This is a genomic window from Sulfuricurvum sp., assembly GCF_028713855.1.
In the GTDB taxonomy this organism is placed as follows: domain Bacteria; phylum Campylobacterota; class Campylobacteria; order Campylobacterales; family Sulfurimonadaceae; genus Sulfuricurvum.
This window is the reverse complement of record NZ_JAQTNN010000009.1, coordinates 57,305-112,733: the sequence shown is the minus strand read 5'-3', so window position 1 is coordinate 112,733 and position 55,429 is coordinate 57,305. Positions and strand designations below refer to the sequence as shown.

Annotated in this window: 66 protein-coding genes (2 of these 66 cut by a window edge); 28 read left to right on the top strand and 38 right to left on the bottom strand. The window is 42.7% G+C overall.

Features of this window, described 5'->3' with window-relative positions; translation table 11 throughout:
- A protein-coding gene (locus PHI47_RS09705) for a TIGR02757 family protein (RefSeq protein ID WP_299932685.1) crosses the window boundary here: on the top strand, positions 1–479 show its 3' portion. 265 nt of this gene lie to the left of the window's left edge; only the last 479 of its 744 coding nucleotides appear in the window; the start codon falls outside the window, past its left edge; it ends in the stop codon at positions 477–479.
- Here the strand turns inward: PHI47_RS09705 and PHI47_RS09700 are convergent.
- A complete protein-coding gene (locus PHI47_RS09700; RefSeq protein ID WP_299932688.1) occupies positions 476–2,425 on the bottom strand; it encodes a bifunctional diguanylate cyclase/phosphodiesterase in 1,950 nt (649 codons plus the stop codon). The genes PHI47_RS09705 and PHI47_RS09700 overlap by 4 nt on opposite strands.
- A gap of 146 nt (positions 2,426–2,571) precedes the next feature.
- On the opposite strand from PHI47_RS09700, the gene PHI47_RS09695 reads away from it, so the two are divergent.
- From PHI47_RS09695 to mog, 9 genes are all read left to right on the top strand, one after another.
- Complete coding sequence (locus PHI47_RS09695; protein ID WP_299932692.1) at positions 2,572–3,978, top strand: TrkA C-terminal domain-containing protein; 1,407 nt, start codon at positions 2,572–2,574, stop codon at positions 3,976–3,978.
- Positions 3,979–4,053: 75 nt separating this feature from the next.
- Positions 4,054–5,115, top strand: a complete 1,062-nt coding sequence (gene aroB, locus PHI47_RS09690; RefSeq protein WP_299932695.1) for a 3-dehydroquinate synthase — start codon at positions 4,054–4,056, stop codon at positions 5,113–5,115.
- Positions 5,112–6,752, top strand: coding sequence for a mechanosensitive ion channel domain-containing protein (locus PHI47_RS09685; protein WP_299932698.1), 1,641 nt, complete (start codon positions 5,112–5,114; stop codon positions 6,750–6,752). Before aroB ends, PHI47_RS09685 begins: the two co-directional genes overlap by 4 nt.
- On the top strand, positions 6,752–7,999 hold the full coding sequence (gene mtaB, locus PHI47_RS09680) for a tRNA (N(6)-L-threonylcarbamoyladenosine(37)-C(2))-methylthiotransferase MtaB (protein WP_299932701.1): 1,248 nt from the start codon (positions 6,752–6,754) through the stop codon (positions 7,997–7,999). Before PHI47_RS09685 ends, mtaB begins: the two co-directional genes overlap by 1 nt.
- Positions 7,974–9,635 (top strand): AAA family ATPase, encoded by a 1,662-nt coding sequence (locus PHI47_RS09675; RefSeq protein ID WP_299932704.1) that lies wholly within the window; start codon positions 7,974–7,976, stop codon positions 9,633–9,635. Before mtaB ends, PHI47_RS09675 begins: the two co-directional genes overlap by 26 nt.
- On the top strand, positions 9,622–10,137 hold the full coding sequence (gene bioV / locus PHI47_RS09670) for a pimelyl-ACP methyl ester esterase BioV (RefSeq protein WP_299932707.1): 516 nt from the start codon (positions 9,622–9,624) through the stop codon (positions 10,135–10,137). Before PHI47_RS09675 ends, bioV begins: the two co-directional genes overlap by 14 nt.
- Position 10,138: 1 nt before the next feature.
- The gene (locus PHI47_RS09665) at positions 10,139–11,455 is read left to right on the top strand and encodes a hypothetical protein (RefSeq protein ID WP_299932710.1); all 1,317 of its coding nucleotides are present in this window, start codon (positions 10,139–10,141) and stop codon (positions 11,453–11,455) included.
- 3 nt (positions 11,456–11,458) lie between these two features.
- Positions 11,459–12,241: a transposase gene (locus tag PHI47_RS09660; RefSeq protein WP_299932713.1), complete on the top strand. Its 783-nt coding sequence runs from the start codon at positions 11,459–11,461 to the stop codon at positions 12,239–12,241.
- Positions 12,242–12,304: 63 nt separating this feature from the next.
- Positions 12,305–12,829 carry a molybdopterin adenylyltransferase gene (gene mog, locus PHI47_RS09655; RefSeq protein WP_299932716.1) on the top strand — a complete coding sequence of 175 codons (525 nt, stop codon included), beginning with the start codon at positions 12,305–12,307 and terminating at the stop codon, positions 12,827–12,829.
- Positions 12,830–12,857: 28 nt separating this feature from the next.
- Here mog and PHI47_RS09650 read toward each other — a convergent pair whose 3' ends face one another.
- The 6 genes from PHI47_RS09650 to PHI47_RS09625 all read right to left on the bottom strand — a co-directional run bounded on the left by PHI47_RS09650 (position 12,858) and on the right by PHI47_RS09625 (position 19,431).
- Positions 12,858–13,166, bottom strand: a complete 309-nt coding sequence (locus PHI47_RS09650; RefSeq protein ID WP_299932719.1) for a DUF167 family protein — start codon at positions 13,164–13,166, stop codon at positions 12,858–12,860.
- The gene (locus PHI47_RS09645) at positions 13,163–14,335 is read right to left on the bottom strand and encodes a hypothetical protein (RefSeq protein WP_299932722.1); all 1,173 of its coding nucleotides are present in this window, start codon (positions 14,333–14,335) and stop codon (positions 13,163–13,165) included. Before PHI47_RS09645 ends, PHI47_RS09650 begins: the two co-directional genes overlap by 4 nt.
- Positions 14,336–14,472: 137 nt before the next feature.
- A complete protein-coding gene (locus PHI47_RS09640) occupies positions 14,473–15,351 on the bottom strand; it encodes a CoB--CoM heterodisulfide reductase iron-sulfur subunit B family protein (RefSeq protein ID WP_299932725.1) in 879 nt (292 codons plus the stop codon).
- Positions 15,352–15,360: 9 nt separating this feature from the next.
- Positions 15,361–16,338, bottom strand: a complete 978-nt coding sequence (sdhB, locus tag PHI47_RS09635; RefSeq protein WP_299932728.1) for a succinate dehydrogenase/fumarate reductase iron-sulfur subunit — start codon at positions 16,336–16,338, stop codon at positions 15,361–15,363.
- 11 nt (positions 16,339–16,349) lie between these two features.
- Positions 16,350–18,062, bottom strand: coding sequence for a succinate dehydrogenase flavoprotein subunit (sdhA, locus tag PHI47_RS09630; RefSeq protein WP_299932731.1), 1,713 nt, complete (start codon positions 18,060–18,062; stop codon positions 16,350–16,352).
- A gap of 199 nt (positions 18,063–18,261) precedes the next feature.
- Positions 18,262–19,431 carry a diguanylate cyclase gene (locus PHI47_RS09625; protein WP_299932734.1) on the bottom strand — a complete coding sequence of 390 codons (1,170 nt, stop codon included), beginning with the start codon at positions 19,429–19,431 and terminating at the stop codon, positions 18,262–18,264.
- A 139-nt stretch (positions 19,432–19,570) separates the two neighbouring features.
- Between PHI47_RS09625 and PHI47_RS09620 the strand changes: the two genes are divergently transcribed.
- Genes PHI47_RS09620 through PHI47_RS09610 form a run of 3 tightly spaced genes read left to right on the top strand, consistent with a single transcriptional unit; the run spans position 19,571 to position 22,321 of the window.
- Positions 19,571–20,395, top strand: a complete 825-nt coding sequence (locus PHI47_RS09620; protein ID WP_299932737.1) for a thiamine-phosphate kinase — start codon at positions 19,571–19,573, stop codon at positions 20,393–20,395.
- 7 nt (positions 20,396–20,402) lie between these two features.
- The gene (gene truD, locus PHI47_RS09615; protein ID WP_299932740.1) at positions 20,403–21,494 is read left to right on the top strand and encodes a tRNA pseudouridine(13) synthase TruD; all 1,092 of its coding nucleotides are present in this window, start codon (positions 20,403–20,405) and stop codon (positions 21,492–21,494) included.
- A 2-nt stretch (positions 21,495–21,496) separates the two neighbouring features.
- A complete protein-coding gene (locus PHI47_RS09610) occupies positions 21,497–22,321 on the top strand; it encodes a phosphatidylserine decarboxylase (RefSeq protein WP_299932743.1) in 825 nt (274 codons plus the stop codon).
- Here PHI47_RS09610 and PHI47_RS09605 read toward each other — a convergent pair.
- The 11 genes from PHI47_RS09605 to folD form a co-directional block, all read right to left on the bottom strand.
- A complete protein-coding gene (locus tag PHI47_RS09605) occupies positions 22,305–22,907 on the bottom strand; it encodes a hypothetical protein (protein ID WP_299932746.1) in 603 nt (200 codons plus the stop codon). The two genes, PHI47_RS09610 and PHI47_RS09605, sit on opposite strands and share 17 nt — an antisense overlap.
- 53 nt (positions 22,908–22,960) lie before the next feature.
- Positions 22,961–24,061: a redox-regulated ATPase YchF gene (gene ychF / locus PHI47_RS09600; protein ID WP_299932750.1), complete on the bottom strand. Its 1,101-nt coding sequence runs from the start codon at positions 24,059–24,061 to the stop codon at positions 22,961–22,963.
- 169 nt (positions 24,062–24,230) lie between these two features.
- Positions 24,231–25,667 carry a leucyl aminopeptidase gene (locus PHI47_RS09595; RefSeq protein WP_299932753.1) on the bottom strand — a complete coding sequence of 479 codons (1,437 nt, stop codon included), beginning with the start codon at positions 25,665–25,667 and terminating at the stop codon, positions 24,231–24,233.
- Positions 25,648–26,241: a DedA family protein gene (locus PHI47_RS09590; protein WP_299932756.1), complete on the bottom strand. Its 594-nt coding sequence runs from the start codon at positions 26,239–26,241 to the stop codon at positions 25,648–25,650. Before PHI47_RS09590 ends, PHI47_RS09595 begins: the two co-directional genes overlap by 20 nt.
- Before the next feature lie 8 nt (positions 26,242–26,249).
- Positions 26,250–27,449 (bottom strand): tryptophan synthase subunit beta, encoded by a 1,200-nt coding sequence (gene trpB / locus PHI47_RS09585; protein ID WP_299932759.1) that lies wholly within the window; start codon positions 27,447–27,449, stop codon positions 26,250–26,252.
- The gene (locus PHI47_RS09580) at positions 27,449–27,997 is read right to left on the bottom strand and encodes an adenine phosphoribosyltransferase (RefSeq protein ID WP_299932761.1); all 549 of its coding nucleotides are present in this window, start codon (positions 27,995–27,997) and stop codon (positions 27,449–27,451) included. Before PHI47_RS09580 ends, trpB begins: the two co-directional genes overlap by 1 nt.
- A 20-nt stretch (positions 27,998–28,017) precedes the next feature.
- Positions 28,018–28,350, bottom strand: a complete 333-nt coding sequence (locus PHI47_RS09575) for a hypothetical protein (protein WP_299932763.1) — start codon at positions 28,348–28,350, stop codon at positions 28,018–28,020.
- A 3-nt stretch (positions 28,351–28,353) separates the two neighbouring features.
- Positions 28,354–28,791 (bottom strand): ribose 5-phosphate isomerase B, encoded by a 438-nt coding sequence (gene rpiB / locus PHI47_RS09570; RefSeq protein WP_299932766.1) that lies wholly within the window; start codon positions 28,789–28,791, stop codon positions 28,354–28,356.
- A gap of 8 nt (positions 28,792–28,799) precedes the next feature.
- On the bottom strand, positions 28,800–29,477 hold the full coding sequence (locus PHI47_RS09565; RefSeq protein ID WP_299932768.1) for a site-2 protease family protein: 678 nt from the start codon (positions 29,475–29,477) through the stop codon (positions 28,800–28,802).
- On the bottom strand, positions 29,464–30,300 hold the full coding sequence (gene lepB, locus PHI47_RS09560) for a signal peptidase I (RefSeq protein WP_299932771.1): 837 nt from the start codon (positions 30,298–30,300) through the stop codon (positions 29,464–29,466). The genes PHI47_RS09565 and lepB overlap by 14 nt, the downstream gene beginning before the upstream one ends.
- An 8-nt stretch (positions 30,301–30,308) precedes the next feature.
- On the bottom strand, positions 30,309–31,169 hold the full coding sequence (gene folD, locus PHI47_RS09555; RefSeq protein ID WP_299932774.1) for a bifunctional methylenetetrahydrofolate dehydrogenase/methenyltetrahydrofolate cyclohydrolase FolD: 861 nt from the start codon (positions 31,167–31,169) through the stop codon (positions 30,309–30,311).
- 68 nt (positions 31,170–31,237) lie between these two features.
- Here folD and PHI47_RS09550 point away from each other — a divergent pair, with 68 nt between their 5' ends.
- On the top strand, positions 31,238–31,600 hold the full coding sequence (locus PHI47_RS09550; RefSeq protein ID WP_299932777.1) for a cytochrome c: 363 nt from the start codon (positions 31,238–31,240) through the stop codon (positions 31,598–31,600).
- Positions 31,569–32,501, top strand: coding sequence for a CoA ester lyase (locus tag PHI47_RS09545; RefSeq protein ID WP_299932780.1), 933 nt, complete (start codon positions 31,569–31,571; stop codon positions 32,499–32,501). The genes PHI47_RS09550 and PHI47_RS09545 overlap by 32 nt, the downstream gene beginning before the upstream one ends.
- A 1-nt stretch (position 32,502) precedes the next feature.
- Here the strand turns inward: PHI47_RS09545 and PHI47_RS09540 are convergent, their stop codons facing one another.
- The 8 genes from PHI47_RS09540 to PHI47_RS09505 all read right to left on the bottom strand — a co-directional run bounded on the left by PHI47_RS09540 (position 32,503) and on the right by PHI47_RS09505 (position 37,344).
- The gene (locus tag PHI47_RS09540) at positions 32,503–33,192 is read right to left on the bottom strand and encodes a hypothetical protein (protein WP_299932783.1); all 690 of its coding nucleotides are present in this window, start codon (positions 33,190–33,192) and stop codon (positions 32,503–32,505) included.
- 8 nt (positions 33,193–33,200) lie between these two features.
- Positions 33,201–34,055: a hypothetical protein gene (locus tag PHI47_RS09535; RefSeq protein WP_299932786.1), complete on the bottom strand. Its 855-nt coding sequence runs from the start codon at positions 34,053–34,055 to the stop codon at positions 33,201–33,203.
- 155 nt (positions 34,056–34,210) lie between these two features.
- Positions 34,211–35,335 (bottom strand): hypothetical protein, encoded by a 1,125-nt coding sequence (locus PHI47_RS09530; protein ID WP_299932789.1) that lies wholly within the window; start codon positions 35,333–35,335, stop codon positions 34,211–34,213.
- A 67-nt stretch (positions 35,336–35,402) separates the two neighbouring features.
- Positions 35,403–35,630: a hypothetical protein gene (locus PHI47_RS09525; RefSeq protein ID WP_299932792.1), complete on the bottom strand. Its 228-nt coding sequence runs from the start codon at positions 35,628–35,630 to the stop codon at positions 35,403–35,405.
- Positions 35,627–36,115: a hypothetical protein gene (locus PHI47_RS09520; protein WP_299932795.1), complete on the bottom strand. Its 489-nt coding sequence runs from the start codon at positions 36,113–36,115 to the stop codon at positions 35,627–35,629. Before PHI47_RS09520 ends, PHI47_RS09525 begins: the two co-directional genes overlap by 4 nt.
- Positions 36,116–36,132: 17 nt before the next feature.
- The gene (locus tag PHI47_RS09515; RefSeq protein ID WP_299932798.1) at positions 36,133–36,732 is read right to left on the bottom strand and encodes a hypothetical protein; all 600 of its coding nucleotides are present in this window, start codon (positions 36,730–36,732) and stop codon (positions 36,133–36,135) included.
- On the bottom strand, positions 36,729–36,956 hold the full coding sequence (locus PHI47_RS09510; RefSeq protein WP_299932801.1) for a hypothetical protein: 228 nt from the start codon (positions 36,954–36,956) through the stop codon (positions 36,729–36,731). Before PHI47_RS09510 ends, PHI47_RS09515 begins: the two co-directional genes overlap by 4 nt.
- Positions 36,949–37,344 carry a NifB/NifX family molybdenum-iron cluster-binding protein gene (locus tag PHI47_RS09505; protein ID WP_299932804.1) on the bottom strand — a complete coding sequence of 132 codons (396 nt, stop codon included), beginning with the start codon at positions 37,342–37,344 and terminating at the stop codon, positions 36,949–36,951. Before PHI47_RS09505 ends, PHI47_RS09510 begins: the two co-directional genes overlap by 8 nt.
- Positions 37,345–37,441: 97 nt before the next feature.
- Between PHI47_RS09505 and PHI47_RS09500 the strand changes: the two genes are divergently transcribed.
- The 6 genes from PHI47_RS09500 to PHI47_RS09475 are packed head-to-tail and all read left to right on the top strand — an operon-like array spanning position 37,442 to position 40,310.
- A complete protein-coding gene (locus PHI47_RS09500; RefSeq protein WP_299932807.1) occupies positions 37,442–38,332 on the top strand; it encodes a NifU family protein in 891 nt (296 codons plus the stop codon).
- A 10-nt stretch (positions 38,333–38,342) separates the two neighbouring features.
- A complete protein-coding gene (locus PHI47_RS09495) occupies positions 38,343–38,789 on the top strand; it encodes a TOBE domain-containing protein (protein WP_299932810.1) in 447 nt (148 codons plus the stop codon).
- 10 nt (positions 38,790–38,799) lie between these two features.
- The gene (locus PHI47_RS09490; protein WP_299932813.1) at positions 38,800–39,174 is read left to right on the top strand and encodes a 4Fe-4S dicluster domain-containing protein; all 375 of its coding nucleotides are present in this window, start codon (positions 38,800–38,802) and stop codon (positions 39,172–39,174) included.
- 10 nt (positions 39,175–39,184) lie between these two features.
- Positions 39,185–39,568, top strand: a complete 384-nt coding sequence (locus tag PHI47_RS09485; protein WP_299932815.1) for a NifB/NifX family molybdenum-iron cluster-binding protein — start codon at positions 39,185–39,187, stop codon at positions 39,566–39,568.
- On the top strand, positions 39,568–39,963 hold the full coding sequence (locus PHI47_RS09480; RefSeq protein WP_299932819.1) for a 4Fe-4S dicluster domain-containing protein: 396 nt from the start codon (positions 39,568–39,570) through the stop codon (positions 39,961–39,963). The genes PHI47_RS09485 and PHI47_RS09480 overlap by 1 nt, the downstream gene beginning before the upstream one ends.
- A 2-nt stretch (positions 39,964–39,965) precedes the next feature.
- Positions 39,966–40,310 (top strand): hypothetical protein, encoded by a 345-nt coding sequence (locus tag PHI47_RS09475; RefSeq protein ID WP_299932823.1) that lies wholly within the window; start codon positions 39,966–39,968, stop codon positions 40,308–40,310.
- 17 nt (positions 40,311–40,327) lie between these two features.
- Here the strand turns inward: PHI47_RS09475 and PHI47_RS09470 are convergent, their stop codons facing one another.
- Genes PHI47_RS09470 through PHI47_RS09440 form a run of 7 tightly spaced genes read right to left on the bottom strand, consistent with a single transcriptional unit; the run spans position 40,328 to position 46,640 of the window.
- On the bottom strand, positions 40,328–41,173 hold the full coding sequence (locus PHI47_RS09470; RefSeq protein WP_299932826.1) for a peptidylprolyl isomerase: 846 nt from the start codon (positions 41,171–41,173) through the stop codon (positions 40,328–40,330).
- Positions 41,174–41,190: 17 nt separating this feature from the next.
- Positions 41,191–41,487 carry a hypothetical protein gene (locus tag PHI47_RS09465; protein ID WP_299932830.1) on the bottom strand — a complete coding sequence of 99 codons (297 nt, stop codon included), beginning with the start codon at positions 41,485–41,487 and terminating at the stop codon, positions 41,191–41,193.
- Between the two features lie 54 nt (positions 41,488–41,541).
- Positions 41,542–42,447, bottom strand: coding sequence for a biotin/lipoyl-binding protein (locus tag PHI47_RS09460; protein ID WP_299932833.1), 906 nt, complete (start codon positions 42,445–42,447; stop codon positions 41,542–41,544).
- A 9-nt stretch (positions 42,448–42,456) separates the two neighbouring features.
- Positions 42,457–42,657, bottom strand: coding sequence for a DUF1656 domain-containing protein (locus PHI47_RS09455; RefSeq protein ID WP_299932835.1), 201 nt, complete (start codon positions 42,655–42,657; stop codon positions 42,457–42,459).
- The gene (locus PHI47_RS09450) at positions 42,648–44,789 is read right to left on the bottom strand and encodes an FUSC family protein (protein WP_299932838.1); all 2,142 of its coding nucleotides are present in this window, start codon (positions 44,787–44,789) and stop codon (positions 42,648–42,650) included. Before PHI47_RS09450 ends, PHI47_RS09455 begins: the two co-directional genes overlap by 10 nt.
- Positions 44,776–46,206 (bottom strand): efflux transporter outer membrane subunit, encoded by a 1,431-nt coding sequence (locus PHI47_RS09445; RefSeq protein WP_299932841.1) that lies wholly within the window; start codon positions 46,204–46,206, stop codon positions 44,776–44,778. Before PHI47_RS09445 ends, PHI47_RS09450 begins: the two co-directional genes overlap by 14 nt.
- Positions 46,206–46,640, bottom strand: a complete 435-nt coding sequence (locus PHI47_RS09440; protein WP_299932844.1) for a MarR family transcriptional regulator — start codon at positions 46,638–46,640, stop codon at positions 46,206–46,208. The genes PHI47_RS09445 and PHI47_RS09440 overlap by 1 nt, the downstream gene beginning before the upstream one ends.
- 162 nt (positions 46,641–46,802) lie before the next feature.
- Here PHI47_RS09440 and PHI47_RS09435 point away from each other — a divergent pair, with 162 nt between their 5' ends.
- Positions 46,803–47,111, top strand: a complete 309-nt coding sequence (locus PHI47_RS09435) for a hypothetical protein (protein ID WP_299932847.1) — start codon at positions 46,803–46,805, stop codon at positions 47,109–47,111.
- A gap of 6 nt (positions 47,112–47,117) precedes the next feature.
- On the opposite strand, the gene PHI47_RS09430 is transcribed toward PHI47_RS09435, so the two are convergent.
- On the bottom strand, positions 47,118–47,999 hold the full coding sequence (locus PHI47_RS09430) for a DMT family transporter (protein ID WP_299932850.1): 882 nt from the start codon (positions 47,997–47,999) through the stop codon (positions 47,118–47,120).
- Positions 48,000–48,078: 79 nt separating this feature from the next.
- Here PHI47_RS09430 and PHI47_RS09425 point away from each other — a divergent pair, with 79 nt between their 5' ends.
- Positions 48,079–50,274, top strand: coding sequence for a SulP family inorganic anion transporter (locus PHI47_RS09425; RefSeq protein ID WP_299932853.1), 2,196 nt, complete (start codon positions 48,079–48,081; stop codon positions 50,272–50,274).
- A gap of 78 nt (positions 50,275–50,352) precedes the next feature.
- On the opposite strand, the gene PHI47_RS09420 is transcribed toward PHI47_RS09425, so the two are convergent.
- Positions 50,353–50,895 (bottom strand): YbhB/YbcL family Raf kinase inhibitor-like protein, encoded by a 543-nt coding sequence (locus tag PHI47_RS09420; RefSeq protein ID WP_299932856.1) that lies wholly within the window; start codon positions 50,893–50,895, stop codon positions 50,353–50,355.
- Between the two features lie 123 nt (positions 50,896–51,018).
- On the opposite strand from PHI47_RS09420, the gene PHI47_RS09415 reads away from it, so the two are divergent.
- The gene (locus PHI47_RS09415; RefSeq protein WP_299932860.1) at positions 51,019–51,576 is read left to right on the top strand and encodes a hypothetical protein; all 558 of its coding nucleotides are present in this window, start codon (positions 51,019–51,021) and stop codon (positions 51,574–51,576) included.
- On the opposite strand, the gene PHI47_RS09410 is transcribed toward PHI47_RS09415, so the two are convergent.
- A complete protein-coding gene (locus PHI47_RS09410) occupies positions 51,577–52,095 on the bottom strand; it encodes a GNAT family N-acetyltransferase (RefSeq protein ID WP_299932863.1) in 519 nt (172 codons plus the stop codon).
- Positions 52,096–52,117: 22 nt separating this feature from the next.
- Positions 52,118–52,648 (bottom strand): hypothetical protein, encoded by a 531-nt coding sequence (locus PHI47_RS09405; protein ID WP_299932866.1) that lies wholly within the window; start codon positions 52,646–52,648, stop codon positions 52,118–52,120.
- 94 nt (positions 52,649–52,742) lie between these two features.
- Here PHI47_RS09405 and PHI47_RS09400 point away from each other — a divergent pair, with 94 nt between their 5' ends.
- From PHI47_RS09400 to PHI47_RS09390, 3 genes are read left to right on the top strand one after another with little or no spacing between them, the layout of a single operon-like run.
- Entirely contained in the window at positions 52,743–53,318 is a 576-nt protein-coding gene (locus PHI47_RS09400) for a TetR/AcrR family transcriptional regulator (RefSeq protein ID WP_299932869.1), read from the top strand.
- Positions 53,311–54,204 (top strand): DMT family transporter, encoded by an 894-nt coding sequence (locus tag PHI47_RS09395; RefSeq protein ID WP_299932872.1) that lies wholly within the window; start codon positions 53,311–53,313, stop codon positions 54,202–54,204. Before PHI47_RS09400 ends, PHI47_RS09395 begins: the two co-directional genes overlap by 8 nt.
- On the top strand, positions 54,201–54,614 hold the full coding sequence (locus PHI47_RS09390) for a hypothetical protein (RefSeq protein WP_299932878.1): 414 nt from the start codon (positions 54,201–54,203) through the stop codon (positions 54,612–54,614). Before PHI47_RS09395 ends, PHI47_RS09390 begins: the two co-directional genes overlap by 4 nt.
- A 112-nt stretch (positions 54,615–54,726) precedes the next feature.
- On the opposite strand, the gene PHI47_RS09385 is transcribed toward PHI47_RS09390, so the two are convergent.
- Positions 54,727–55,173 (bottom strand): hypothetical protein, encoded by a 447-nt coding sequence (locus PHI47_RS09385; protein WP_299932881.1) that lies wholly within the window; start codon positions 55,171–55,173, stop codon positions 54,727–54,729.
- Positions 55,174–55,310: 137 nt separating this feature from the next.
- Between PHI47_RS09385 and PHI47_RS09380 the strand changes: the two genes are divergently transcribed.
- Positions 55,311–55,429: the start of an arylamine N-acetyltransferase gene (locus PHI47_RS09380; RefSeq protein ID WP_299932883.1), read on the top strand. Its footprint extends 640 nt past the window's final position; 119 of the gene's 759 nt are visible here — the first part of the coding sequence; it begins with the start codon at positions 55,311–55,313; the stop codon falls past the right edge of the window.

Genomic DNA, 55,429 nt, shown 5'->3' with positions numbered 1-55,429 from the left:
AAGATATTATTCAATGGTTTTGTACGTTACAAAAACTCAAAGCGGTTGGGGGGGCTGAAAAGGTCTTTATGCGAGGATACGGTGAAAATTCTCTATTAGAAGGGATAAATACCTTGATAGTAGCTCTTTATGAACTAAATCCGTACCGTTCCAGGGGATATGAATTTTTGATTGGCAAACCGATCGTAAGCATTGCCAAAGCTTCAGCGATGAAACGTTGGATGATGTATTTACGCTGGATGGTACGCCATGACAGTTTAGATATGGGATTATGGAGCGGCGTGAAAAAAAGTGATTTGATTATGCCTTTGGATACCCATACGTTTAATGTGTCTCATCGATTGGGGCTTTTAAATCGTAAACAGTGCGATATGAGAGCCGCACTCGAACTCACAGAGACGCTCAAGCGATTCGATCCCTCTGATCCCCTCAAATACGATTTTGCTCTTTATCGTATCGGGCAGGAAAAATTAGGTTAAAGGCTTAAAGCAGCAGGCTTACCGGTATAGTATCCTTGAGAATAGGTAATACCGATGGTTTTGACATGTTGAAATAACTCTTCGGAACTGACAAATTCAGCAATCGTTTTAATCCCGAGTTTAGAAGCAAAATCAGCGATTGATTCAAGGACTATTGCGTGTTTTGGATTGTTATTGATATTTTGTATCAGTGAACCGTCAATTTTAATGTAATCAATATCAAGGCGGAGAATATTTTCAAGACTGGAATAGCCTGTACCGTAATCATCAATAGCAATTTTGGCTCCCAATCTTTTCATACGATGGATAAAATGGATCACCGCATCAAAATTATCAATCCCCTCAGATTCTAATATTTCAAAGACAATACGATGTGCGGTATCAGTCTTTACTATCATCTCTTCGATAAAACGGACGGTATTGTGGTCCTCTATATCACGGATTGAGAGATTAACCGAGAATTCTTCATTTCTATCTTTAAACGTATTACAGGCATGCTCTATGACCGTGCGAGTAATTTGGGGATAAAGACGGGTTTTTTGTGCGGTTTTAAGAAAATCAAGTGGAGGAATAATATTGGCAGCTTCATCAATCATCCGGACCAGGGTCTCATACTTTTCGATTCGTCCGGTTTGGGTCGAGACAATAGGCTGGTAAAAACAGGTAATTCGTCCCGAATTGAGTGCTTTGTGAATGGTTGCCGTGAGCGCGATATTAGCTTGATATTGCTCTTCAACATGATTTTCACTGCTGTAGAATGCGATATGGTTACTCTTCTCTTTGGCTTGATGCAATGCGATATCGGCATGAGCGAGAGAAATTTCCGGTTCGGCATCAATTCCTATAGTGATACTAAGGGAGACGGTCTCTTCACCGACACTAAATGGGTGATCAATTAGACGGTTGAGCAGACGATGAGATAGTTCTATAAGTGCTTCTTGGGTCAATTCTTCGTCGATAAGGATGGCAAATTCATCCCCGCTCAGGCGGTACGGATTAAGATCAACTGTTTTAAGCCAATGCCCCATTTGCCGAAGGAGATCATCCCCGATCGAAAAGCCGAAAAAGTCGTTGATTTCTCGAAAATTATGGAGGTTGATAATAATTAAGGCATTGTAGGTATAGCGATCCATATCGTATTGGAGACGATGACGGTTCGGGAGTTCAGTGAGAGGATCTTCGAAACTTTGAGAGATCAGTTGTTTGGTCTTTTCTTCTACTTTGGTCTCGAGTATTTCATTTACTTCACGGAGTTCATCGGTGGCGGAACGGACTTTAGCTCGTAAAAATGTTGCAGTACCTTCCAATGTGTTGCGATAGATGAGCAAAAACGGTAATGCTCCTAAAAAAATAATGAGTGAAGTCGCGATTGCTTTAAAGGCCGCCGCGTTAGATAGTTTTTGAATAGAGCCTACTTCGATATCAGCACCGATGATGTAGCGATAGCCTGAAGGGGTGGTGTAAGGGATAAATAGACTGCGAAACTTCCCCCATTGATCCGATTTTTCTTTCATATCCCAGACAATCTGATTGGTTTTAAGGGCTTTGATCATATCGGAATTGGCCGGATAGATATCAAAAAATCGGGTTAAATTTTGACCGCTGACGAGTTCGTGATTTCGGGCACTGCTGGAGGTAAATCGAAGTTTTCCGGTATTATCTAAAACCAATGAATAAATATACTCAACCCCCTGGGCATGGGCTAAAGCGGTGAGAGCTTTGATGGTATCCGCATCTTCAACGGCAGAGGGAGATGTTGTTAGTACTCTATCGTGGTAATGATCCCCGATGACAACATTCGCTGATATAACAGCTTTTTCAAGAGTAGAATTTATATTTTGGTTAATCAGTTTTTGCTCATGATCAAAATGATAATAACCTAATGCGATCAAGGTTGCAATAAAAAAGAAAAATGCGAAAAAAAACTTTTTAGCATCAAGTTGCATTTAAACTCCTACTTCATAACAAAGAAGTGTATCATATTTAAATCAAAAAAAATAATAGGGCACATATTAAATTTTTTTTTTACGCAGTATGTAAATGTGGTACAATCTCATCCTAAAATTAAGCAATATAAGAAGTTTGCACGGTAATGAAAAAAATATTAATCATCAGTGACGGAGCTATCGGTCACCATTATATTGAACGCGTTATCGGTACTTATACCAGTGAAAATCTTTATTACATTGTCCAAACACAAGAGAATGATTTTCAAGGATTTAATCCTGCACGATTCAAGTTTTTTCAATTTGATACGACCAGTTTCTATAAAATTTCTAATCTTTTAAAAATGGATTTCTGGCAAGTTGTTTTGGTGATGGAAAACATAAACGATTTGGAACATACGATTAAAAATATCCGAACGTATAAACCCTCTATTCGAATTATTGCATTGGATCTGTGGAATGCAACCAGTCCCGATGATGATATTGAGTGGGTTAATATGCAAGAACTCATTGCCGCAAACTTGATCGATTATCTCCCAAATATCCCCGTTTTGGCCAAAAATATCGGTTTAGGCTCCGGGGAAATTATGGAAGTCCTGGTTCCCTTCGGGAGTTCGTTTGTCTATCGTCATATCGGTTCGATTGAACAAAAAAATTGGAAAATCGCCGCTATTTATCGTAATAGACAGTTAATCATTCCCAGTGACAATAAAATGATTCAGCCGAACGATACGTTGGTATTAGTTGGAGATCCTACGGTGCTACGATCGATTTATCGAGCGATTAAGCGTGAGCTTGGGCAGTTTCCGGCTCCTTTTGGATCTAAACTTTATCTTTATATTGATATGAGTATTGAAAAAGCATCTTCGATTATGGCGTTGGTTCGACGCAGTGTCTACATCCAAAAAAAGCTCCGTCAGCCTCTTATTATTAAGGTAATCAATCCGGGCGATATTGATGTTTTACGGATGATTAAAGCCTCCGTTCAGGGTAATGTAACGATTGAAATATGTTATGACGGAAAGCCGGATGAGGGGATGATTCTTAGCGATATTAAAAAATACCATATTGGTCTGTTTTTGGTTTCTCATAGAGCTTTCGGATCACTTTCCATCCGTAAAAAACTCTTTGCCGGAAATGTGCCGGTACTGAAACTCGCTGAACGTTCTTTCTCATCGTTGAGTGAAAGTGTCGTTATTTTGAGTGATGAAGGACATATTGAAAACATTTCAACAACCATTTTTGACGTTTCTTCGCAGTTTGGATTTAATTTGGAATTGATAGATTATACGAATGAAGAAGGCGCCCATAAGAGTGAAGTAATAGAGCATTTTAATAACCTTTCGGCAATTTTTTCAAAATCAATTCACGTATCGAAACAAGAGACAAATCCTATTCGGGAATTGCGTGATCGAGAAAATTTTCTCCATGTTTTGCCGTTCACCTCCAAAATGTTTATGAACCCTGTCAGTGCCTTTTTTTCGACTGATCCCGAGGTCCTTTATCGAAAATTAGGCCGCTACCATCAGCTTTTTATTCCTACACAAATTTAAAGCTTACAGAGGCTTTTAAGTCACATTTTTGTATCATTTAGCCATTACGTATAACTTTATTCAGCAGGTTTTTTCATGATGCTCTCTATCAATCTCAAACGTGTAATTGACGATTCATATTCTATATATATTGGCTCTTTGCCAACTATATCCCATGAGGGGAAGGTCGCTATCCTCACCAATCCTAAAGTTGCAGGTCTGCATCTGCAAACACTCCTTTCACGGTTACAGGCAAAAGAGATTTATATTATTACGATTCCCGATGGTGAACAGTACAAAACGCTTGAGACAATTGAGTTTATTTTAGACCGTATGTTCGATCACCGACTCAACCGTAAATCGCTTCTGATTGCATTCGGCGGCGGTGTTATCGGAGATATGGGCGGTTTTGCATCGAGTTTGTACAATCGCGGAATCGATTTTATCCAAGTCCCTACGACACTTCTTTCTCAAGTGGATGCGAGTGTCGGAGGGAAAACCGGAGTAAATAATCGATTTGGTAAAAACCTGATCGGTGCGTTCCATCAACCGCGTGCCGTCTATATTGATCCGAGTTTCTTAACTACTCTTCCTGCACGTGAATTCGGAGCGGGTGTTGCGGAGATCGTCAAAATGGCGGTAACCTTCAATGCATCGTTTTTCGAGTGGCTGGAGAAGAACGATTTGCGTGAAGGGGATAATCTTCAATATGCTATTACCAAAGCAGTCGAGACCAAAGCTGGTGTTGTTGAAGAGGATGAAAAAGAACAAGGCCTTCGTGCCGCACTCAATTACGGGCATACCTTTGGTCATGTGATTGAAAACGAAACAAAATACGAAACGTATTTACACGGTGAGAGCGTTGCAATCGGTATGGTAATGGCCAATGATCTAGCCTGTGAAGCAGGACTGATGAGTCAAAATGAAGCGACACGAGTAAAAGAGCTTCTTATGAAATACGGCTTGCCGCTTTCGTATGACATTGCAGATGTCGAAAAATTTTATCAAGCCTTTTTCTTGGACAAAAAAAGTGCGGACACTGTTATCACGTTCATCCTCCCGTGTGGAATCGGCGATGTTGAGATTACGGATGCTGTTAAACCTGAAATAGTAAAAAAAGTTCTTTCAACTTATCATCGTGTGAACCAGAACGCATGAAATTAGCATTATCCTTCCTGCTCATATTTTTTACCTTTACGACAGCGTTACATGCTGTGACAAAACAAGAACAATTGAAACAAAAAGAGGAAAAAGCACTCCAGGCTGAGCTCGACGCTTCGGCAAAAAAGGCTGAGTTACAAAATACGCAGGACGAACTTAAAAAAATCCAGAAAGAACTTGCACGTGACAGCAGTATCTGGATAAAAAGCTACAACTCGTATATGGCGTATCAAGAGACACGTAAAAGTCTTCGCGACGTTAAATTTCGCATTGAACAGCTTCAAGACCGTGCCCCGAGTGTCGAGCGCAAATTAGAGACGGAAGCGCTTCAGGCTAAACAAAAGATTTTAACCGATCAGGTGGAACTTCTCAAAGCACAGGGAACATCACCTTTCGTCTCCTTGCTTAAACCTGATGAAGCAGGTACACTCCCCTCGATTACAAACCCTTTTCAAATTGTTACCGGCCTTTCGTATATCAAACGGCTGAACAGTCAGTACCATGATTATGTCTTACGCGAAGAGGAACTGCAAGAGCTTATTTCCCTTTTAGAACGCCAAGTTGCTTTGTACAAAGATATGATCCGTCTGAACACAGCCGGGGATTACGAAGTGGAGTTGGAAGCAACGCTGCTTCAGGTAGAGAAATTCAAACTTGCTCTTGATACGTTGATTTCCACCGCCGATGTGTACGAAAAACGGATTGAATCAACCGAAGCAAAAATCAACAAAGAGATCAAAGACCAAATCTACAAACTGCTCAATATCGGATTGATCATCCTTATCTTGTTTGTACTATCGTTTTTACTCAAACGGGTTATCAAACGCTATATCGTTGATAATGAACGGTTTTATACGGCGAATAAGATACTGACCTTTGTCAATGTTACTCTCATCGTCTTAATTTTGATGTTCAGTTACATTGAAAACGTTGGTTATTTGGCTACAGTACTCGGATTTGCTTCTGCAGGTCTTGCTATCGCGATGCGCGACTGGTTTATGTCCATTTTAGGATGGCTGGTTATTGTCGTCGGCGGAACGATACATGTCGGTGATCGTGTCCGTTTCGAGAAAGACGGAATGATTTATTTGGGGGATGTATTAGACGTCTCATTGCAGCGTATTACTCTCATGGAAGATGTTACGTTCACGACGCTTGAAACGAATCGCCGTGCAGGTAGGATTATTTTTGTTCCGAACAACTACATTTTTACCTCGATGATTGCCAACTATACCCACGGTTCGCTCAAGACGGTGTGGGACGGGATCGACATCATCATTACCTTTGATTCCAACCACAAAAAAGCGGCACATCTTGTCAAAGAGATCTGCCGAAAATACTCCAAAGGCTACACCGATATTACCCGTAAGCAGATCAATAAACTTCGCGATCGCTACAGTCTTAAGAACAGCAATGTTGAACCTCGGGTATTCACCTTTATCGAGCCAAACGGAATGAAAGTGAGTGCATGGTATCTAACCAATGCCTATGCGACATTAACGCTTCGAAGTACTATTTCGGGGGAAATTATTGATGCCTTTAATGCCGAGTCGGATATTACCATCGCTTATCCGACACAAATGATTTATACCTCGCAAGCTTCCCCTAAATCTCCTATGCCGATTGAAGAATAATGAAACAAAAAGTCTATTTTAAAACCTTTGGTTGTCGAACCAATCTGTTTGATTCGCAAGTAATGATGAGTGCTTTGAGTGATTATGAAGTGACAGAAGATGAAACTCAGGCCGATATCGTTGTCGTTAACTCCTGTACCGTGACCAATGGAGCCGATGTCAGTGTACGCGGCTACATTAACCAAATCGAGAAGCAGGGTAAAAAACTCTTTTTGACCGGGTGCGGCGCTCATACCAAAGGGGAGAGTCTTTTTAATACCGGAAAAGTGCAGGGGGTTTTCGGACCATCCGAAAAGATGAAAATCAATACACTCCTTTCACAAGAGAGCCGGTTTTATGAGATAGGGGATTTGAACTACATCGATGATGCGATTGTTGATGAATTTGTCGGAAAATCACGGGCGTTTATCAAAATCCAAGAGGGGTGTAACTTCCGATGCAGTTACTGCATTATTCCCTTTGTGCGTGGTGATGCCCGAAGCATGGATGAAGCTAAAATACTTGAGCAAGTATCACGACTTGCCTCCAACGGATTCGGTGAGTTCGTCCTGACCGGAACCAATGTCGGCAGTTACGGACAGGGTGAGGGACGTAATATTGCAGAACTCATGAAAAAAATGTCATTGATCCGAGGGGTTCGACGAATACGGGTCGGATCATTGGAACCGATACAAATCAATGAGTCGTTTCGGGAGATTCTGGATGAGCCGTGGTTGGAACGTCATTTACACATTGCAATTCAACACAGCTCGGATGCAATGCTTCGCATTATGAACCGTCGTAACCGATTTGCCAACGATGTAGAATTATTCGGTATACTCAATGCTAAAGGCTTTGCCCTCGGAACTGATTTTATTGTCGGTCATCCCGGAGAGAGTGATACGATTTGGGAAGAAGCGATGAAAAATGTTAGAGAACTTCATCTTACCCATATTCACCCATTCACCTATTCCAAGCGTGATGGAACCCCGAGTGCAACCATGAAACCTGAAGTAAACGGAACGGTTTCGGCCAAAAGAATGAGCGAGCTAACGGGCATTATCGAAACGAATAATCGTGCTTTTCGTGATAAGATGAGTTCTGTACCTTTGGAAGTATTGGTTGAGTCGAGTGAAGCGGGCAGAAATGTCGGATATGATCAATTTTACAACAAAGTCATAATTAAAAGCAGTGAAGATCTCAGCGGTGACTGGATCACACTGGATACATATGAGGTAGACGATGAATGTAACATGGCCAAATTTTAATCGTAATCAACTTATTCTCGCGGCATCCGGCGGGATTGTTATCGTCCTGCTTCTTTTTGCATTATTGCGTGATAGCGCAGATGTAGTCACCCTTGATCAAGCTAGCAAACTAATTGAAAATAACCAAATCGAAAAAGCGTTTAGTGAGGGAGAATATACCTATTTTGCAACAAAAGATAATGGGGTCGTAAAAATTGCTTCATCGCAGTTGCCCCGTGAGCTGACATCTCATCTCATCATTGAACCCAAAGGGGGGAGCGGATGGGGTTGGTTTTTCGCCTTTTTCGTTCTAATCGGTGGAGCAGGGTATTGGGCTTGGAAAAGCAAACTCGGATTTGAGGATGATGTACCGACAGAGACGACCGTTGTAAAAGCGGTATCTGAGCCTGAAGCGACATCTTCCAATGTCACTCCGGTTAAATCAACCGTACGATTCAGCGATATCGGAGGTATAGGCGATGTTAAAGAGGAACTCGAAGAAATTATCGACTTTTTACGCAATCCGAAACGCTATTACAGTTTCGGTGCACGTATGCCGCGTGGAGTTTTACTTGTAGGACCTCCTGGCGTGGGTAAAACGATGATCGCCAAAGCGGTTGCTGCCGAAGCGGATGTGCCGTTTTTCTATCAAAGCGGTGCCTCATTTGTACAGATTTATGTTGGTATGGGAGCTAAACGGGTGAGTGAGCTTTTTAACGCCGCCAAGAAAAATGCTCCATCCATCATTTTTATCGATGAAATCGATGCTGTCGGTAAAAAGCGGGGCGGTGATCGTAACGACGAACGCGAAGGGACACTCAATCAACTCCTTACCGAGATGGACGGGTTTGAAGATACGAGCGGGATTGTCGTAATCGCAGCAACCAATAACATCGATGTTATGGATGCCGCGTTGCTCCGCGCCGGACGGTTTGATCGCCGTATTTTTGTAGAACTTCCCACCGCATCAGAGCGTGAAGCGATTTTGAACAAATATCTCCGTACGATCCCTCATGAACTCTCTATTAGTGATGTTGCGAAAATGACCGTCGGATTTAACGGGGCTTCACTTGCGGCATTGGTGAATGAAGCGGCATTGTTGTGTATGCGACAAAACGAGATTCAGGTGAAGCAGGAACACTTTTTAGCGGTGAAAGACAAAGTGATGTTCGGGAAAAAGAAAATCGCAATGCTGAGTGATGAACAACGACGCTATCAAGTCCGTTATCAGGCCGGAAAAGTTTTTGCCGCGACATGGTTTGATCTTCCATACGAGAAAATTACGCTCACTAATGATGCGATCACCCCTCCTACCGCTGAGCCGCAGTTGCGTCATGAGATCGAGGCACATGTACGAGTACATCTTGCAGGGATTGCAGCATCGCATTTACGCTTTGGGGAACATGCGAGTAATGCTTCTCACGACCTTGGTGTGGCAAAAGAATTGATACATGCGATGGTATATGACTACGGGATGGGAAGTACTATCCAACCTACTCATGAGGATGAAGCAAATCTTACTGAGCGTCTTTATAATGAGATGAGTGCTTTGTTAGAGCGGCATGAAAAAGTAGTTTCAAAATTTGAAACAATTTTAGATGAGTATGAGCATATATCCAAAGCTCTTGCGAAAGCAACGATGAATGAGATTTTATAGCGGATTTGCCCTCACAAATGATCAGAGTTTTTTCGAAAACTATCTGAAACACAGTGAGTATACGGTAGCCGGATTCAGCTATGGAGCAATTAAGGCCGCGCAGTATGCAGCAGAAGCTTACGAGCGGATCGATACGCTACAACTTTTTTCTCCCGCTTTTTTCCAAACCAAAAAAGAGTCGTTCAAACGGCTTCAGATGGGGGGATACCTCAAAGATCCCGAACACTATCTGGAAAATTTTGTAACCAGATGTTTTGCACCGTATCCTATAGCGCCGATGAACTTGGGTGATAATGATGCCGAATCGTTGAGAGAGCTGCTCTATTTTGAGTGGACTCACGATCTGATGGATAGGATATGTGCCAAAGGGACAGCAATAGAAGTTTATTTGGGAGTTAATGATGAGGTGATCGATGTTTCAGGGGCACGGGACTTTTTCCTTCCGTATGCCACGGTTACCTCGATTAAAAGAGCCAACCATTTTTTACAGGAGGGGCTGTGAAATGGATGAAAATCTGAAAAATGAAGTCATTGAAATAATTCAAAAACAATCTAATTGTTCAAAATTGAATTTTGATATAAATATATTTGATCAAGTACCGCTAAATGCTCATCAGTTTCCAACTATAGATTCTACTTTCAAAAAAATTGATATTATTTGTTCAAATACTAATTTTGATTCTTTTATTTCTATCAATGATGAAATTAAAAATATATATTCTGAAATAGAGAAAATAAACAGTACATATTTCGTAAGCTTTATCTTTGACAAATGTCATATAAAGTTTTGGAATGAAAATGTTAACTTAGATTGGCATATACTCTTTAATGAGTGTAAGCTAAACGTTTATATAGAAAATTCAAAGATCTATCATATTCATTTGTTAGCTAGAAATTTTCAAAATTGTGAATTTGAACAAATTAGTTTGTTAAATGATATTACAATTATCCATATTGATTTAAATTTAACTTCCATAAAGATGTTACAGTTGGTAAAAACAGAAATTTTGGATAACGAAATTAATAAAATTGAGCTAAATAATTGTGAAATTAATGAAATGACGATTATAGACTCTACCTTTAAAAGAGACTTTACAATTTATAAGACTAAAATAAATATCATAGCAATCAAAAATGTTGATTTTGAAGTATTGTCAGAATTTAATGAGGTTACTTTTCAAGAAGAGTTTGATTTAAGTGAAATAACCTATAAAGGCTTTGCATTATTTGACAAGTGTATTTTTAATACAAAAGCTAAATTTGAATACATTATATTTGAAAAGTTTGTCTCATTTAGAGGCTCAATATTTAATAAAGGATTGAATTTAGATTATACGAGCGGCGATAAAGAGATTAATTTTTTTGGAATAAATGGGCTTGAAAGTAAAGAATCCAGAAAAAATACATCACGGGAAACATATCGTATTATCAAATATAATTTCGAAAAGATTGGTAATAAAATAGAAGCAAATTATTATCATACATTAGAACTAGCAAGATATAGAAATGATATTTGGAAACACTCGTTACTTGACGGTATTGTGTCATTTTTTCATTGGCTCAGTTCTAATTATTCAACTAATTGGTTTTTATCATTATTTTGGATCTTCATAATTAGTATTTGTACGAATTTATCTCTTGGAAATGATTTAATAATTCTCAATAAAATTCAATTTGAGTGCATTTTTAAATACATTAATATTTTATCAAGTATCAATGATTTTAATAATTCATACATAATTATGGTATTAAATAAGGTGTCTTTAGGATATTTATATTATCAATTTTTGACAGCAGTTAGAAAAGATACGAGAAAATAGGCAATGATGAAAAACGGAAGTGAGGCTTTAGCCTCGCAAAAAGAGATGCAAGAGGAAGCTTATGCGGGACTAAAGTTCCACCTCCGAAGTGACAACAATATAGGCGGGACTGAAGTCTCACATACAATTGGAACTGACACTTCAATGTCGGAAAGTCATGTAGTAGGCGGGGTTAAAACCCCACTTCCGAGAAAATTTACTCATTTGCCACATATTGATTTGAAAGGGTATTATCAGTTTGTGACATTTAGAACATTTGAGAGTGTTGATGAATTTGTGCGGAAGTGGGACTTTAGTCCCGCTATGAGCAATAAAGAAAAACAACAAAAGATCGATGAATATTTGGATATATCTATCAAAGGAGCTTACCTTAAAGATGATGTTTTGAAATATTTATTTGACTTTCTAATCAGTAATGATAAAAGGCTGTATGAGCTTGTTGCATTTTGTATTATGAATAATCATGTGCATATTCTTTTTAAACCATTGGAAAATTTGAGTAAGGTTATGCAGAAGATTAAAGGTACAAGTGCTAAAAAAATTAATGAGATTTTAGGTAAAAATGGTAGATTCTGGGCTGATGATTATTACGATAAGGCAATCAGAGATGAAAAACATTTTTCAGTGGTGTATGAATATATTAAAAATAATCCGTTGAAAATAGATGAGATAAACAATAGCGAGGCTAAAGCCTCACTTCCGAATGGGACTAACACTTTAGTATCGGAAAATAGTATAGGCGAGATTAAATATTCATTTCCAAGATTTTATGGAGTTTTTGAATGACTATTACTGCCTAAACCAAAATTTCCACACTAACTTAGATGAAATAAAAACAGGAGAAAAACAATGATCAAAATAGGTGTTATTACCGCTTCAGACCGTGCCAGTGCAGGAATTTATGAAGATATCTCTGGTGTTGCCATTCAAGACACTATGAAAGACTATCTAAAATCGGAACATGAGATTGTGTATCGCTGTATCCCCGATGATCAATACACGATAGAAGAGACGATGATGGAGTTGTGCGATGTTGAGGGGTGCTGTCTTGTGGTCACTACCGGTGGGACAGGTCCTGCAAAGCGTGATGTTACCCCTGAAGCAACCGAAAATGTGTGTGAGAAGATGATGCCGGGATTCGGTGAATTAATGCGTCAGGTTAGCCTTAAATACGTCCCTACCGCGATTCTATCTCGTCAAACTGCCGGTATTCGTGGTAAAAGTCTTATTATTAATCTTCCCGGTAAACCTAAATCGATCCGTGAGTGTCTGGATGCGGTGTTTCCGGCTGTACCGTATTGCATTGATCTGATTGAGGGACCGTATTTAGAGTGTAATGAAGAGATTATCAAGGCATTTCGACCAAAACAGTAACTTGGTATTAATGTGTAAATAAACAGAGTTAAGATAAAAACTCTATCGATGACGGAAGTTGTTTAGGGGCTTTAATCCGAAGCTGTTTGTTGATATTCATCCGTCCGTATACCACTTCAAAATCCGAGGGGGATACGCCGAACTCTTTTGCTAAAAAGCGGACCATATGATCGGTTGCTTTTCCCGCTACGGGTGCTGCGGTCACGCTTACTTTGAGCTGATTCCCTTTAACTTTTCCTATAGCATCTCGTTTGGCACTTGGAGTTCCCAAAATATTGAGCACTAAAATATCTCCTTCCCATTGATAAAAAATATTGGCAAGTGTTTTGGCTTTCACAAACAGACCTTCTGTAAGTTTTTTTGAAATAAAGAGGCAATCCATTCTTTGACAGCACCCCTTATCCTCCGTCTAAAACGTTTTAGATAGGGCATTTCTGGTTTGTTTAGAACATAAATCAAAGCTTTTTTTAGTTCATTATCAGTTTGATTTTTTTCGAGCTCATCCAGATTTTCTTGTATAAAAGCACGTGTACCCACATCATGCGCAACTATTTTTACAATTTGTTTAATATCTAACGCTTCAGTAAATGTAGTACATCGACTTAGTGCATTATTTATTTTAAGATTGATCATTGTCCGGATACATTTTTCGCATCGCCCGCAGTTAAAGCTGCTTTCAGGATTGCTCCAGCATACCCGTAGGCTGTTCATAGCAATGTCATATTTTGCAATAAGTGCAACTTTCTTCACTCGTGTCGCTTCACAACCATCGTGGATAAATTCAAGACTATCCGAACTCCATAACGGGTCTAAAATAGGATGTGATCCCCAAGGAAATAAATTTTTATAGGTGAAGCTTGAGGGTATATAAATTCGGTGTAACGTTGGAGATAGAAGATGCCCTATTGCTGCAAGGGCAGGTCCATGTCCGAGCTTTCCCCAATCTACATAGAAATTAAGGAGTTCACGGATATTCGTTTCAATTTCAATAACATTTTTACCAAATTCATTAGCGACTTTACGGATCATCTCTGATGTTTTATTTCTTAGTACGGTATCCTCGAGCTGAATATCCAAGCCATGTACAAAGATCAAGTCGGTTATCTCCTCTTGATGCTTTAAAAAAGTATAAAAAGAATCGACGCCTCCGGTGAAAAAGGCACCAACTCTCTTTTGTGTGAAAGAAACAGTTGTTTGATATGTTGAACCTACGACTTCAATGTTCTTAAAAGAAGGCTCCCAAACGCAGTAAATATCTTGAATCGTGGATAATCCTGAGATAAATTTGGTAGTGATTTTGCCATTGGTAGATATTTTCCCTCCACCCATTTTCATGCTGGGTAAAAGTGCGCAAGCTATAAAAGCTTCTGTATTACCGGAAAGAAGATTGCTCTCATCATTTTTAAAATAAATGTTAAATGTCTTATCTTTTATTTGAAAGTCCACTGTGACTAAAGAGGTTGGTTGTATGGTGTTGCAAGAAATACTACATACTGAGTCGATCATATATCTGCCTTTGATCCGCTTATCAGGTGATAAAATTTTAGCTAAGATACAGTGAAAAACGTATTAAAACGAGTACAGAGGAAGCGGAAATATAAAGAAAAGAAGGAAAGTGGTCCTTTCCCCAAGGGGAAAGAATATTAAACGAAATTGACTTTGGTAACGTGGTGGTTAAGTCCTAGCTCTACAGGAGTGCATCCGAGTGCAAGACCGACCATTTGAGGCATGTGCAATACAGGAAGGTGTACTTCACGACCGAGTGCTTTAGAAGCACCGTGATTTTGAACGTCGAGTTTGAGATGACACAACGGACACGGTGTAACCATCCAGTCCGCATTGGCATCCATAGCCCCTGCAATTGCATTACCGGTTAAGATCGCTGCGGTACGCGGTGACTGAAGTTCGGCATGGAAGCCGCAGCATTTGTTTTTCTCTTCGTAATTAACATTGACACCGCCGCACGCAATGATAAGATCATCGAGTGAAGTCGGATTGTAAGGGTTTTCTCCGCCGTTACTGAGATTTTGAAGCTCTGAAGGGCGAATGTTGTGGCATCCGTAGAACGGAGCGATATTGAATTGGCTGAGTGGTACTTTCACGTTAGCCGCCAATTTTTCCAAACCGTAATCTTGGATAAGGGCATATAGGAAGTGGGTCACTTCGGATGTCCCTTTATACTCCAAGCCAACTTCTGCGAGTTTAGCGTTTACTTTCACTTTTAACTCCGGATTGGTATCGAGACGGTGTTTGGTCATTGCTGTGTTGAGCTGGCAGGTATTACAGATGGTAACCATTGTAAGACCCAGTTTTTCCGCATAGCAGATGTTACGTGCATTGAGTACGAGGGATAAAAAATCATCGTAATCTTGGAGGTGAGATGCACCGCAGCAGCTTGCTTCGTCTAATAATACCAACTCGATTCCGAGCTTGTCGGCAATTGCCATTGTCGATTTTAGAAGCTCCGGCGTACTTTCACGCGCCGTACATCCGGTGTAGAGGGCGTATTTTAGTTTTTCCATAATCAGCTCCTAAAATTTCACAGTGGATGAAGATTTAATCAATTTTTTGATTTCATCCAGATTTTTTGATTTCGGCATATTCCACGGCATAACGATTTTGCCGTTTTTAAACATGGCGATCGCTTCAGGGATATGTTTCATTACGCCGAAATTGCCTTCAGAGTAACGTACCAGTTCACCCTCATCGAGCAAACCGTGTTTTTCGATCGAGTGGGCAAAACCGACGGCATGGCGGGTAGCGACATTGTTTTTAGCAATGTTGGCTTCAAATACCATATTATGAAGTTTGGTAATTTTTTCGATCGGGTTGACTTCTTTCGGACATACTTGCGCACACTCCATACATTTGACACAATCCCAAACCCCTTGAGTTTCTTCATTGACAATGTGCAAGCGCTCTAACGAAGCCTCATCACGAACATCGGCGCTGAAACGGTATGCCGCTGCAAAAGCAGCCGGTCCGATAAACTCTTCATTGATCGCCAATGCCGGACATGAGTAGTGACATGCACCGCATTGGATGCAGTAGTCGGCTTCGAGAAGTTTTTCAGCATCATGTGGACTGACGAGATGCTCCGACGCAGGGTGTTCTTCGATATCGCTGACGAGATATGGTTTAATCGATGCGTGTTTATCCCAGAAGTCTTTTTTATCAATAATGAGGTCTTTAACAACCCTTTTCGTACTAAGCGGTTCAATAACCAGTTCACTGCCGAAAACGTTAATCAAATCAAAAAGACGTGATTTACAGGCCAAAATACCTTTACCGTTTACTTTGATCGAGCACACACCGCAGATACCGTGACGGCAGCTGCGACGATAGGAAAGGCTTCCGTCGTGATCCCATTTGATGCGGTTTAGGATGTCTAGAACCACCTCTTCGTGGGTTACATCCAAAACGTAGGTGTTATAGTAAGGAAGGTAATCGGTCTCTTCGTTGAAACGGAAAACTTTAAATGTTACTTGTTGCGATTTTATCGTATCCATGTGAGTCTCCCTTAATATGATCGTGCTTTGAGTTCATGGCGACCGAGGGTTACATCCATGTAATCAAGCGTGACATTACCGGTTTCATCCATGTATGCCATCGTGTGTTTCAAGAACTGCTCATCATCACGTGTCGGGAAATCCTCACGGAAATGAGCTCCACGGCTCTCTTTACGATCCAATGCACTTGCAACGATAAATAGTGAGTAATCAAGCATATGACCGAATTCGATCGCTTCTTGAAGCTCGGTATTGAAGATTTTTGATTTATCGGCAATACGGATATGTTGGTAGCGGTTACGTAAATCTTTTAGAATTTCCATTTGAGCAATCAATGTTTCAGCGCTGCGGAAAACACCCGCATTGTCAGTCATTGACTGCTGAAGCTCGTTACGAAGTACAGAGACTGATTCTTGGCCATTGTTGGTCAGAACCCAATTCATTTCATTGATCATACGTTCGGCGTCCGCTTCAGTAGCAGGATGCAATGCAATGCCATCCACTTCATCTACCATTGTTTTACCGACAAATCGTCCGAATAACAATGCTTCAAGTACTGAGTTTGCACCGAGGCGGTTTGCACCGTGAACGGATGAACATGAACACTCGCCGGCTGCGTAGAACCCTTCGACGAATTCAGAGTTGTTTTTACGAACGTGACCGTGTTTATCCATCGGAATACCGCCCATCGAGTAGTGAGCGGTTGCCGAGATCAAAATCGGCTCTTTAATCATGTCAAGACCGAGGAAGGTGATCGCAAGATCGCGAAGTTCCGGCAGACGTTCCATGATTTTCTCTTTGCCCAAATGGACAAGATCGATGAATACGGCGTCTTTACGTGGACCGACACCGCGTCCTTCACGAATCTCTTGGATGATTGCACGGGCAACAACGTCGCGAGATGCGAGTTCCATTGCGTTGGGTGCGTATTTTTCCATAAAACGCTCACCCAGTGAGTTAAGGAGTTTACCACCCTCACCGCGAGCCGCTTCAGAGATCAAAACACCGTTTCCGGAAAGTCCTGACGGATGAAATTGTACGAATTCCATATCTTCGAGAGGAAGACCGTGACGCGCTACGAGTGAAAGACCGTCACCGGTGTTTGCGTGAGCATTGGAATTGATTTTAAAGGCACGAGCATATCCGCCGGTTGCGAACATAACCGCTTTCGCATTGAAAATCGCTTTTTCGCTGTTACGGATGTTATAGGCACTGACACCGTACACTTTTCCGTCGTTATATAACAAATCGGCAACATACCACTCATCCCAAAACTCAACGCCCTCACGGAATGCTTGTTCATAGATGGTTTGAAGGAGGGTAAGCCCTGTACGGTCTTTTGCAAAACAAGCACGTGGTGAAGATTGTCCGCCGAATGGGCGTTGGGCAATGGTTCCGTCTTCGTTACGGCTGAATGCCGCACCCATACGCTCAACCCAACGGATCGTTTCCGGTGCTTTTTCACACATAAACTGTACTACGTCTTGGTCGGCAAGGTAGTCTGAACCTTTTACGGTATCGAACTCATGAAGCTCAACGCTGTCTGCGTCACTGAACGCAGCATTAATTCCACCTTGAGCAGCACCTGAGTGACTGCGCAATGGGTGTAGTTTTGTGACGACGGCAACTCTCTTACCGGCTTTTTGCAACTCGCGAGCTGCGGCACATCCGGCTAAACCAGCTCCGACAATAACCGCATCATAAGTATAAATGGGAATACTCATACGCCTTCCTTGTTCATAAAATCTGTGGATGATTATAGCGTGCCGCTCCTTGTCCAAGATTAAAAAGGATTATAGAACAGGATAGGGGATGAAAGTGTGGTTTGTTGTCCAAAATAGTAACAATATGGAGATTTATTCCACACATAATGAGTGGAAAAGTTACACTTTAAGGTAGGACATAGCGAATAGAATTAGAACATCATCGTATTTGAGCGACGCGATTACCACCATTTTCTTTGGCTTTTTCAATCAATTTAGCAGCATCTTCCACTGTTTCATCGATAGATTTTGAAGGAGGTTTGAGTAAAAAACCGGCACTTAGCGTGATTTTAATCGGTCCCAGTTCCGCATTAAAACTGGATTCTTGGACAGATTGAACGATTGTTTCACACTCTTGCAAAGCAAGTTGTTTGCTGTTTCGGGAGAGGAGGAAAGCGATTCGGTCATCTTCCATGTGCGCAATAACGTCAAGTGGTTGTTCATAAAGAGAAATCATATCTCCGAGCTTTTTAAATAGGTTTTCTATATCCTCTTTAGCAAAGGTACTGATAATTAATTCGTACTGGTCAATTTCAAAAAGGGCTAGAAAAACCATATTCCCTCCCTTTCCTGCTTTTTTTGCGTTAAAAAGGGCGGTAAGTCCTTTTGCATTGTTAAGCCCGCTCAATGGATGAATCAGTGTTGGGTTAAGTGAATTTTGGAAAGATCGTCGTAATAGCCGTTTAAGGATAAAGTCAACTTCTTGCGTTGCAGCCTCTTTTTTTGAACCGTCTGTATCGATTGAGCATGCTTGATCAATATCTCGATAAATCTGATTGAGACGATAGCGGTAAAGAAAGAATATGACTAAAGTGGAAAAAAATAATATGATAGCGGTCATTTTTGCAGTGGCTATAGATTCATTAATAACATGAATCTGGTAATCCATCATGCGGTCGATATCAGCTAAAAATGCTCCTCGTGCATTCATCATGCGAGTGTTTTCAGAGGCTCGTGAAGTGCTAAGAGATTCACCCCATATTAAGGCAGTGTCACGAAATGCTGCTGAGGATATTTCTAGTGAACGAAGTAGAGAAGCTTGTTCTTCGTTTGATCTAACGAACACATCCAGAAGGGCTTCCTGTCCGGAGAGTTTCACTGAGAGGTTGATCTCTGATACCGCACCGTTGATCAAAATAGCGGCCATTTTTTGATCACTTAAATCCGTGTTGATAATTTTATCGATTAATAGATGCTGATTTTTTAACGCGCCCAAGCGTTCGCTGTATTGTGAAATATGGAAGAGTTGTACACCCAGTACCGCAACACCAATACCTAGGATCATCAAGACAACTTTGAGATTAAAAAAAACTTTTCGAATTGAAATCATGATAATCTCCCCTCCCTTTTATATAAATCAATTAAATACATTTTACCATATCGGTGTCAATATAATAGTGTTTAACGGTTTCATAATCTGATTTCGTTTATAATAAGAACATTTTATTTAAACAGGTGGATCCGCCGGCGTGAATGTTGAAAACTATTTTATTTCTACCTTTCGTTCTTCTCGCAAGCACATAGGAGATGATGGGGCATGCATCGGTGAGTGGGTTTACAGTAAAGATGTTTTTTTTGAAAATGTTCATTTTAAACGTCGATGGTTGACACCGTATCAGATCGGATATAAGGCAATGATCGTGAATATTTCCGATGCTATTGCGATGAATGCGACTCCTAAATATGCTTTACTCGGAGTAGCGATGCCGCGTTCGATGAGCCTACATCAGATGGATGAGCTTTCATGTGGGTTGCAAGCTGCTGCTTCAGAATACGGTATTGAAATCATCGGAGGGGATACGATCGGTAACAGCAAGCTGGATTTGTCGATTACGGTTATTTCCCAAACAAGCAATCCGCTTTTGCGCCGTGGGTTAAAGAAAGGTGACATAATTGCCCATACCGGGACGATAGGGAAATCGGCAAAAGAGCTGAAGTATTTGCTTTCGGGGGGCAAAACACATACCAAAAGCCGTTTTGCAGCTCCTGTGCTACGTCAAACTTTTGTTTCACAATCACGTCGCTATTTACGATGCGGAATGGATATTTCAGACGGTCTGTTCAGCGATATCGGGAAACTTTGCAGTGCCAATCGGATGGGAATTCGATTTACAAAAAAAGTTCCTAAAAAAATAGGATGCAGCGGGGAAGAATATGAGATGCTGATCGCTTTTTCTCCTCGCAGACTGCAAACGTTACGCCGTGTTGCGGCGCGTACTCGAACGGCTATTACCCCAGTGGCTTGCGCTGTACGCGGAAGTTATATCAATCGCTGTAAAGCACATCATTTTTAGGAGTTTCATGGAACGTCAATACTATCTGCCTCACAGCGTCATCGAATTTCATTTTCGTCAATCACCGCGTGATTTCGTCGTAGATGAGATACCTCTTTATCCTTTTAGCGGAGAGGGGGAACATTTGGTTCTCCACGTCCGTAAAAAAAATCTTTCTACCTGGCAAATGATCGATATTTTCAGTAACCATTTGGGAATCAAAGGGCGTGATATCGGATACGCAGGTTTAAAAGATAAAAATGCTCAAACGAAGCAGTATATTTCACTTCCGCGCAAATTTGAGGGGGTGTTGGAAAGTTTTGAGCACGAAGGGATCAAAATCCTCGAAAAAACCTACCATAACAACAAAATTCGGATCGGTCATCTCAAAGGGAACCGCTTTTTTATCCGTCTTAAAAAAGTTAATCCGACAGCGGCAATGAAAATTCAAGAAGCCCTTAAAATGATTAAAAAGCAGGGGATGCCTAACTATTTCGGGTTTCAGCGTTTCGGATTGGACGGGGAGAATTATAAAAAAGGAGAGGCGATTTTGGCAGGTACGCTTAAAGAACGCAATAAAAAATTGTCTCAATTTTACATTAATGCGTATCAGAGCTATCTATTTAACGACTGGTTGAGCCGCCGTATCGAGATATCCAAACTCGTTGAGGGATTTGGAATTGATGAGTTGACTAGAATTTTGCCTTTTCCCAAAGAAGAACTTGAAGCTATGAAAGCTCAAAAACATCCGTTTAAGTTGTTACACGGTGATGTAATGATGCATTATCCTTACGGAAAACTGTTTCATTATGAGAGCAGCGAGGAAGTAGAACGATTTGCTAAACGTGATATCTCGGTCAGCGGACTTCTCAGCGGTAAACGTGCAACACGTGCCGTCGGTTTAGCAGAGAGCGTCGAAAAAGAGTACGACACGATTACCAGCGGTATCGATGGAGCACGCCGTTACGGATGGATTTTTCCTGAAGAGATCGAGGGGGAGTACAAAGAGAACGAAGCCTGGTTCGAACTCCATTTTACCCTTCCAAAAGGGTGCTATGCCACCGTATTGATCGAAGAGATCGCCAAACGCCCAATCCAAACCGATGAAACTCAGGAGTAATCATGAAGCAACATTTTACCTCGGCATTGTCCCAAACGTTTGGACGTTTCGCGTCCAAAGAGCATAGGAAAAGGTTCCAGACAGCTATCAACCATGCTTATGTCAAAGCGATGGGACTGGATATGTCTGATTTTGAGTTACCCGAAACCTATCCTAGCCTTAATGCCCTTTTTACCCGAAAATTTCGGCATAAACGTTCTTTCTCACATGATCCGCTTGATATGATCAGTCCTTGCGATTCGCTTATCACCGAATGCGGAACTATCGAAGATGATTTGGCATTGCAAATCAAAGGGATGCGATACAGTATTGATGGCGTGTTAGGTGATTGGATTTCGCCCGAGTCAAAAAAAAGTGTTTACAACGGAACTTTTGTCAATTTCTATCTCTCTCCGCGTGATTATCACCGTTATCATGCTCCGATCGATATGCAGGTTCTTCGTACGGTTCATATCCCCGGAAAACTTTATCCGGTTAATATCCCATCGCTTAAAAAACAGGTCAATCTTTTTATCGAAAATGAGAGGGTGGTGTTAGAGTGTTTAAGCAGTGATGGAAAACGATTTTTCCTGATTCTCGTAGGAGCGCTCAATGTGGGCGAGATGGAAGTGAGTTTTGAACCCCGTATACGAACTAACGGTGTCCTCACTCCGAGCCAATACAGTTATAAAGACCTTTATTTGAGCAAAGGCGATGATTTTGGATGTTTCCGTATGGGATCGACTATTGTAATGTTGTGTGAAAAAGAGATGCTGGAACTTGGAATCTCGACTGGGCATAATGTCCGCTTTGCACAGACAATTGCAAGGATTAATGCTTCGAAATAATATCCAAACGTACTTGCAAATGCCCCTCGTGCTCACGTATTTCAATAGTACTATCGACGGGTGGATGCAGTTTACTCAAAGCACCTTGTACAGAATGAAAAACGTGGAAAAATTTTGGAAACATTGGAGCTGTGACATAATCGATATGTCCTTGTTTGATTTCATTAGCTATGACATTGATTCCGGAGTAATAGACCGTTTTATTGATAGAACGGCTAATTTGATAATTGCGTAGCAATTCAATATTACGCACTAGAACATCACGCTCTTCTTCGCACAGAACTTTGTTCTCATGAGCCCTGCTTAATTCATCGGCAATCTCATTCTCAGTGATTAATCGTCGTTCTTCGATCTGAGAGAGGAGGGTAGAATCTTTACTCTTAATAAGATCGAATATCGTATCCGTTTTTAACGGATCGGCCATAGTAAGATAGGTATATCGCTCATCTGATTGATAGTTATGGTCAAGTGCTTGAATCAGTTCTGCAACGACACTGAGATAGGCAAATTTATCTTCTTTGTTGAGATCGAACGTAATACCGTGTGCAGAGATGAGAGGTTTTGGACCGGCGTATTGAAGAGGCATAAATTACTCCTTGGCGCATTATGCCTCAAAATATGAGGCATCAATTTTAATTATTATACATTAAATCTGAAGTGCATGATATCACCATCAGCCACAATATATTCTTTACCTTCCAAACGCATTTTTCCGGCTTCTTTGGATTTGGCTTCGCCGCCGCAGGCGACGAAGTCCTCATAACCGATAACTTCGGCGCGGATAAACCCTTTTTCGAAGTCGTTATGGATAACGGCTGCCGCTTTAGGTGCTGTAGTGTTTTTGTGAATCGTCCAAGCGCGAACTTCTTTGACTCCGGCGGTGAAATAGCTCATGAGCCCGAGTTTATCGAATCCTTTGCGGATTATTTGCTCTAGCCCTGATTCTTCGACACCCATATCACGTAGGAATTCATCACGCTCATCATCTTCCATACCGACAAGTTCTTCTTCGATTTTTGCACAAAGTTTGATCACTTCACAGCCGTGTTTTGCAGCATGTTCACGGAGACGTTGAACAAACTCGTTGTCTTCGGTCAGACTATCTTCGTCGACGTTCGCTCCGTACATGATCTCTTTGGCACTAAGAAGTCGAGTTTCGCTCATTAGTTTTTCATACATTTCGCTATTAGCTTTCGGAAAGTTACGAGCGAGGTTCCCCTCCGCCAAAAATTCTGCCAACTCTTCGGCAAATTCTGCCATAACAGCAGAATCTTTATCGTTTTTCGCCTGTTTTTTAAGTCGTTCGATACGGTTAGTCAACACTTCGATATCAGCAAAGATCAGTTCGTTTTCGATGATCTCGACGTCAAGTAACGGATCGATACGTCCCTCGGTGTGAACGATATTATCATCTTCAAAACAACGGACGATTTGCAAGATTACTTCGGTTTCACGGATATTCGAGAGGAATTTATTCCCCAACCCTTCACCTTTACTTGCTCCCTTGACGAGACCGGCGATGTCGACGAAATCGAGGGTTGAGTATTGGATACGCTCAGGATTAACGATTTTAGCGAGTTCATTCAAACGGATGTCAGGAACCGGAACGGTTGCTTTGTTCGGTTCGATCGTACAGAACGGATAGTTCGCCGCTTCGGCGTTTTGTGCTTTGGTGAGTGCATTAAAGGTGGTCGATTTGCCGACGTTTGGTAGTCCTACGAGTCCGATTGATAAGCCCATTGAGTGTTTCCTTAATAGTGTTTCGATGCGTAAAGTATTGGCACAATTATACAGTAGGGTTGTTGAGTGGGGACTGAGGGGAGAGGGAAGATGTTTTGTCTCCGTTCGCCCTGCGCGAGTCGAAGGGTGAAACGTTCATGGTTCGACTGGCTCACCACGAACGGGGGATTTATTTGCAATGCTCCATGAGCCAGTTAAGCGTCATTCGAACACCTGCACCTGTACCGCCGTAAGTGTGGACATCCCACGCGCTTTCGGTATAGGCTGAGCCTGCGATATCAAAATGGACCCATTTTTCTTTCATATCTTCATCGATGAAATTATCGAGGAAGAGGGCGGCTGTAATTGCACCCCCGTAAGGTTTGCTAGAGACATTACACACATCGGCGAGGTCGCTTTTAATCAGTTTTTTAAGATGGCGGTTGAACGGGAGCATACCGCAGTATTCTCCTGAAGCGGCTCCTGCTTCAATCCACTCCTGTTTGAGGGCTTCATTGTGTCCCATAACGCCTGTGGTATAGGGTCCAAGTGCAACCATACATGCACCGGTGAGGGTAGCATAGTCGAAAAGGAAGTCTGCTTTGACATTCTCTTGCGCATATCCGAGTACATCGGCGAGGACGAGACGTCCTTCGGCATCGGTGTTGCGCACTTCAATCGTTTTTCCGTTTTTAGCACGGAGAACATCATCAGGTTTGTAGGCATTGCCGCTGATCATGTTTTCGACTGCTCCGATAAATGCGTGCACTTCGATATCAAGTTTCAGCTCGCTGACCGCTTTGATAATTCCCATAACGGCACATCCACCGGCTTTATCCATTTTCATTGTTACCATCGATGTTGCTGCTTTGAGACTAAGCCCGCCGCTGTCATACGTGAGCCCTTTGCCTACGAGAGTGATTACCCGTTTCGGATTTTCGGGTTTGTAAGCGAGATGAATCAGGCGGGGAGGGTGGGCTGAACCGCGTCCGACGGAGAGCATAGCAAACATTTTTTCGTCTTCAAGACCGTTTACATCGAGGATAGTACATTCGAGGTTATTGCTTTGAGCCAGAATATCGGCGGTAATAGCCATTTGCTTCGGTGTCATATCATCGGGAGTTTGATTAACCAAACTGCGGACAAAATTGGTTGCTTTAGCAATGACGAGGGTTTGAGTTAAAATAGTTTCTAATGTATCGATCGCATTGGATGATCCATCATTGTTTTCATTTGAAAAGATTACTTCGGTCAGTTTAGAGGGTTTCGGTTCTGATTTGTAGCTTTCAAATTTATAGCTTCCCAAAACGACCCCTTCGATTAACGCACGGAAGCGTTCAGGGGTGTATTGCGAACATTTGAGAGAAGTGTACGCATAGCTCATTGCACTTTTGACCGCCGTTGCCATTGCGGATCGATAAAGCTCATCGCTCATCTCTTTGTCGATACCGCATACGAGCAAACGGTGCTCATGCAAAGCACAGAGTTGTTCTTGCTCCGCTTTGAATCCTGCTTGGGTTAAAAGGGCGTGGTGAGGGTGGGTTTCAAACGTTTTGGCATCGACAAATTCCAACGTAAGTTCGGCTCCGATTTTTTCAAGTGGTTGATTATATAGTTTGACGTTCACGGCGTTTCTCCAAAAGATTTTTTTCAAGTCGGTTCATATTGTAGATGATTCCCCAAACAAGGAGTCCGATCATTGGGATGGCAAAAAACCAGTGCCCTTTGACCCATCTGAGGATATTCAAAATTTCTGCACCGTAATAATAAGCGGGAATTATGGTAATACTGGCCCAAAAAATAGCACTGATAAAGTTGATAATGGCAAATTGGCGGCTTGAGTATTGTGTTAGACCGATCGCCATCGGGATAACGGTACGCATCCCGTACATATAGCGCTGGACAAAGATTACCGGCCAGCCGTATTTTTTGAGTAACAGATGGGCAATAGCAAATTTACGACGTTGGGAACGGAGTTTGTTATGGATATATCGTTTGTTGAATCGCCCGATGTAGAAATAGATTTGATCTCCGATAAATCCGCCAAATCCACCGACCGCTATTGAGATTGGCAAAGACATATCCCCCATATGAGAAAAGATTCCGGCCATAATAAGCCCCATTTCCCCTTCTAAGATACTCCAAAAAAAGAGGACGATGTAGCCGTATTCTCTAAGCCACCCAATTAACAGTTCTTCCACGGATAGCCTTATTTATCAAAATTTAAAATTTGTTTTGCCTGCATCATATCCTTGTCTCCTCGACCGGAGAGGTTGACGATGATGAGTTTATCTTTGATATCGGTCATTTTTTTCAAATAAGCGACGGCATGGGCAGTTTCAAAGGCAGGAATGATCCCCTCGGCGCGGCTAAGCCATACAAATGCATCGAGTGCTTCGGCATCGGTAATATTGTCATAACTGACATTATCGTTATCTTTATGGAATGAGTGTTCCGGTCCGATTCCCGGATAATCGAGTCCTGCTGAGATGGAGTGGGCTTCGAGTATCTGACCGTCGTCGTCTTGGAGGAGGTAGCTCATTTGGCCGTGAAGAACTCCCGGACGACCTTTTAGGAGTGAACAGCCGTGTTTGTCTGTATCGACTCCCAAGCCTCCCGCTTCGATTCCGATACAGCGAACCTCTTTGTCTTCCAAAAAGTGTTGGAACGTTCCGATGGCATTGGAACCGCCACCGATGCAGGCGATAACGTAATCGGGGAGGCGGTTTTCTTTTTCCAAAATCTGAGCGCGCGCTTCACACCCGATAATTGCCTGAAAATCGCGTACCATCATCGGATACGGATGAGGTCCTGCCACGGTGCCGATAATGTAGAACGTATCACGTGCATGGGTAACCCAATGACGGATTGCGTCATTCATAGCATCTTTTAGGGTTTTAGACCCACTCTCGACTGCATGAACTTTTGCTCCGAGAAGTTTCATGCGAAAGACATTGAGTTCTTGACGTGCTACGTCTTTGGCTCCCATGAAAATCTCACATTCCAAACCAAGCAGCGCAGCAATGGTAGCTGTCGCAACACCGTGCTGTCCTGCACCCGTTTCGGCGATGACCTTCTTTTTACCCAAACGTTTAGCCATCAATCCTTGCGCGATAACGTTGTTAACTTTGTGCGCACCGGTATGGTTCAAATCTTCCCGTTTGAGATAGATGGTAGCACCAAGTTCTTCAGAGAGGTTGGCGGCATAGTATAGGGGGCTTGGACGGCCAACGTAATCGGTAAGATATCCGTCAACTTCTTTCCAAAACGTTTCGTCAAAACGAATTTCGTTATAGGCTTCTTCGAGTTCCAGAAGGGCAGGCATTAACGTTTCAGGGACATAACGTCCTCCAAAAATACCGAAATGGCCGTCAACGGGATCAAATTTTGAGGGTTTTGGGATGTACATTAATCAACTCCAATTACAGTATAGACTTCAACAAGTTCGCGTAGTTTGGATTGTCCGCTTAAAAAATCAAGACCCATCACAAAACACGCTTCGACACACTCGGCTCCTACTTTGTTGATAAGATTGGCTGCCGCATACGCCGTTCCGCCGGTAGCGATTAAATCATCGATTAGTAAAACGCGAGGTTTTGAAACCTGTGAAAAGGCATCGATGTGGATTTCTACTTCATCAACGCCGTATTCAAGTGAATATTTTTCGGATACGGTAGTGTAGGGGAGTTTCCCTTTTTTACGGATCGGGACAAATCCTACACCTAACATTTGAGCAAGTGCTGCACCAAAAATAAATCCGCGTGCATCGATCCCGGCGACATGGGTGAGATCATACGAAGCGTAACGCTCTGTTAAATGTCGCATTAACAAACCATACGCTTCCTTATCGGAAAGGAGGGTCGTAATGTCTTTGAACACAATTCCCGGTTTTGGAAAATCAGGGATATCGCGGATTGCGTTGATCAAAACGGCTCTGTCACTCATGCTGAGATTCATAGTGGTTCCTTGAAAATTGGTTAAATTAGCGCGTCGATACGCCCTTCGAGCTCTTTAATTTTACTTTGGAGACGATCGGTTTCGGAACGATGTTTTGAATTGCGCTGTTTGAGTGATTTAAGCTCGTTGCGCAGATTGTTGAGCTCTTCGCTGAGAATATCCACATTCCCCAGTGCACGTTGAAGCTGAATTTGATATTTTCGGATTAATACTTCAGCCTCTTTGAGGGTCAATTTCATCATCTCGCTGGTGCGTTGTTCTTTAACGGTGATACTGCGAAAATAGAACATCTTGACCAAAAAGAAAAGGGCACCCAGTGTAACAACCGTGAGCAATGACCACTCTAAAAACATACCTTATCCTTTGATAGCCTCTAATTTATCGACTCGGCCGCAATGGCGCCCGCCTTCGAATTTTCCGGCAATCCATGCATCAAGTATCGATTCGGCAACCCCTTGTCCGACAATACGTTCACCGTAACACAAGACATTTGCATCATTATGTCCTCGGGCAACCGTTGCCGTATAGGCATCATGGCATAACGCCGCGCGAATACCATGATGTCGATTTGCCGCTATGGACATTCCGATTCCTGAACCACAGATTAAAATCCCATGTGACGTAGAATCGGCAAGAACGCTCTCACATACTTTTACCGCATAATCGGGATAATCAACTCTTTCTTTGGAAAAAGGCCCTAAATCGATGACCTCATGACCTTTGGTACGAAGAAGTTCAACTGTAAAATCTTTTAAATCGATTCCGGCATGATCGGTTGCAATATAAAATCTCATAGATTTCCTTAGTTTAATAATAAATGTAATACAGCTTCAATCGGCCATATTACCAACGGTATCTTCAGTGGAGTAACCAATATGATGATGATAACAATCATTCCATAAGGTTCGGCTTTGGCGAAAAATTCAGCAACGGCACGAACTTTATATTTTAATGCCAGATAACTTATAAAATGAGACCCGTCAAAACCGGGAATAGGGAGAAGATTGAAGACGGCTAAAACGACGTTGATCAGCATCAGTTTCATAACAAACAAATAGAAGAAAAGATATCCGATTCCATCCGCTTCTGTTGGTTGCGCAAGAGAGAGCAGCATGATTGAAGAGAAGGTTGCTAAAAACAGATTGTAAACGATTCCTGCCAGGCTTACCTGCATTGCCGCATTGTATCCTCCGTTACGGATAACAGTATGGATATTGACGGGAACCGGTTTGGCCCATCCGAATAAAAAACCGCTGGAAGCACCCAGAAGTAAAGGGACAAAATAGGTCATTAAAGGGACGAGGATTGATCCGAACGGATCAATATGGATGAGAGGATTGATGCTGAGTCTTCCGCTGTTTTTTGCGGTATTGTCACCGTATTTATGAGCTACCCATCCGTGCATGATCTCATGGCCGATAATGGCGATGAGCAGTGCGATAATCGCAGCAGGGACTTCGAGCAGATTAATAGAGTTCATGGTCGTTGGCATCTTCGCGTATTCGCTCCGCTACAGCACGGCTTAATGGTACTTTTTGTTCCAAATCGGCAGGTGTTTTTCCGATACGGTCCCAACGTACTTTATAATCGGCATCCAAACTAAAATAGACGAACCATGGGGTTCCCTCGATTAGACCATAGGGAACAGCACCCCAGAATCGGCTGTCATTTGAGTGGTCACGATTGTCTCCCATCATAAAATATTGTCCATCCGGGACAAGAGTAGGGGGGAAGTCAAAAATGAAATCACCGTTTTGAATGAACGCGATGTTTGGGTCGTCTTTGGTGATACGATCATCGTGGTGAATCCCCGGATGTTCTTTGGTATATGGGTCTTTTACCCACAATTTCCCGTCTTGTTCAATAAGCTCGTAGTTTGAAAAGGCTTTTTTGGCGTATTCATCCCCTTCACGCGGGTGAAGATAGAGGACTTTATCTTTTAAAAAGAGTTCATCTCCCGAAAGGGCAACACATCGTTTGACGTAATGGAGCTGTTGGTTGTTCGGGTAGCGGAAGATAATGATATCTCCTCGTTTAGGCTCATCCCCATCGAGGATATGTCCGTCTGTGCCAGGGATAAGGGGGATTTCGAGAAAGGGAATATGGGGTGTTGATATACCGTAGGCAAATTTTTTCGCGAACAGATGATCCCCTATCAGAAGGGAGTCTTTCATCGATCCGCTGGGGATACGAAACGCTTGCGCGACAAAGAAAATAACGAACAAAACGATGATAATCGTCCCAGTCCATGTGTTGGAAAAGCGGTAGGCGCGATGAGCGGCAGTGAATATTTTTTTCTTCATAAGGTGGGTTATTTACTCTCTTCTTTGGCATGAATTTGGGCAGCTTTGAGGGTATTGCTGAGCAACATGGCGATGGTCATCGGTCCGACACCGCCCGGTACAGGGGTAATATACGAAGTTTTAGGGGCAACGGCGTCGTAATCGACGTCTCCGACGAGACGACCGTCAGGGGCACGGTTGATTCCGATATCAATGACGATGGCCTCTTGTTTTACCATATCTTCTTTGATCAGATTAATAACTCCGGCACCGACGAGGACGATGTCGGCTGCAAGGGTGTGTTTTTTCAAGTCGTCGGTGAAGATATGACAGATTTCGATCGTAGCATTGGCGTTCAGTAAGAGTGCTGCCATGGGTTTACCGACAATATTAGAGGCTCCGACGATGCAGCAGTTCTTCCCTTTTGGGTCGATGTTGTACTCTGCCAACAGCTCCATAACACCCAGCGGCGTACAAGGGACGAAGCCGTCCAATCCTGTTGCAAGGCGTCCGACATTATACGGATGGAACCCGTCAACATCTTTTGTCGGGGCAACCACTTCGAGGATTTTCGTTGTATCAATGTGGGAAGGGAGGGGAAGTTGAATCAAAATACCGTCAATATTGGGATTTGTATTCATCATTTCGATGGTTTTGACGATTGCATCTTGGGAGATGTCATCGGGCATTTCATGGGTGACGGAGTAAAATCCGGCACGGTCACACGCCTTTTTTTTCATCCCGACATAGGCTTGACTCGCGGGGTCGTGGCCGACCAAAATCACTGCCAAACCGGGGACTCTTCCGGTCAGAGATTTGAGTTCTTTGGCTCCTGTGGAGACTTTTATTTCGATTTTTTGTGCGAGCGCTTTACCGTCAAGTATTTGCATTTAATCACCGTCAAATTGTTTTTGGGTATGATACCGAGTAAAGACTAATAAACGGTTAAAGGGATCAAGTGCGCGGGTTTTTTGTTCTATTTTTAGCCTTGAGTATATCGCATGCAGAGTCGTTTATTACGAAAGAAGAGTATGCGAGCGGGTTGTATCATAATCCCCGTGGAGTAGGGTGTCAGTTGTGTCACGGTGAGAAAGGCGAAGGGAAACTGATTGCCCGTTATCGGGATGAGGGGGTAATGAAAACCTTTGCCGGGAAGCCGATTAACAAGCTGTCGTTTAAAGAGTTTGATGAAAAGGTTAACAGTCGTATTGTAGGGATGCCTCGCTACTATCTGACTGACAGCGAAATTCAAATTCTCTATTATTATCTCCATCGTGAGGAGTTCCAACGTGCCGCTCAAAAACATCGAAAAGCTCACTGATCTCATCACTTCAGGCAATCTCGAAGCACTTCGAGATTTAGCTATTCCTCAATTTAGACATCAAAATCACACGCAATCATTTCGTTCTGCCATGATGCTCTCACCCCATAACCTCAAACATCTGACCAAAATCCCTACCCTTAGTGCCGAGTGCTTGATGCTTAATCTCGAAGACGGAGTCAGTGCTGAACAAAAACCGTACGCGCTTGCTTTATGCGCGATCGTTTTGTCCTCCAATCCGGTATGTGATAAAAAACTGGTTGTTCGTGTCAATCCGCTCGACGAGGGTGGGGCAGAAGAGATATTGTATCTCAACCCCTTTATGCCTGATGCTATCCGTGTTCCGAAAATACGTTCGGTGCAAGAGGTACATAGAATCCTGACGTTGGTGGATGAGGGGATTGAAATCCATCTCTCCATTGAGACCAAAGAGGCATGGCAGGCGCTTTCACAGCTCGCATTCGACCCAAGGATTAAGGCGTATTATCTGGGAGTTCTCGACCTTTTTGCCGATCTGGGGCTTTCCCAAGCGCTGTTAACCCCTGAGAATCCGACAGCGCAGTATATCCTTGCGCATTTTTTGATTATCTCACGTGCTTGCGGTGTCAAACCGGTCTCTTTTGTCTATCAGGATTACAAAAACAGTGAGGGATTACGAAACTGGCTGGATATGGAAAAACTGATGGGATTTGATGCCAAAGGGTGTATTGCCCCTGCCCAAGTGGAATTGATCCATGAAATTTTCGGCTACAGTGAAGGGGAGATAGAGCGTGCACGTGAGATTGTCTCTCTTTTTGAAGAACATCTATCCAGAGGGATTAGCGGATTTGTGGATGAACGGTACGGCTTTATCGATGAGCCGATTTATAAAGGGGCGTTGGCAGTTTTAAATCCGCGTTAGTTTATTTTACGAGAATCCATACCCGTATCCGAATCAAAGTCGTCTGTTTCGGTCGCGGATATTGCGAATGCGCCAGTTCGATCGTCTCTACTGTCAACTCATCCAATAATGATCCTTCTCTCTCGTTGTACAAAGAAAGCCCCGATATCGAACCGTCAGGGTGGAGATAAAACTCAACGATATTGTTCTCTTTTGTATCTATTTCTTCATCGTATTTACTTTGGAGTAGTCTATTTCCGACGATATCGTTGATTTTTCGAATTTTTTGGAGATTATTGAGCAGGTAGTGTTGCTCAGTAGCCGATAACTCAAAAAACTCGTCTCCGTAGTGATGGAGGATTGATCTGGGCAGCAGGTTTACATCCTCGCGGGTTAATTTTTTTGTATCTTCATCCGTTGGCAGAGATATGGAGCTATTTGTTTCGGTAGGGGTGGAAGATGAGATCAAAACATTTGAAGGTTTTGATGCCACAGGGAGGGTATGGTTTTTTGGGTGGATCAATGCGGTTATAATCGGCTGTGAGAGCAATGGGTTAGAAAATGAAATGGCGATTCGCTTTTCATGGATGGGATGGATAGGCGGAACCGGCGGTGTATGCCGCAGTGAAAAGAAAATAATAGCAAGAAGAAGGATATGAATAGCAATGGCAAGAAGCAATGAAGGGAATAAAAAAGGCTTGGAAGATTGCATAATAGGATTTAGTATCCTGTGAGGTTATACCAAACACGATACCGGATCAGCGTTTTTTGTGAAGGTCGCGGGTACTTGTGATAGGCAGAATTAATGGTCATAATCGTGGTGTCATCCAGTATCGATACTTGTGAATTTTTTAAAAGACGCAAATCAGAGATACTTCCATTGGGATAGAGATAAAATTCAACCATATTGATATCGTTAATACGGAGGTTATCAGGGATTTTGGAACGTCCGAAGTTATCCAAAACCTCTTGTGTAATACGGCGCATGATCTCTTGGTTATCAAGAATGTATTTTTGCTCTCCCTCGGAGAGTTCATTGAATTTATCACCATAGAGCTGTTGAATACTGTCATTGATTTTGGCAGTACTTTTGATATTGGCTGCCGAACCGTCAGGTCTGGAAAGAGTGTCATGAAGACTGAACTCTTTTTTTGAAACCGTTTGATGTTCGATTGTGGCAACACTCTGAGCAACATGACGCTCGAACGCTTTTTTAGGTTCAATAACTGGGATACTGACCGGTGGGGCAGGGGTTATGACCGGTTGTGTTGGTTTTGCCTTCGGTGTCACAGGTTTAGGTGAAAATTGAGCCTGTTTAACTAACTGCTCGCCGTGTGGGATTGGACGTTTGGTAGGGGGTTTTGGGACTTCACTTTTGATAATAGCCTCTTTTTCGATTCCCGGGCGTTCTTTGATCGAGATTTTAAAGCGCTCTTCTTCGGGGTTGGAAGGTTTCATCTCAGGAGGGGGAACGGGTTTAAATTGATCCAATAAAATAAGCAGTAAAATGACAATAAGATGAACCAATAAAGCAATTATTAGTGCGTAAAGAGAAAAAGACTGGGTTCGCTTCATGGTCTCAAAAAGTATTTAGATAAGGCACCTTAGTGCGCAATGATGGGAATTGTATCTAGAATTTCCTAATGGAAGAAGTGTTTCGCATAATATGAAGTTAAGGGCTCCTCATCCTTCGTCAATTATGCGGATGAGGATGGCTGTAAAAGTGATTTTCAGATGGTTATATTTTGATCAGGCTCACTGAGCTGTTGTTCTTCTTCCGGCAATACGTCGGTTGCAGATTTATCCGGGAAAAGTTCTTTCCAATTACGAAATATTTCCATGTAATCAATACTTCCGGAGCTTTTTGGATCGAGTGAAAATTGCGGAGTATTGAAGTTATTCAATAAGGTTATATTTTCAATTCCGAGTGCAAATTTTTCTTCTTTATCCGATGCGTTGACAAGGGCTTGGATGAGTGCAAGTTGACCGTCGGAATTGATACCAAAATCGAAATCTAATTGAATATTCACATTTTCCAGAAGAGGTGCCAGTTGTTTTGGATCACTTAGGAGCATATAGGAACCGTACATCTCTTTGGTAAGCATCGATTCGGAATACATTTTTTGAATTAAGGTATCGGTGATGGTTAATATTAAGGTAATCGATTGATTCCGATCAAGAGAAAGATGTACTTTTTGGAGACTTCCCGAGAGTTTCTCATTAGGTGTCAGAGGTGCATACTGGAAATATGATCCGTTAATATCGCTGAATGCTTTAATCATCCCCTGTTGCGTAGCACTGTTAAGACTACGCACTTTTGTTTCATCAAACTGTTTCATAGACTCTTCGCCCAATAGGGTACTAATAAGCGAGTCGTTGAGATCAAAGCGTATCAGTTTTCCTTCATCTTCTTCTTTCATAGGAAATATTGTGTTTAGAAACGTTTTGCCCATATAGAGAGTTTTCGTTGAATAATCAAATAAAAATGGAAGTTTGATAGATGCTTCTACATTGTCACGGTTGTAATGAAAATCATACGTCGCTTCCGATTTAATGGTATCTGAATAGTCAACAGCACCGTTCATTCGAAGGGAACCGCCACGGATCACATCGATCCCTTTTTGGAGGTAAAGCGAATTTAGAGAGATGTTTTCATCATTGAGGGTATCGTCATCTTTTTTGGGAAAGACTATTTTAGTAATACGTGTTGATGATGTGTAGTTATATCCGGTAGCATCAAATGTTTTATTGAGCGCATTTTTTAGAGATTCATGAGGTGTTTTTGCTGTACAACCTCCGAGTATGAATACGAGTAACACAATTTTGATCATGTTAAGTGCAAGATTAGACAACATAAAAACACTCCTTATAATACGATTAAGTTTGAATTATATCATTAATCATAAGGATAAGATTGTATATTTAAAGATGATCGGAGTAGTCACACGATCCATCAATCTCCATTGTCTCTTGTATAGCACGTTTCAAATCTTCCGCATAAGCGAACAATAATACAGCATCACAACCACATGCGGCGGCGATTTCATCAAGCTCATCTGCATGGATAGAGGGATCACGCAGACGTTTGAACTGATCTGCCGTGATATCGATATGAACGGTACCGCTAAGAGATCGGAGGGTGAGGATCATCCTTCCATGCTCCGCAACGCTTCGTCAATCTGCTCTACTGCCAGCGATTTGGCATTTTCGATCTCTTTGTTATCCCACCAGTATTCAATGATGGCATGTTCAATCTGTTCGATTTGCTCCATTCGGAGATTGGCGAATACTTCATACGAACTAACCTCTTCTTTGCTAATCCCTTTGGATGCGGCAAGCTTATTGAGCGTCTCGATGATACTTTCTTCGAGCGGTTTAGGATTGATTTCCAATCGTGCGTGATCAATCCATGCGCGGATCTCCTCTTCGAGATAATCATGTCCCCACACTTGATAACACAACACACGATTGGTGCTGTAAACGATTTTCTCATCTTCACCCAAAACATCCGATGTTTTTACGGCATCATCGTAAACATATACTTCGATACGCTCATTATCATGTAAGGTGCAGGCACGTTCAAATGCATTGCGTGCATGTTTCAAGATTTCACTTTTTAGGTTTTCATTTATCATTATCAACTCCTTTAATATTAATTCATATAAGGTATATCAAGATTCGAATCACGATCATTTGCTTCGTAATCATAGGTTATTGCTTCACGTATAGAGGCAATTTTTTTCTCCAGTACGATTCTTTGCAAAGGATGGAGAGCCGCTTGATTGATCAGCGATTTGATTGTTGCGCGATAATGCATGGTGATGATCGGATGCCATGTGTGCTGATTTGTATTGATACGTTCGATCAATTCCTGCAATGCATCACGATCATTCACCTCTAAACGCGGCAGCTTACGCATCACGTTCCGTACAAACTGCCTTGTAAAGTAGGGTTCCCCCATCTCTAAAAGTTCAGATGCCGCATCGATATCAGCACTGTTTTCACTGTAGCTGTAGGCGTAACGAAAATGTTCACATACCGCTTCAATGTATTTGGGATAGTGGCGTAATACCATTACCAGATGGGTCAAATCCTGATCGATTAAAACCTGAAAAAGGGTAATCGTATTTTTCCCCATACTCGCCCAGTGAGGTTCACCGCTCTTAACACTGTCTTTATCCAAAATTCGGCGATATTGGTCGATTTCGCTGATATCGGTCAAAAGACGTGCAGAGGATGAAAAACTGCTCATGAGGCTCGTGACGTACCGTTATGATAATCCCACAACCGTTTATAATGGCTGTCCAGCTCTGATAGCGTTGAATCGACCGTGATAAGCTCATTTGTACGTTCGAAGCGTTTGCTGTGGGCTTCATACCATTGTGCCATTTCCGTTTTAAGTGCATTGCGTTTAGCAACAGTTGCGACGATTAAACGGCGTATCTCTTCCATCTCTGAGGTGATGATTTCATTCATGAGTGCACCCACATTCACACGCACCTGCACTGGTCCCGGGATCGAGATAGGTCGAAGCATTGTCTGGAGTGACGCGTATTAAACTTTCGGACAAAGCAACATCGATCGCGCATTTTAAGCTCATCGTCTCTTTTCCTAGCCAATAAACTTCGATTCCTTCACGTACCATTACATGAAACGGACCGTCGCCTAAAAAACCGTACAGTGCCGATTTGGCACCAGATTCAGCGAGGAACGAAGCGGTTTTGATTCCGTTGCCGCACCCTTCATTGGTGATGATAGTGCTTTTTTTCGTGAGCGGATCGACTAATGCAAAAAATTTGGCATTACCGAATAGTTTTGTACTCATCGTATCCGGCGCATCAGTTTCGACGGGAATAGCAATCATATTTGCTCCTTCTGTCTAAATTTTAATAGCAATATGCATTTTCTATTCTTCTATTTAGAATGGCAATTGCAATGTAACTTTCTAAAAAGAGCTGCACATGGAAGAACTTCGAACTCATTATCACTACTTTAGTAATGAAGAGGGCGACGGTTATGAAGTATACAGCTGTGATGTTCCAGAGCTCAAAGGGTATGGCGATACCTATGATGAAGCGATGAACGATTTACGTAGAAATTTAAAACGACATAAGGAGAAGAGTATGGAAGCACAATCATTGATGGAGACAGCTATAGCGGCCTATGATAAAAAAGAATATATGACAGCCAAATCGATTTGGGAAGGTTTGAGTGCTACCAATACGGATGCAATGGTCAATTTGGGAACCATGTATGTTAAAGGATTCGGCGTTCCAAAAAGCATCTCTATCGCATTTACATTATTCGAACGTGCAGCTGCGTATGGACATGAGACCGCTTCGTTTTATATGGGGGGGATGTATGAAAACGGCATCGGTGTCACTGAGGATAAAGCTGAAGCTATCCGTTATTACACCACCGCAGCTGAAGCCAACATGCCGACCGCTCAACTCAAACTCGCCTTATTGTTTCGTGATGAGGATGTTCTAACTTCGATGAAATGGATGATTCGTGCTGCTCATGCAGGGGAAGCTCAAGCGCATTCGTTACTCACTTATGTCAGTAATATGTCACAAGCGACCGACATAAATGTCGCATTTCGAATGATGGATGAATCGTCCCAACGTGCGAAAGTCGAGATGGTTATCGCTGAGAACCTCGCTCCGACACTCGCGAGTGACGGCGGTGGAGTCGAGCTTGTGAACTATATCGGTGGTGATACACCTGAAATTTGGCTCCGTTATTTGGGCGCGTGCTCAGGATGCCATCTCGGACCTACCTCGACAGCGGGGATGATTTTAGAGCAGTTTGAAAACGTTATTGATAAAAAGATTGTTATTTATCTTTGGTAAGGAGTCTATTATGAACTCATTTTCTGCGACGGTTGAAGAGATTAAAAGTGATGAGTTTTTCAGCTGTATCACCGTACGTGCTAATGATATGGAATTAAAACTTCTTAAAACCGAAGTACCTAAATGGCTCCATATCGGTGATGAGGTGGAATGCCGTGTCCAAGAAGCGGCCATCGCTATCTGCAAGGGAGCTAAAGAGGGGAGTGTCTCTATCGAAAACCATCTTTCCGGTGAACTGCAACATTTTCGTAAGGGTTTGGTTCTTAGTGAAGTGAGCGTAAATACTCCTTGCGGAAAACTCAATTCGCTTATTACAACCGATGCCTTCGAGCGGATGGAACTTTGTGAGGGGTGCAATGTTACATTGCTACTTAAAGCAGTGGATATTAAGCTTATGCCGCTTTTAGATTCAACCTCGTACGAAAATTGCAAAGATAAATTATATCAAGCCAACTAAGGAGTAAATTATGGCTGTATTAATAACTGACTTATGTATCAACTGTGACGCCTGTATCGACGAGTGTCCTGTTGCAGCGATTGCAAGTGAGGGTGATTCACCACGTGAAGATTGGGAATATACGTATGTAAAACCTGAAAAATGTATTGAGTGTGTCGGTCATGCTGAAACACCTGCGTGTGCAGCTGCTTGTCCTACAGAAGGATGTATTGTATGGGATATGCCATATACTGCTGATTACAATGACTATTATGTTAACAGCTCTGAGTATGTTATCGGTTCTAGTAAAAAACGCGGATTGTTATCTCCTGAAGTTTCTCCGCAAACATTCCGTGATGATATCTCTATTGCAGCTCGCGAAGCGCGTGAAGCAGTAGCGGTTTAAAGGATAGGTTATGCTAATCGCGTTTGCTTCATCTGATGGTGTAACGGTCAATCAGCATTTTGGATGGTCGAAGAGTTTTGAGCTTTATCGAATCACTGAACAAAGTGCCGAATATGTCAAAACACTGGACAGTTCACATGATGCGATCGAAGATGAACACGAAAAGCTTGCCTACAAAATCAGTACGGTTAAAGAAGCAGACATTATGTACTGTTCTCAAATCGGTCCTACCGCCTCAAAAATGGTATTGGCATCCAAAATATATCCGATGCGCTCAGGAGAGAACGATCGAATCGATGAGACGATTGTGAAACTCCAAGAGCTGTTATTGGGCAATCCGCCGCCGTGGTTGCAGCGCATTGTTCACACCACTAAAGATAAGGAACTACTCTAATGTCTGTAATTATTGATGATACCTGCATCACCTGTGATGCGTGTTTACAACAATGTCCGGTCAATGCGATCGTAGATGATATGAACAATCCGACGGGGAATAAACGTTATTACGTGGCTCCTGAGAAGTGTATCGAGTGTGTCGGTGTGTATGATGATCCGCAATGCGCGGCGATTTGTCCGAGTATCGGATGTATCACGTGGGATATGCCGTATACCAAAGAATTCGATGCCCATTTCCTCAATGGTGAGATGTATAAACTTGGCGAGAAAAACGGTGTTCCTAAATCTCCGGCATTTAGAGAGAAAAAATATCGCAAAGACATTCCGAATGAGATGCGCGGTGTCGGTCATTTCGTTCAAGAAGAGCCTGAGAATCTCGAAGAAGTAGGGTGAGAGTGAAACCGATCGAGAAAGTGGCTAACGATCTCGATACGTTCGCACGTGATTGTGCGGTTACGGTTGCTCTAAAAATTACCGATGATTCGTGTAAGATGGATGATGAACAGCGGGCTATTTTTATGGCTTTGTATGATGCATTGCCGCCTTATACCAGTGAAATGTTTGATGAGGAAGTGTATGTTTTGATTCGCCAAGCGCGTGATCTTCCGAGTGCTTCTTTATTCGCACGTATTAAAAAAGAGCGCGAAATGGCCATGGCCATAATCACGCAAGAGAAAATGAAATCCTTCAAATCCTCTGTTCGGGCTTCTTTATTGATTGCTGAGCTTACGAGCAAATAATTTAAAAATATAAAAGTTTATTTTGAATAAGTTATTTTGGCTTTTTCATGCAATGAAGCCATTTTTTTATCCATAATTGCTTTGAATTTATCCATTTTTAATCGTTCTTCAATGAAATTTTTGACGGTATCAAATCCCAATTTTTTTGCGGCTTTTCTATCTTCGATGTAGATGACATGGTAGCCGAACTGACTTTGTACAGGATACGATGAAAGTGTTCCCGTTTTCATTGCGAAAGCGGCATCATTAAATGACGGAACCATCTGTCCTCTCGGAAAATATCCTAAATCTCCGCCTCTAGCCGCACTCGGTCCGACTGATTTTGATTTGGCCTGAGCAATAAATTCATTTTTTAGTTTTTCACCGCTAAGTGTTTTCAGACTCTTAATAACTGCTTCGGCTTCAAGTTTTGTTTTCAATAAAATGTGACGTGCATGAATTTTTTCTTTATCGATAAATTCGTCAGGATTAGTATCAAAATAGCTCTTAACCTCTTTCGGGTCTATTTTTATCGTTTCAAATTGCTCTTGTTCCCACAGTTTTGCTGCGAGTTGTACCTTTAATTTATTGATGAGGGTTTCGAGCTCTTGCTTATACTCTTTGGATTCAAGCACCCCTGTTTTTTGTGCATCATCATAAACCAACTCTTGGGTAATCATCCCCTCGATAATCCGATGGCGTAATTCGTTTTGTTTATCAGTACTCAGAGAATCAAAACGCCCCTGAGTCCCTTCCATCATTACTTTATTCACTTCCTCAGATGTGATGTCATCACCATTAACCGTTACCAATACAGCCGCCGATAAACTATATCCCATAAGCAACAAGATGCCCATGCTCAACGCGGCATAATATCGTTTCATTTTTCTTTCCCTTCCCCTCAAGGAGTATCGTAAGAGAGTGCCATATTGCTGCACCCGCGTGTTTCTTTAGCACGACACGCTTGCGCGTATAGGGTTGAGGCTTTGTATTTATTCTGAGCTACTCCCACTCCATTTTCATACATATTTCCTAGGTTCAGACATCCCGTGCCGTTACCGTTTTCACATGATTGGGTAAATGCACTGATTGCATCGGTATAACGCTTTTGATCTAATGCCGCTTTGCCCTCAGATAACGCATCAGCGAAACACGCCGTTGCAACTCCTACTATCATTAATCCCACACTCTTTTTCATAATTCAATTTCCTTATTTTCGATTTTTTTAGACTAACTATGACCCGTATGACCATTATTGTTTATGGGCACTCCTTTGATCGGATTTATTCGGGAGAATAGTCACAGAGCAGGTCATTCCTGCGGTGAGATTCATCCCTTTTGGAATATCATCGATATGGATACGTACGGGGATACGCTGAGCCAAACGCACCCAGGTAAAGATCGGATTGACGTTTGCCACTAGCCGTCCGTCGGTTGTGTTATCACGGTCAGCAATCCCACGGGCAATGCTTTCCACATGTCCTTTTAGTACGTATTTAGTCCCCAACATCTTCATTTGTGCTTTGTCTCCGATATGAATGAGAGGGAGTTTGTGCTCCTCAAAATAGCCGTACACCCAAAACGATCCGCCGGTAATGAGGGCAATGCGCTTCTCACCCGCTTGAACATAGTCCCCTTTGCGAAGCAGTAGATTCGATACCCACCCATCAGTTGAAGCGCGAACAGCGGAACGTTCGATATTAAGTTTTTCGGTCTCGACCTGTGCCATCGCCTCTTCGTATTTGGCGCGGGCGATTTGGGTATCGTAGAGAGCGTCATCGCGATTTTCGGCGGATACGACTTCATCATCCGCGGCACTCCGGCGCGAGGATTGATGTTTTTTCATCTCATATTCGGCTTTACGCGTTTGTGCGATCGCTTCTGCCGCAGTGAGCGCATGGTGGAAACGAACCTCGTCAATTTGATACAGCAGATCTCCTTTATGGACGAACTGATTATCCACGACGGCGACACGGCTCACTAATCCCCCGACATCCGGTGCGATCATCACGACATCGGCACGGACACGACCGTCTCGGGTCCATGCGCTGTTCATGTAGTTGTCCCACAACATCACCCCTAAAAATACGGCGAGTGAAACGACTGCAAAAGTGATAGCAAAGCGAAAAAGTTTGGCTAATTTGGTGTTCTTGTTCATAGTGTTCCTTTAACGATAAATGAGTAAGCACGGGATGGTAAAAATGCAGACAAATACGGCTGTGCGAAACAGCCCTGGATGCCAAACATACGTATAAAAGCCGGTATCAGACATAACTCGATCAACCAAAATCTGCACTACGGCACTAAATGCGAAAATAGGGAGCAGTGTCGGCATCTGGATACCGAACAAGGTAATATCTAATGGCATGTGTCCTCCTTGATAAGAGGGAATGTAGTCGAATTTAATACTATCGTGCGTATAAGTGCGAATTCAACGATAAGTATTTCATAACGTTTTAGTTGTCCTCTCTCAGTTGGATAAGAGCCGCTTCGAAGAGAGTTGATCGTTTCATTTAATTCCTCTAGTAATCCTGCCCGACCTGAATCAGAAGGTTCTTCAAAAAAGTCTTTTATTGACTCTAATGCCATAGCCAGAGAGTGAGAATGAAACTGCGGCGATATCCGCTTGAGACTTCGCCGAATAGTTAAAATAGAACGCCCGATCTCTAGTGTCGCAAGAAGCCATTCGAAAACCAAACGGCTGGAACGCATGTTTAGCCTCCCTTGTGTCGAAAACTGTTGAACCAAATCGCGTCCGGTGCTTTCCAGTGCGCTTCTCTCTATCGTTAATTCCCCCTCACACACCCGCACAATCTGACGACGAAGTATTTTTGCTACCCGCTTTTGAGTGAGAGAGCAAGACCAAAAATTGACGAGCAAATAGGCCATCCCGCCAAAGATTACACCGATCAATGCTGCCAAAGAGCTCTCTAAATATTTGGTAGGGTCAATTTTATACATAGGATCAAGTGCGCATTGGCTCATAAACATAAAGACAAACCCGAATGAAAAAATCGCAAGTTTCGGCCGTGTTGTCATCCATCCGACAAAGGCTAAGACCGGAGCAATTAGAATCCCCAAAGTGAGAATATCCGACGTATACGCCGGAATGATAAAAAAGTCATACACTCCGGCGAAGCCGAGGGCTAATACAGAGCCTTTAAAAAAATCTTTGACCCCATCGATGGGACTGGGAAGTGTCCCGAGCAATAATCCGATAACCACCGCCATAGTGATCGTCAGGGTGGCATAAGGCCATGCCGTCCATATCCAAAACATCATGCTCAAAAGCAATACCCCGCTCCCGCGCAATGCCGCCAAAGCAACCAAAACATTATCCGTATGGGTGGAGAAGCGGACAAATCGGCTCAACTCTTTGCTTGCGGCACCGGATTGACGATGTTTCAGTAGTGAAAGATACGTTACACAGTGGTTGTTAAGTTCGTTTAAAAGACGGATAATCAGATAAGCTGCCGATGTATAAGTATCATCATCGCCATATCGCTTTTGCTCTGCCTCATAACGCTCCTGAACGCAGGTTTTAGCTTCTATAAGTTCCCCGATGACACGATTCAAATCCTCAGGATCAACAACGGTATTCGGACGTGTTTGCAAGGCTGACGCGATCGGCGCATACAGATGTTCCAAAGCCTGCAATAACGGTTGTTCTTCCTCTTTGATCGCCGCAATAATACTTTTGAGAGAATGAAATGTCGTAGAGAGATTCATGTACTCATGATTGAGATGGCTGTAATGCTGACGCTCTTTTTGATCGCTTCCGCTCTCATACGCGCTGTTGATTCGCACAGCGTTCAGCCCGACGACACCGCTCGAAAAACGTGATACCGAAGGGTTGGTTTCATCAAATGCCGAAAACACCGCTTCCGGTTCAGCGAGGGTGGAGAGGATATTACCGAAACGTTCCCGCTCAGCCGTGAGAAGCGACTCGGAGAGATGGCGCGGAAAAATGATGTCGCTGATAATCGTAGCACACATGATCCCCACCACCACTTCCGAAAAACGTGAGACTGCGATGTCAAATACCTCCAACGGAGTCTCGATCACGGGGAGAGCTACAATACAGAGGGTATATCCCGCCAAGACAAATCCATACGATTGGAAATTGCGATATTTAAATCCTGCCGCCGTACAAAGACCAATCCAGAGGGCAAAAAAACCGATAAACCAGATAGGGTCCTGCGCAAAAAATCCCATCATTAACAAGGACATCCCCACCCCGACGATGGTTCCGACAACACGATAATAGCTTTTCGAAAACACCAACCCGCTTTGCGGCTGCATCACGATAAAAACGGTAAAAATCGCGGTTCTAGGATCGGGAAGATTGAGTTTCATCGAGATCCATAATGCGATCAATCCCGCAATCGTCGCTTTGACCATGTAGATCAAAATCGGAGCATCGATACTCAGCCATTCGTTGAGTGCTCGTCGCCACGGGAGGGCAAACACTACGTTCATAGAGAGGTTAACGGCTCGCATTGGTATCCTCACGGTATCCGCCCCCCATCGCTTTGATCAGATTGATCTGAAGTTCTGTTTTGGCTTCATTGAGAGAGAGGGTTTCGATTTGTGCTTCCTCTATGATTTTTTTGGCGCCTAGATAGGGGAGCTTATTACTCAACCCAAGCAGTCGCTTTTTATACGCGATTTCCGAATTTGCTTTTTTAGCCGCCATTTCTTCTTCATGGAATTGTCGTTGTAACTCTAAGTATTTGGATTGTTTGAGGAGCAAAACAACCTCATTCGCCGCTTTGATAACAACCCCGTTATAGTCATACACTGAAGCATTGTAATCACTAACGCTGTTTTGTAAATTTGCTTTTCGCATCCCCCAATCGAGCAGGGGGAGGGAGAATGCAACCCCGGCTGATGGAGTATACGACGAGTGATCGAATAATTTCGCCCAGCTAAATGAGGTAAATCCGATAAGCCCGGAGAGGCTTATGTTTGGATAAAACTGTGCTTTGGTCTCTTCTATGGTGTGGCTTTTGCTTAGAGCCGTGTATTTTGCGATGGCAACGTCAGGACGGTGAGCTACGAAGTTCAGCATAACCTCTTTAGGAATGGGAAGATTAAATCCATCATGGATATGGGGAACCTGTAAGGTTTCGGCACGTGAGGGGAGAAATCCGCCCAACACGCACAATGCCTCTTTTTTCCCTTCGATGGAGCGCTGCAGTTTTTCTCGATCCTGTTTGATTCTCGAAAGGGCACTTTTTTTATCATTGATAGCTATGCCATCAATCAGCCCCAGTTTATGTTGTTTTTCCAGTATCTTTATCTCTTCTTTGGTCGTTTGGTCTATGCTGTTTAACACAATCAACTTTTGCTCATCATAGTTCCAAGAGAGATAGGTTTCACACATGGCACTACTAAGAGCGATTTTAGTCGCTTCGATGGCGGCTCGCTGTGCTAGTGCCGTGTTTTGGGCAGCAAGGATACGGGAACTGCGTGCATTCCAAAAGTCAAAATCGTAATCGAGAGATAATTGCGGCTGGTATTGATTATTGGTACTTCCCCCCAGCGGTGCGGGGAAAATATGATTTTCACTGAAACGTTCCCGGATGACGCTCGCATCAGCGGATAGATGGGGGAGATTACGAGATTGGACGGATTCGATAACCGTGTTGGCCTGAGTATATCGCGCTTCGAGGCTTTGTAGACTCGGTGCAGACGATAACGCTTCCTCTATCAGAGAATCGAGTTGCTTATCACCGAAATTTTTCCACCATTCACGTACGAGGAGGCTATCGTTATGATTGAAAAGATCGAGACTTTTTTCCAGATCATTTGTAATAACCGTATCTTGCAACGGGGACGCTTTTTGGATTGCGGGGACGCATCCCAGTAAAAGGAAAGCCGGTAGAAACGTAAGCAGAAGGCTTCGGTAGTCCATTATTTTGTACTTTTGAGATTCTCGTATATCAATTGGAGCATGTGAGAGAGCTCATCTTTTTGTTCGGTGGATAAACCCTGTAACGCTTTATCCATTACCTCTTCACCCATTTTAACGAGCAAATCGCGAAGCTTTTTTCCCTCAGGGGTAATCGTGATGATGTAAGCCCTTCGATCATTCTCTTTGGCGGAACGTTTGACCAGCCCTTTTAACTCCAGTTTATCGAGCATGAGAGTGAGATTGGATTGTTCGAAATAGGTGTCTTGTGCCAGCTCTTTTTGAGTCAGTCCCTCTTTTTCGGACAATCGGATCAGAATAACCCGATGAGCATACGACAGAGCGTACGGTTTGAGCTCTTTATCGAATTCATTTTTGAGTACATTGCGCGCTTTGGCGATAAGAAAGCCTATCGATTTATCGGATTCAAAACTCATAGATGATCCTTTTTGAATAATTTTCGGGATTGTAGAGCAGCGGAGCTTAAATAGTTATTATAATAACTATTATCTAGGTAATTATATTCTCTTTCTAAGAGAGAGGTTGAATTATTCTGTTTCAAACTATTTTTTTTAGTATATTTAACAATATTGGGTAATATGTCTTCTATAATTAACGACTTGGAAGGTAGAGGAAGGGATTGGATGCAGAGATTTGTCTATTTAATTATTTTAGCGGTTGTATTACTGTTGTTCAAAGCATTTTTTTTAGATGAGTATTTAGAAAATAGGGCAAAAGAAAATAATACTTCCGTTGAAGCAGTCCCGGATGAGCCGGCTTCGATGGCGAAATCGGAGAATAATATTAGTGTTAAGCATTCAACAAAAAGTTTCGAAGAAAAAATGAATGATACTCCTTTAGATCGATTGGGAGATTCAATAGCTAAAAAGCTTGAAAATAAATTATAAAATAGTTTATTTTTGACGTGAAAGAATCACTCCGCTCATGACGATTAAAACTCCTCCCATAATCACCATCGGTGTCGGGAGGATATCCCCTAACATTATTCCAAACAGCGTTGCAAACAGGATAACAGAGTAGCTCACCGTGCTGATTATTCCTGCTTTGGCGTAAAAATAGGCACGGGTCATATAAACCTGTCCATATGCGGCAGTAATCCCTATCAGTGCAATCCATACCCAATCCATCCGCTGCGGCATTGTGAAGGGCGAGAGGGCAAAGGCAAACAGTTCCGAGGTTACGTATTCAGCCGCAATCATTAGCATAATCGGAATGAGGACACCGGAAATCATAAATGAGAGGACAACGGTTCGCTCATCATAAAACGCTTTGAGACTTCGGACACTGGTATAAGCCAACGCCGAGAGCAATCCGGTCAATATTCCCATGACGTGAAGATAACCAAACTGCAACCCGCTGAGTATTGCAACCCCTACAAATCCGATCAAAACGGCTAAAACAGCTCGTGATGATAGCTTCTCACCCAGTAGAAAAAAAGCAAGCAAAGCGGTAAAAATAGGCTCTGTTTTGGCAAAAACAATCGCATTTGAAAGGGTAGTCGCACTGATGGTGTAAAAGAAGGTCAAAAGTGCAATGGTTCCGATAATTCCGCGAAAAATGAGAGTTAAGGGTTTTCCGCCTACATTACGAATAGGCTTAAGCATAACCAGTGCCGCGATCACAATCAATCCGATACCGTTACGCCAAAAGGTCACTTCGACTGAGCCCATAGAGCCGGAGAGGAGTTTGGCAAATACCATGGTGAGGGCAAACAAAAAGGAAGCGATAAGCATATACCCTATGCCTCTGCGGGTGTCAGTCAGGTGTGATTTCATGGACGGGATTGTACCATGATATCGGTTTTTGGATACAATAGATTTCTTTTATAATTTTAGAAACTATGGAATTATTGTAATGTTTAAAACAGCTAATTTTTCAGGTGATTTTTGGGGCGGAACAGCAGCTATGTTGGTGGCTATGCCCGCCGCAATTGCTTTTGGTGTGACGATTTACGGAACGATTGGCGGACACTACGCTGCTTATGGTGCGATAGCAGGTATTTTAGGGGTTGCATTAATCGGAATTACGGCTTCTTTGGCAGGCGGTACCCACCGTTTGATTTCTGCTCCAAGTGCTCCGGCAGCGGCAGTATTATCTGCTTTTGCTCTCGAATATATTAATCTCGATTACGGACCTGATTTGGTCTTTGTGATGCTTATGATCGTCGCACTTCTTTCAGGGGTATTTCAAGTGCTTTTTGGGGTGGTCGGGCTGGGTCGGTTGATCAAATACATGCCTTTTCCCGTTGTAAGCGGCTATCTCAGCGGGGTAGGGCTGTATATTATCGCTTCTCAGACGCCAAAATTTCTAGGGTTTCCCCAAGGGGCAGATTTTTGGGGGTCCCTGCAACTTTCAGCCGCATGGCAATGGGAAAGTATAGTGGTTGGATCGGTAACCATCGCTATTATGCTTTATGCGACTAGGTTTTTACGCGTTATTCCGGCAGTTATCGTGGCATTGATAGCGGGAATCCTGACGTATGGCGCATTGGGGACGATGGACCCTATTTTATTTCAAGCGAATAATCCTCTGGTGATTGGAGAACTGGGCGGATCCGGTGGGATCGATATGGTTCAAATGTTGGTAAAACGGTTTGAAGTGTTGGGAAATATTTCATTGGATGAGATGAAGATTCTCTTTTTTCCTGCTTTGACCCTTGCGGCATTGTTATCGATTGATACCCTTAAAACCTGTATTATTTTGGATTCAATGACCCATTCTTTCCATAATTCTAACCGCGAGCTCATTGCTCAGGGGAGTGGAAACATCCTCTCTTCTTTGGTCGGAGGAATGCCCGGATCTGGGATGATGGGCGCAACAATGGTAAACATCTCCAGCGGTGCGACAACACGTCTATCGGGTTTTATTGAGGGGATCATGGCGGTTATCGCTTTTCTCTTGTTGGGGAGTTTTATCGCATGGATTCCGGTTGCTGCTTTGGCAGGGATTTTGATCGTCATCGGTTTTCGGATGATTGATCGACACAGCATCAAACTTCTCAGATCACGCCAAACGGCACTTGATTTTTTTATTATCGTTTCTGTTGCCATCAGTGCTCTCTCGATCAGCCTGATCGCCGCTGCGGGAGTCGGTTTATTCCTGGCAATTGTTTTGTATATCGTTCAGCAGATAGGATCATCGGTTGTCTACCGTCATCAAGACGGTACGGAGGCGCGGAGTAAAATTGTCCGTAGTAAAGCTGAAGATGCTGTCTTACGTCAAAAAGGGGCTGAATTTTCGGTGTATGAACTGCACGGCAGCCTCTTTTTCGGAACGGCGAATCAACTTTATACGATGCTTCGTGAAGATTTGCAGACAAAAAAATACATTATTATCGATATGAAGCGGGTACAGACGGTCGATTTGACCGCTGCACATATTCTCCTGCAGATTAAAGATATTCTTCACGATAAAGGCGGATATCTCATTTTATGCCGATTACCTCATAAGTTACCGACGGGGGAAGATGTGGAAAATTATTTCAATCATGTCGGACTTCTCAAACACTTGAGTCCGATTATGGTTTTTGATGATTTGGATGATGCGGTCGAATGGGCAGAAAATAGAATAATCAAAGAGAGTGTTATCGGATCGGATTCAGAGAAAATACTGGAGTTGGAGGATTTTGATCTTTTCAAAGGGAGAAAAGCTGAAACGCTCGATGAGATACGGAGTTTGGTGGAGAGCAGGTCGTATAAAAAAGGGGAAGTGATCTATTCAGAGGGGGAAGGAAATGGTGAAATATACTTGATCCGACGCGGATTGGTTCGCCTTATGCTCCCTTATCCCGATCGCAAAAATGTTCACCTTAGTACCCTCGGGAAGAACAATTTTTTCGGAGAATTTTCCTTTTTGGAAGGGGCGCCGCATTACACTGATACTATTGCAGGTGCCGATACCGATTTATACTGCATTTCGCGTGAAGCGTTCGATATGTTTTCCGTACATCATAAAAAAGCGGCCTTTCATTTTATGCAAAGCCTTGCCAGTGTATTAGCTGAGCGGCTTCGAATGACACGTGCCGAATTGGGTGCGGAGTACGACGTCTAAAAACGCTTATCAATCAAAGCAGATTAACCCGAAATGCTCACGAGCGCTAGAGGTGTAATCGACTTCCCTTAGTATCGCTTATCTCCCGTAGTACGATATCATTGTCGCTTTACCTATGGAATGGGCATTAATCATATACCCAGCCAATGCCGGTGAAGCTTTAGAATCCAAATCGAGGTGATCGACATTGAGTGCATGGACGGTGAACATATAACGATGAGGTTTGTCCCCTTTGGGTGGACACGCTCCGCCAAATCCGGCTGATCCGAAATCGGTAACACCTTGAATCGATTTGATAGCGGTATGTTTGGTGATATTTCCAAAATCAGCCGGTAACGACGTAACCGTTGAGGGGAGGTTAAAAACAACCCAATGCCACCAGCCGCTTCCCGTAGGAGCATCGGGGTCATAGACCGTTACCGCGAAACTTTTTGTCCCTTTAGGGGCATCGCTCCAATGCAGTTCCGGAGAGATATTCTTCCCCTCACACCCGAATCCTGAAAACTCTTGAGTTTTGGTGAGTTGACCGGAGAGATCGTTGCTATGAAGGGTAAACTCTCCCGCTAAAAGCGAGGTTGTAGTCGCCAAAAAGATACTTGTTATCAAAGATATAAGATGCATACGTGACTCCTTTGAGTATTATGACTATATTGTAGCATTATGAAATGTATGGTTAGTTTAATTTATCACATTAGAGAACGATTTTTGCTTGTCAAAGTTTGTACTTTATATCAGGAGTTCGTGATGAATATAACCGCTGCATTAAATTCGGTAAATACCATTTCCTCTGTCATCTTGAAAGATACAAGCGTTTCCCAAGACTATATTGATGTAATTAACAAACTTCATCCGGTTGTCCCCTATCAGACACGCGATGAGATCAATAGCAATGATGCGGCATTGGAACAATTTAAAAAAGATATATCTACAAAAGGGGCGGCTCAGTTTTTAAGTGATCTGAATGAAGAAAAAATCAAAACACTTGTCGAAGAATATCGCCAAAAATTGTTGAAAGAGAAAGAGGCAAATCCTGAAAATCCGATGGATATTAACAAGATGGTCAGCGACTATCGAAAACTTTTGCTTAAAGAGATGATGGAAGCGCAAAAGGCAGAACACGAGAAGCAAAAAGCTGAGCAGAATACCAATCCATTAGAATCGCAAACTCTTTCAACAGCGGATATTTTTGACAGTATTAAAGAGAGTGAGGTTAAATCGTCTAATGAAAAGACGGTTGATCTTTTGGAATTGATGATTAATACTGTGTGTATTGAAACGGATAAAAAAGAGAATGAGGCTTAACTAAATTACAGCTAATTTTTTATGAAAAACAGCCAATTCCAGAGAATCGATTTTTTGATCCCATAAATCAGACTCAGGAAATGCGATCATCTCACCTGTACGAATATAGCCTCTTCTCTCATAATACTCGATCAATTCCGCGCGGTGAGTGATTACCTCCATGATCGCTGTACTAACTCCCCATTGTTGCATGGCTTCGGATTCGGCGTAGGCTAACAGCTCTTTACCGATTCCCCCACCTTGAAGTGAAGGCTCAACCGCAAATAATCCGAAATGGACGGTATCGGTTTCGCGATGGGCATGAATGGTGGCAAGGATCGTTTCGTCAGATCGGGCAATAAGAATCAGTGAATCAGGATTATTCAGCAGTTGGATCAACCCCGCCTCATCGATCCGTTTCCCATTTAACAGATCAGCCTCGGTCGTCCATCCCGCGCGGGAGCTATCACCGCGATAGGAGCGGTTTATGAGGGAGGTTAGGGCAGGGATGTCGTTGTGGGTGGCATGGGTGAAAATCATAATAAGATTGTAGCATAGTAGATTATGCAAGCTCAATTTTGAACGTATTAAAAATAATATCAGTTGCCAACATCCGTGTCGCATGACTCACTGCATCGAGAATATCGCTATCACTCCATCCCATTTCTCGCAAGGTATCCAAATCATCTGGGTTAACCGAGTGTGCAATGCGGACTGCTTTGATCGCCAGTAAGAGCATGGCTATTTCGCGTTGGGGAAGGTTTGCTGACTTTGGATCTTTACGCATTTCTGCCACCTGATCGAATGTCCATCCCGCTAGATTTATTAACATCCCCGTATTATAATCGATACAAAATTGGCATTCTTCCCCACTGGAAACCATGATTCGGATTGCGGCGAGCAGGGGCATCGAGAGAGTTGGGTGCTTCATATAGAATTTTATAAAATCCATCTGCTGGCGTAGCAACTCGGGGCTGATGCTAAGTAGCTGTGCATTGTTGCCGACGGTTCTTCCCATCGCTTCGATAACTTTATAGAGTTTGGCAACCTCACCGGTTGCTTCTTCGGGTGCTATGGTTTGAATGAGTGGCATGTGAGATCCTTTTTGGATGGTGTTGACTGTTTGGTCAAGTGTCATTGTAATACGATTTGACCAAATAGTCAAGAGGGTATGCTATAATTTTGTCATGAAAGAAAATACACGACAGAGATTAATCGACGCTACCTATGAAGAGGTTTATTCGCACGGCTATCAAGGTGCGGCATTAGCCGATATACTCGCTAATGCGGGGGTACATAAAGGCTCTATGTACCACTTTTTCCCCAACAAAAAAGAGATGGCACTCTCCGCGATAAAAGAGAAAATAGCACAGCGATTTGCAACCCGTTATCAAGCAATCAAAGAGAGTGACGGAGATTATCTAAAGCAGTTGTTTGTGATGCTTCGAGACGGCAATATCCGAGACTTTAAACGGGGTTGTCCTCTCGCCAATCTCGTCCAAGAGATGTCCAATATCGATGAGGATTTTGATCGTACCCTCAAAGTGATCTATGCCCAATTTCGCAAAGTGTTCAAATCGATTTATGATGAGGCGGTGAGAGCAGGGGAGATGCGTGAGTGCGATACACGTCAACTCGCCCTTTTTTCGGTAGCATTACTGGAGGGGGCGATTCTCTCGGCAAAGGCTTCGGGAGATTCGCGGGATTATTTTGATTCGGTGGAGATGTTGATCAGTTACATTGAGAGTTACAAACATGGATAATACAAAGAATACGAACAAGTACATTATTTTAATGATTATCGCGATGCTCTTTTGGGGGTTTGCGTGGACGGCGGGGAAAGTCGCGGCGGAGCACTCCAATGCCCAAGTTGCCGCTTTTTGGCGTTATGCGATCTCATTTATCAGTATTATCCCCGTGATTTGGTACATGAAAATACCTCTCATTACCGATAGAGCTGGGTTAATCTATATGGTGATTGCGGGGGTGTTGACCTCGCTGTTTAACTATCTCTTTTTCGCGGGACTCTCACACGGCGATGCGGGTTATGGCGGGACGATGGTCACGTCGCTCGCTCCCATCATTACCTATGTCCTCTCGATATCGTTTTTGGGAACCAAAGTCTCATCCCGTCAAATCGGTGCCCTCTCCATCGGTATATTCGGAGCGCTGATACTGCTTCGTGTCCCGTTCGAGGGATTTGCGTTCTTGAATGTCGATAGTGCCTATTTCCTCGGTTGTGCTGTTGTGTGGGCATTAGTGACGGTAGTCTCCCAAAAAGCGGCGGTACGTGCAGATTTGATGTTTTACACACTCGTCGTTTTCGGTATCACGACGTTTATCAATATGCTCTTTGCCCTGCCGCACCGACCGTTCGATTTTGTGGCGTATGACGCGGTATTTTGGTGGACGATCCTCTTTATCGGGGTGATTCCGGGGACGTTTAGCACGGCGCTTTATTTCGTCTCGGCGGGAAAGGTGGGGGCGCACCGTACGGGAGTATTTATGTTTATCGTCCCTGTGGGGGCTATCGTGTCGAGCTGGGTTGTGTACGGCGAGACGTTGGCGGTTTCTACTCTTATCGGGTGTTTGATGGCATTTGCGGCGGTGATGCTGTTTAATATGAGAAAAGCGAAAGGAGCTATGTGAGTATTTATGCTTTGCAATCTCCGGCAGGCGGGTTTTTGGATGAAGATCTGAATCATTTTAATAAAGTTTTTGATGATTGGTGCGTACAGTTTGATAATTTTGAGGATGCTGCCACCATTGCGAGTACATTGGATAAGAAAAGATATTCTGATGTCGTCGAAATCACTCCTTTGAGCTATCCTAAGTATTTTTTTCATAATTTACAAGGGATCATACATGCAACACGCGAAGTAGAGGGGAATATTGTCTGTATTGTGGAACCTTTTATGGGATCGAATTTTCGTATCGCGGTTTGTAATTTGGAAACAAAAGCGGTGAGATTAACGGCAACAAAGTATAAAAATACGATGAGCGTCGAAGGTGCATTTGCGAACTTTACGATCAAAGATGACAAAGATTCTGAAATCTAGGTCAAGATCGGGTCAACAACCTGATCTCTATTTTTAAATTTAGTTATAGGTATCACCTGACCCTTATTTTTCTATTTTTGCTAAGTTGGAACGAGAGAGTACTCATAATAGATTAGTCAATTTTTGAATCGTAATCCACAAAGTAAATCTTCAATGTGTTCTTATGCACCAATATAAAGCAGGGTCGATCGTGATCAAACTCTACGACTACCAAATGATACTTACCCAATTCACTGACATACGAAAACCTTTGCGAATCGCCATCGTCTTTGCCTTTGTAAACGTAACTTTTTAAGCTTAAGTCAGGCTTTCCAGCAGCTTTAAAAATAAGTTTATCTGAGGACTTCTTAACGCCGTTTGGCAATATTGTCGTTTTGCTTTTCTTTAAGAATACATCACCAGCATTTTTGATTTTTAACAAAGCTGAAGCGTTGGACTCTGATATACGAGTAACGTAACTTTGATCGAAGATATAGCCATTTCGTCCATCAAAATCATGCGGGTACGCACGGCTAGAGATAATGAATAAAACAAGCACGATAGCAACAGTATATTTCATGAAATTTCTCTTAGTTATATCGATATATTTCAAATATTTTACATCGTTTTTCTTAAAAGAATTTCCGCAAACGCTTTAACGGCAGGCAAAGCGAAAAAAGAGCAAAATTCCCAAATCATAAGATAATTGGAACCCCGATGACAGCCGAAAATTTTAATCTCACAGACTACCTCTCCCGTATCGGCTTTGATGGGGAAGTGCATCCCGATGTCGCAACACTCACTCAGTTAGTACAAAAGCAACTGCGAAGCATTCC

What these genes read in the sequence shown, in the direction of transcription:
- PHI47_RS09505 (WP_299932804.1), bottom strand. Translation starts at nt 37,344, where the DNA reads ATGATTGCTATTCCCGTCGAAACTGATGCGCCGGATACGATGAGTACA.
- trpB (WP_299932759.1), bottom strand. Translation starts at nt 27,449, where the DNA reads ATGTACATCCCAAAACCCTCAAAATTTGATCCCGTTGACGGCCATTTC.
- PHI47_RS09575 (WP_299932763.1), bottom strand. Translation starts at nt 28,350, where the DNA reads ATGTTTTTAGAGTGGTCATTGCTCACGGTTGTTACACTGGGTGCCCTT.
- PHI47_RS09510 (WP_299932801.1), bottom strand. Translation starts at nt 36,956, where the DNA reads ATGAATGAAATCATCACCTCAGAGATGGAAGAGATACGCCGTTTAATC.
- PHI47_RS09565 (WP_299932768.1), bottom strand. Translation starts at nt 29,477, where the DNA reads ATGAACTCTATTAATCTGCTCGAAGTCCCTGCTGCGATTATCGCACTG.
- PHI47_RS09455 (WP_299932835.1), bottom strand. Translation starts at nt 42,657, where the DNA reads ATGCCATTAGATATTACCTTGTTCGGTATCCAGATGCCGACACTGCTC.
- aroB (WP_299932695.1), top strand. Translation starts at nt 4,054, where the DNA reads ATGATGCTCTCTATCAATCTCAAACGTGTAATTGACGATTCATATTCT.
- folD (WP_299932774.1), bottom strand. Translation starts at nt 31,169, where the DNA reads ATGCAAATACTTGACGGTAAAGCGCTCGCACAAAAAATCGAAATAAAA.
- PHI47_RS09580 (WP_299932761.1), bottom strand. Translation starts at nt 27,997, where the DNA reads ATGAATCTCAGCATGAGTGACAGAGCCGTTTTGATCAACGCAATCCGC.
- PHI47_RS09425 (WP_299932853.1), top strand. Translation starts at nt 48,079, where the DNA reads ATGTTTAAAACAGCTAATTTTTCAGGTGATTTTTGGGGCGGAACAGCA.
- PHI47_RS09400 (WP_299932869.1), top strand. Translation starts at nt 52,743, where the DNA reads ATGAAAGAAAATACACGACAGAGATTAATCGACGCTACCTATGAAGAG.
- PHI47_RS09465 (WP_299932830.1), bottom strand. Translation starts at nt 41,487, where the DNA reads ATGAAAAAGAGTGTGGGATTAATGATAGTAGGAGTTGCAACGGCGTGT.
- PHI47_RS09415 (WP_299932860.1), top strand. Translation starts at nt 51,019, where the DNA reads ATGAATATAACCGCTGCATTAAATTCGGTAAATACCATTTCCTCTGTC.
- PHI47_RS09490 (WP_299932813.1), top strand. Translation starts at nt 38,800, where the DNA reads ATGGCTGTATTAATAACTGACTTATGTATCAACTGTGACGCCTGTATC.
- PHI47_RS09695 (WP_299932692.1), top strand. Translation starts at nt 2,572, where the DNA reads ATGAAAAAAATATTAATCATCAGTGACGGAGCTATCGGTCACCATTAT.
- truD (WP_299932740.1), top strand. Translation starts at nt 20,403, where the DNA reads ATGGAACGTCAATACTATCTGCCTCACAGCGTCATCGAATTTCATTTT.
- PHI47_RS09500 (WP_299932807.1), top strand. Translation starts at nt 37,442, where the DNA reads ATGGAAGAACTTCGAACTCATTATCACTACTTTAGTAATGAAGAGGGC.
- PHI47_RS09535 (WP_299932786.1), bottom strand. Translation starts at nt 34,055, where the DNA reads ATGAAGCGAACCCAGTCTTTTTCTCTTTACGCACTAATAATTGCTTTA.
- mog (WP_299932716.1), top strand. Translation starts at nt 12,305, where the DNA reads ATGATCAAAATAGGTGTTATTACCGCTTCAGACCGTGCCAGTGCAGGA.
- bioV (WP_299932707.1), top strand. Translation starts at nt 9,622, where the DNA reads ATGAGATTTTATAGCGGATTTGCCCTCACAAATGATCAGAGTTTTTTC.
- PHI47_RS09410 (WP_299932863.1), bottom strand. Translation starts at nt 52,095, where the DNA reads ATGATTTTCACCCATGCCACCCACAACGACATCCCTGCCCTAACCTCC.
- PHI47_RS09385 (WP_299932881.1), bottom strand. Translation starts at nt 55,173, where the DNA reads ATGAAATATACTGTTGCTATCGTGCTTGTTTTATTCATTATCTCTAGC.
- PHI47_RS09520 (WP_299932795.1), bottom strand. Translation starts at nt 36,115, where the DNA reads ATGATAAATGAAAACCTAAAAAGTGAAATCTTGAAACATGCACGCAAT.
- PHI47_RS09450 (WP_299932838.1), bottom strand. Translation starts at nt 44,789, where the DNA reads ATGCGAGCCGTTAACCTCTCTATGAACGTAGTGTTTGCCCTCCCGTGG.
- PHI47_RS09685 (WP_299932698.1), top strand. Translation starts at nt 5,112, where the DNA reads ATGAAATTAGCATTATCCTTCCTGCTCATATTTTTTACCTTTACGACA.
- PHI47_RS09405 (WP_299932866.1), bottom strand. Translation starts at nt 52,648, where the DNA reads ATGCCACTCATTCAAACCATAGCACCCGAAGAAGCAACCGGTGAGGTT.
- PHI47_RS09460 (WP_299932833.1), bottom strand. Translation starts at nt 42,447, where the DNA reads ATGAACAAGAACACCAAATTAGCCAAACTTTTTCGCTTTGCTATCACT.
- PHI47_RS09525 (WP_299932792.1), bottom strand. Translation starts at nt 35,630, where the DNA reads ATGATCCTCACCCTCCGATCTCTTAGCGGTACCGTTCATATCGATATC.
- PHI47_RS09495 (WP_299932810.1), top strand. Translation starts at nt 38,343, where the DNA reads ATGAACTCATTTTCTGCGACGGTTGAAGAGATTAAAAGTGATGAGTTT.
- PHI47_RS09625 (WP_299932734.1), bottom strand. Translation starts at nt 19,431, where the DNA reads ATGATTTCAATTCGAAAAGTTTTTTTTAATCTCAAAGTTGTCTTGATG.
- mtaB (WP_299932701.1), top strand. Translation starts at nt 6,752, where the DNA reads ATGAAACAAAAAGTCTATTTTAAAACCTTTGGTTGTCGAACCAATCTG.
- PHI47_RS09610 (WP_299932743.1), top strand. Translation starts at nt 21,497, where the DNA reads ATGAAGCAACATTTTACCTCGGCATTGTCCCAAACGTTTGGACGTTTC.
- PHI47_RS09640 (WP_299932725.1), bottom strand. Translation starts at nt 15,351, where the DNA reads ATGGAAAAACTAAAATACGCCCTCTACACCGGATGTACGGCGCGTGAA.
- PHI47_RS09485 (WP_299932815.1), top strand. Translation starts at nt 39,185, where the DNA reads ATGCTAATCGCGTTTGCTTCATCTGATGGTGTAACGGTCAATCAGCAT.
- PHI47_RS09470 (WP_299932826.1), bottom strand. Translation starts at nt 41,173, where the DNA reads ATGAAACGATATTATGCCGCGTTGAGCATGGGCATCTTGTTGCTTATG.
- PHI47_RS09660 (WP_299932713.1), top strand. Translation starts at nt 11,459, where the DNA reads ATGATGAAAAACGGAAGTGAGGCTTTAGCCTCGCAAAAAGAGATGCAA.
- sdhB (WP_299932728.1), bottom strand. Translation starts at nt 16,338, where the DNA reads ATGGATACGATAAAATCGCAACAAGTAACATTTAAAGTTTTCCGTTTC.
- rpiB (WP_299932766.1), bottom strand. Translation starts at nt 28,791, where the DNA reads ATGAGATTTTATATTGCAACCGATCATGCCGGAATCGATTTAAAAGAT.
- ychF (WP_299932750.1), bottom strand. Translation starts at nt 24,061, where the DNA reads ATGGGCTTATCAATCGGACTCGTAGGACTACCAAACGTCGGCAAATCG.
- PHI47_RS09420 (WP_299932856.1), bottom strand. Translation starts at nt 50,895, where the DNA reads ATGCATCTTATATCTTTGATAACAAGTATCTTTTTGGCGACTACAACC.
- PHI47_RS09515 (WP_299932798.1), bottom strand. Translation starts at nt 36,732, where the DNA reads ATGAGCAGTTTTTCATCCTCTGCACGTCTTTTGACCGATATCAGCGAA.
- sdhA (WP_299932731.1), bottom strand. Translation starts at nt 18,062, where the DNA reads ATGAGTATTCCCATTTATACTTATGATGCGGTTATTGTCGGAGCTGGT.
- PHI47_RS09540 (WP_299932783.1), bottom strand. Translation starts at nt 33,192, where the DNA reads ATGCAATCTTCCAAGCCTTTTTTATTCCCTTCATTGCTTCTTGCCATT.
- PHI47_RS09665 (WP_299932710.1), top strand. Translation starts at nt 10,139, where the DNA reads ATGGATGAAAATCTGAAAAATGAAGTCATTGAAATAATTCAAAAACAA.
- lepB (WP_299932771.1), bottom strand. Translation starts at nt 30,300, where the DNA reads ATGAAGAAAAAAATATTCACTGCCGCTCATCGCGCCTACCGCTTTTCC.
- PHI47_RS09445 (WP_299932841.1), bottom strand. Translation starts at nt 46,206, where the DNA reads ATGGACTACCGAAGCCTTCTGCTTACGTTTCTACCGGCTTTCCTTTTA.
- PHI47_RS09645 (WP_299932722.1), bottom strand. Translation starts at nt 14,335, where the DNA reads ATGATCGACTCAGTATGTAGTATTTCTTGCAACACCATACAACCAACC.
- PHI47_RS09440 (WP_299932844.1), bottom strand. Translation starts at nt 46,640, where the DNA reads ATGAGTTTTGAATCCGATAAATCGATAGGCTTTCTTATCGCCAAAGCG.
- PHI47_RS09395 (WP_299932872.1), top strand. Translation starts at nt 53,311, where the DNA reads ATGGATAATACAAAGAATACGAACAAGTACATTATTTTAATGATTATC.
- PHI47_RS09605 (WP_299932746.1), bottom strand. Translation starts at nt 22,907, where the DNA reads ATGCCTCTTCAATACGCCGGTCCAAAACCTCTCATCTCTGCACACGGT.
- PHI47_RS09435 (WP_299932847.1), top strand. Translation starts at nt 46,803, where the DNA reads ATGTCTTCTATAATTAACGACTTGGAAGGTAGAGGAAGGGATTGGATG.
- PHI47_RS09430 (WP_299932850.1), bottom strand. Translation starts at nt 47,999, where the DNA reads ATGAAATCACACCTGACTGACACCCGCAGAGGCATAGGGTATATGCTT.
- PHI47_RS09675 (WP_299932704.1), top strand. Translation starts at nt 7,974, where the DNA reads ATGAATGTAACATGGCCAAATTTTAATCGTAATCAACTTATTCTCGCG.
- PHI47_RS09480 (WP_299932819.1), top strand. Translation starts at nt 39,568, where the DNA reads ATGTCTGTAATTATTGATGATACCTGCATCACCTGTGATGCGTGTTTA.
- PHI47_RS09700 (WP_299932688.1), bottom strand. Translation starts at nt 2,425, where the DNA reads ATGCAACTTGATGCTAAAAAGTTTTTTTTCGCATTTTTCTTTTTTATT.
- PHI47_RS09530 (WP_299932789.1), bottom strand. Translation starts at nt 35,335, where the DNA reads ATGTTGTCTAATCTTGCACTTAACATGATCAAAATTGTGTTACTCGTA.